Genomic DNA, 57,671 nt, shown 5'->3' on the forward strand with positions numbered 1-57,671 from the left:
TCTCACGATCGCAGCACTCGGCTTCTTCTATCTGTCGAACCGCCATACGTTGTCGACGATTTTCGCGCGCAAGCTGACGGCGCCGGATGCGCTGAATGCCTGGGGAGAGCACATCGTTGCGGTCACGCTTGCTTCGATCCGGGCGTAAAGTGCCGGAGGGCGCGGGGACTTCCAGAACTTTCGGGAAATTTTCAAAAGACGATTGACAAGGTTGGATCTAACGCGCGATCTTGTAACTATATGGTTACATTTCTTAGGCGAGCAAGCATTTGCTTTTCCTGATTCTGGAGGGAATCGGGCAGGGAGGAGAAATCATGAAATCTGTTGGCTGCAATGCGACGTGGCTGGAGATTTGAAGAACCGCTTCTGCAACGAACGAATGGCCCCTCACCCCAACCCTCTCCCCGTTGAAACGGGGAGAGAGGGCCACAGAGCAAGCCAGCGGGCCGTTACCGGTTCGAGCTGGTCATGGGCTTGAAGGCTTCCTCTCCCCGCAGGCGGGGAGAGGGTTGGGGTGAGGGGCCATGTACATTGACCCCTATGCAAACAGACTTACCTGACAATCACGGGAGCCGACTAGCATCATGACCGATCCATTGAAAATCAGGCTTGTCGAGGCCGAAGCATTCGAGCGCCCGGTCAAGCTGCGGCTTCCCTTCCGCTTCGGAGCGGCGACCTTGCGGGAGGCGCGGCAGGCTTTTCTGCGTGTGCGTATCGAGGATACGTTTGGACGCTCGGTCGAGGGGATGGCGGCCGAACTGATGGTGCCGAAATGGTTCGACAAATCGCCTGCGCTTTCCAATGCCGACAATGAAAACCAGCTTCGCCGTTCGCTGGCACTGGCGCTCGATGCGCTAAAGAGTGCAGGGGCGGGAACAGCTTTCGGCCTGCACGCGGCCGTTGAAGCATCGCATCATGCTCGGGCAGCGGCTGAGAAGCTGAATGGGCTTGTCGCCTCCTTCGGCTTGGCACTTGCCAACCGGGCCATCCTCGACGCGCTTTGCCGGCTTGAAGGGCTGACGGTTACGCAGGCGATCAAGGAGAACCGTCCGGGTATTGATGCATCCACGGCACGCGATCTCTCAGGCTTCGATCTCTCTGGTTTCCTGTCGACATTGCAGCCGGCGGCGAGCCTTGCCGCCCGCCACACTGTCGGTCTGGTCGATGCCATCGTGCCTGGCGATATCCAGGCGAGTGAGCGTCTGAATGACGGCCTGCCGGAGAGTTTCGAGGAGGCGATCGACGCCTATGGCCTGACCTTCTTCAAGGTCAAGGTTTCCGGCGCTCCCGATGCCGATATCGATCGTCTCTGCCGCGTCGCTGCTGTCATCGATGCCAAGGTGCCTACCTATTCCGTGACGCTTGACGGCAACGAACAGTTTTCGTCTGCAGAAGCGGTCGCCGACTTGCTGACCCGCGTGAAGGAGGAGCCCAGGCTGGCGCGTTTCGCTTCCTCGATCCTGTTCGTCGAGCAGCCGATTGCCCGCGCCCATGCCTTCGAAAAGCCGGTGAAGGCACTTGCCGCCTTCAAGCCAGTGGAGATCGACGAATCCGATGCAGACATCGATGCTTTCGTTACGGCGAGGGCGCTCGGTTATACCGGCATCTCCTCGAAATCCTGCAAGGGTTTCTATCGCTCGCTATTGAACCGGGCGCGTGTCGCCAAATGGAGTGCTGAGGACGGCATCCCCTATTTCATGTCGGCGGAGGATCTGACGACGCAGGGCGGTCTTGCCGTGCAGCAGGATCTGGCGCTGGCATCGCTGATCGGCATGACGCATATCGAGCGCAACGGCCATCACTATGTCGACGGCATGGCCGGAGCGCCGGAGGCGGAGCAGGCGGCTTTCGCCGAGGCGCATTCCGATCTCTACCGCGTCAGCAACGGCCGCACGCGGCTGCGGATCGAGGCCGGACAGCTCGCTATCGGCTCCGTCATCGGCGCTGTCGGTCTTGGTTCGTCGGTTGCGCCGGACTGGAAGGCGATGGAGGCATCATTGGCGGCGTAGATTTCCTGCCTTGCTCCTCACCCTAGCCCTCTCCCCGCTCGCGGGGAGAGGGGACGACGGAGAAAATTCGAGCTAACGACCCCGCATCGGTGCTGATTGGTGGAAGAGCCCCCTCTCCCCGCAAGCGGGGAGAGGGTTGGGGTGAGGGGCTTTTGCCGAAATAAATTCCGGCCCACGAGGCCTTACATCGTCATTTGCAGACTCTGGAGGAGAGACATGCAGTCGTCATCGAAGAAACGCTATGTTCTGGTCGGCACCGGCAATCGTGGGGCGACCATGTGGGGCAAGGAGCTGGTCGAGGGCTGGAGCGACGAGGTCGAGCTTGTCGCCGTCTGCGATCTCAATGCCATGCGTGCGAAGCGGGCGTTAGCGTATATCGGCGCATCGGTGCCGGTCTATACGGATTTCGACGAGCTGCTGCGGGCGGAAAAACCGGATCTCGTCATCGTCTGCACCCGCGATTCAACGCATGACGATCTGATCGTCAAGGCGATGGAGGCGGGCGCCAACGTCATCAGCGAGAAGCCGATGACGACGACCGTCGACAAGATCAAACGCATTCTCAACGCCGAGGCCCGCACCGGCAAGCGGCTGGATATTTCCTTCAACTATCGCTTTGCGCCGACCTCGGCGAAGATCAAGGAGCTGATCAATTCGGGCGTCATCGGCGACGTTACGTCCGTCGACTTCCATTGGTATCTCGACACCAGCCACGGCGCCGATTACTTCCGCCGCTGGCATGCCTTCACGGAAAATTCCGGCAGCCTCTTCGTTCATAAGGCGACGCATCATTTCGATCTTTTGAACTGGTATCTGGATTCCGATCCGGAAACGGTCGCCGCCTTTGCCGATCTCAAGCATTACGGCCGCAAAGGCCCATTCCGCGGCGAGCGCTGTCGCAGCTGTAGGTACAAGGATGAGTGCGACTATTATCTCGACATCAGCGCCACGCCGCTGCTGGAAAGCCTCTATGAGGAGCCTTCCACCGTCGACGGCTATGTACGCGATGCCTGTGTTTTCCGGGAGGATATCGATATCCCCGATACGATGGTCGCCTCCATCCGCTATCGCAGCGGCGTCAATGTCTCCTATTCCCTGAATACCTATATGCCGATCGAGGGGCACCACATCGCCTTCAACGGCCACAAGGGCCGCATCGAGCTCAGGCAATACGAGAAGCAGAACTGGACGACGCCGCCGGCCGACGAAATCGTCGTGATGAAGAATTTCGGCGATGTCGAGCGCATTTGGGTGCCGCATTCCTCCGGTGGGCACTATGGCGGCGACGACCGGCTGCGCAACATGCTGCTGCGCTCGGGACCAAACGACGAGCTCAAGCAGCGCGCCGGCTCGCGGGCGGGGGCGATGTCGGTTCTCTGCGGCATAGCCGCGCTTCAGAGCAGCCGCAGCGGCCAGCAGGTATCGATCGCCGATATCTGGGGTAAAGATGGCGGCTTGAACTTGTTGGAGCCACGGCCCTAGGGCCGCGGCTCTTTATCCTCGCGGAGGCGATCTTAACCGGGTGTCGAGATCAGCTGCAGCTCGGCAGCTGCTGCGCGTAGATTCTCGTCATGCCGTTGAAGCGCTTGGCTCCGGCCAATGCGGTCGAATTGCCGCGCCATGATCCCTGCAGATAGCCCTTGGGCCCCGAATAATAGGCAAGATAGAGACCGTAGGAATCGTTCAGCGGAATGCCGGTCTGCAGGTGCGTCTGGTAGTGATACCAGCCGACAAAGTCGATGGCGTCGGCGAAGTCGGTACGGCTTGCACCCCAATTACCCGTTTCGCGCTTGTATTTGTCCCAGGTGCCGTCGAGTGCCTGCGAATAGCCGTAGGCTGTCGTCGGGCGCTTCCAGGGAATGAAGCCGAGCAGGTAGCGTCTCGGCGGGCGAGCGCGCGGTCGGAAGCCGGATTCCGTGTAGATCGTCGCCATCAGGATCGGTACCGGCACGCCGTACTTCCGCTGCGTGCGGTCGGCGGCCCGCTGCCAGTTGTTGAACCAGCCATCGCGCTGGTCGAAGATCGCGCAGATGTTGCGGGTATGGCGGGGTGCGGTCGCACAACCCGCCAGCACGCCGAGCAGCATTAGGGCCAGAATGGAAAGGACGCGGGTACGCATTACTAGAACCTCTTCATTACTGCACCGTGCGTCTTTTGAACGCGCAAGGGACACAGCAACAACCTTGTCGGCGCATGATCCCTGCCAAAAATTCGAAGCCGAAATTTTGGGGGCATGCGCTCAAGAGATTGCTAGCGCGGAATGATTAAAAACGAGTTGTTCGCCTGTGCCGAAATGGGGCGATTTCAGGGAGTTTTCATGGATTTGCTGCGTCGCGTCATGCCATGTGCGCCATGTCCTCGCGGCGGACCTCGTAGAGCAGCGGTTTGCCCTCGATGAAGCGGATGGCTTCGTCGACCGCCATCTCGCCGAGGCGGGTCCGCTCCAGCCCGACGGCGCCGGCGATATGCGGCGTCAGGAAGACATTCGGCAGATCATAGAAGGCCGATGCTGCCACCGGTATTTCCGGATCGGTGACGTCGATGATCGCGTCGATGCGGCCGGTTTTCAGTGTGGCAATCAGGGCCTCTTCATCGACCAGCGCGCCACGCGCCGTGTTGATGAATGTCGCACCTTCCTTCATCAGCGAGAGGCGGTGCGCGTCGATCATGTGCCGCGTGGCGGGCAGGGAAGGTGCATGCAGCGAGACGATATCAGCCGATGCCATCAAGGCGTCCAGCTCGGCTTTCTCGACGCCCAGCTTGGCGGCTTCCGCGTTGCCGACCATGGGATCAAAGAGCAGGATGCGGTAGTCGAAGGGCGACAGCAGCTCGATCACCCGCCGGCCGATCCGAGAGGCGCCGATGATGCCCACCGTGCGGCGGTAGTTGCCGATGGCTTCGGCCTGCATCGTCAGCGTCCGCGCGCGATTGCGGTCGGCAACGTAGAAATCGCGGAACTGAAAGACCTTCTTGCCGGCGAAGATGATGGCGGCAAGCGTGAATTCGGCAACCGGCAGGGCATTGGCCTGTGCTGAATGGCTGACCAATATGCCCCGATCGAACAGGCTGTCCCCGAGCAGCCCCTTCACCGTGCCGGCGGCGTGGACCACCAGTTTCAGATGCGGCGATAGTGCCAGCGCTGCGGCGTCGATCGTCGGAGCGCCCCAGCCGGTGATCAGGATTTCGGTTTCCGCCAAGAGCTTCGCCGCACGCTCGTCATCGAAGCGTTGCATCGGTGCTGCATCGAGCACATGCCCAACGGTGTCGAGACGCTGAATGAGCGCCTCCGGGAGGACGTGCTGCGTGCGCGATGGCTGCATGGCAAGGGCGATGGTCGGGCGGCCGGAGGCAAATTGCGTCATGGCAGGCGACCGGGCGCCTCGATGGCGCTGACCGTGATGCCCTTGTTCTGGACAAGGGCCCGTAGGGCATCGATATCGGGGCGGGCAGGTGGTTTCGTCCAGGCGTGATCGACGGTGGACGTATCCTTCTCTGCAAGCACGGCTGAGACGAGAGTGGTCTCGCCTGCAGGAATGGTGCCGCGCAGCTGCGGTACCAGCGTCTTCGAGGCGATGAGGTTGGTGTTTGGCGGCGCTTTCTGCGCGATGCCCTGGCGCTTGATCGTCGAGCCAAGATCGAGAATGCCGCTAAAATCCTCTTCGCCGATGACATAAGCTGCATCTGCGATAGAGACCAGCGTATCCGCCTCTAGGTCGCGCCTTGCGATGGCGAAGCCGCCTTCCGCTGTCTGCAGCGGCCGCGGCGTGGTGATCCGGTGCAGGCGGATATGCCAGGGTGCGGCAGGGACGAGCCATGTCTCCACCGTCACATCCGGATAGGGCAACCACTTGGCATAGAGCGTATCGCCGGCGAGCTTGGCTTCTTCGTTGGTTTCGCGCACGCGGTAGTGCAGGCCGTCGTCGCTGAAGGCGAGCATGCTGTCGAAGGCAGCGCCGGCAAAGATGCGCTCGTCGCTTTCGACGCTGAAACCGTAACGGGCGGAATAGGCGAATTTCGAGTATTTCTCCGCGCCGAAGCGCATCTGCTGGTTTTCCTGGCCTGAGGAGAGCGCGGCGACATCGGCCTTGCTGCGCATCAACACCATGCCGGGGTGTCTTTGCGGGATGATAGCCGGCTCATTCTCCAGCGATTTTTCCTCCGCCATCCAGAACGGATGAGTTTCGGGAAGTGCCAGCGGCAGGAAGGCCTTGAAGGCCCAGTAGGGCGAGCCGGCGGAATTGTAGTTTTCCGACATCAGCAGATTGGGATAGGCAAAACCGATCGGTAGCGTGCCGTCGCGATGGGCAATCGGCTTGTCGGCCCACCAGCGCAGATGCCGGAGGCAGAGGCCCTTGATCTCGCCCCATGGCAGCGCCTCGACATCGGCAAAGGCGAGCGCCGACCAAAAGCCGGCACAGGCGAAACGGTAGGTCAGGCTGCGGCCGAAGGGGATCGTGGCGCCATCGGATGCGAACCAATGGCGGAAATCCCTCGCGAACAACATTGCACGCTCGCGGTAACGCTCCGAACGATCGTCGTTGACGAGCTTGGAGTAGATCAGCCCGTAAAAATGCATGGCGAAGGGAATGTAGTGATCGATGCGCCGGACATCGCCATCGCGATACCAGCCGTCGGCGATGTAGAAACCGTCGAGTTCGTTCAGGTATCTTTCCGTCAAGCTGCGGTCGAAGGAGGCGCCGAGCCGGTCGAGCGCGATATCGACGAAGATGCGGAAAAATTTCCAGTTGTTGTCGGCATAATCGAAGGTGCGTGCGTGCTTGAGATAGGTGATGAGATTGTCACGCGCGCGCTGATCGAGTGGCTCCCAGATCTTTTCCGGCACGAGGGCAAGCGCGAAGCCGAGGGCTGCGAGCTCGACCATGCGCTGGTCACGGCCGTTCACCGTGCCCCAATATTCCGGATGTTTGGGGTCGACGCCATTGGCGAGACCTTCGGCGTAGCGGGCCCAATGGCGGAAGTCGCCGCCGCCGGCGCCGAGCGGTGCAAGGCCCCAGAGCGGGCGGGCGAAGCCTTCGAGATCGGCGGCCGCCCGATCGAAATGTGCCCCGGCGCCGTCGATGCGGACGCGGGCATTGCCTTCGGAAAAATAGGGCAGCAGCGGATCGAACAGGTCGGTCAGCGCATGGCGCATGTCAGCGCGGTTGGCAAGCGGGTTGCCGGCGAGCGGATTGGAGCTGGCGGGGTCGTAGATCATCGGTTCGGCTTTCTCGATCGTTTCCGCGGCGGGATTGGGCTTCAGGTTTCGGGTGGCAGCGTGCCGCCGGCGATGGGTGGAACGCCGTGGCAGATGTGGCGGGCCGGCGCATCGCGATCGCGGAAACGTGCGATCATCAGGCCGATGGCTTCGCGGCCGAGCGCCGCGCGGTCGACGCGCATGGTTGCCAGCCGGGGATTGGTCATCAGGGCGCAGGGAAGGTCGTCGAAGCCGACGATGGCGAAATCTTCGGGCACACGCAGGCCGGCTTCGGTGACGGCGTCGAGCACACCGACGGCGATGAAATCATTCATGCAGAAGGCGGCCGTATAGCCTTCACCTGCGGCGAGGATATCCGCGGTCGTATCATGGGCTTCCTGGCTGGAGCTGCCGCGAAAATTCATCGGCACGATGCGGCGTTCCGCACCCTCGACGGAGGCGATCGCCGCCTCGAAGCCGCGGATGCGCTCGCGGATCGTCTGGCGGTGCGAGCCGGTCAGATGCAGGATACGGCGATGGCCGGCATCGAGCAGGCGCTGGGTGGCGTTGTAGGCGCCGAAGAAATTCGAGGGCGAAACACCGTCGAAGCGTAGCTTCGGGTCGGTGCCGTTGACGAGCACGGTGGGCGTGCCGCTTGCTTCGAGCCACCGGCATAGCTCCTCCGAGGGGTCGATACCGACGAGGAACAGGCCCTCGGCGCCGGCTGCCTGCAGATATTCCTTCACCAGCTCCGGCTCGGTCCTTGCCTCGCGGACGAGGCGAATGTCGAAACGCATGCCGCGCTCGGCGGCCCCGGCGCGCAGGCCTTCCAGAATGCCTTCGTAGAAAACGCTCAAGCCCCCGGTGACGCTGTCGCTGGCGATCAATGCCAGGCCGCCGGTCGTCGTCTCTGCCGCTGTCTTCAGCGGGTAGCCGAGATCGCCTGCGACCTTGAAGATGTGCTGGCGGATCGTCTCGCTGATGCCGGGCTCATTGGTGAGAACCCGCGACACCGTCGAAACGGAGACGCCGGCGGCGGCGGCAATATCGGCCTGTCTGATGCGTTTGGAGCGAATATCGTTCATATCGCAAAAGCTATGCAAAATTACGCAAATTTGCAATAGAAAGATTTTTTATTGCACAGTGCAATGAAGTTGCATATCTTCACCTCACTTCATCCGCAGAGGCGTCGGGAGATCGCCGTGGATGACAACGCAAGAGAAGGAGGAATCTCATGCGCATGGATCGCCGTTCATTCATGATTGGAGCCACTGGCGCCGCGGCGGGTCTCGCCTTCGCAGGCGGAGCGATGCCGGCCTTTGCCGATGCGACGCAGCTCAGGGCCATGTGGTGGGGCTCGCCCGATCGCGGCAAGCGCACGGTCGCGGTTGCCGAGTTGTTCCACAGCAAGAACCCGGATATCTCCGTTGTCGGCGAAAGCATTAGCGGCGACGGCTATTGGGCCAAGCTCGCAACGGGAATGGCGAGCCAGAACATAGCGGATGTCTTCCAGCTCGAGCCGAGCACGATTTCGGACTATTCGCAGCGCGGCGCGTGCATGTCACTCGATCAATTCGTGCCTTCGACCCTGAAGGTCGACGCCTTCGGCAAGGACATGCTGAAGCTGACGACGATCGACGGCAAGCTCTATGGCGTTGGCCTCGGGCTGAACTCCTTCTCGCTCTTCTATGACGAAGAAATCTTCCAGAAAACCGGCCTGACCCCGCCCGGCCCGACGACGACCTGGGCCGAATATGCCGATCTGGCCGTCGAGATGACCAAGGCAGCCGGCAAGCGCGCCTATTGGGGCGGTCCTTATGGCGCACGCTATGTTTACGTGCTCGATGCTTGGATGCGCCAGCGCGGGAAGAGCCTCTTTACCAAGGAAGGCAATCTTGGCTTTGGTGTCGACGATGCCAAGGAATGGTATTCCTATTGGGAAGAGCTGCGCAAACGCGGCGGCACCGTGCCGCCCGACGTGCAGACGCTCGATCAGAACGTCATCGAAAGCAACTGCCTGGCGCTCGGCAAGTCTGCCATGGGGATGGCCTATTCCAACCAGCTCGTGGGCTACCAGCTTGTGGTCAAGAGCAAGCTGGGGATCACCATGCTGCCGCGCGAGAAGAAGGATGGCCCATCCGGCCATTATTACCGCCCCGCGCTGATCTGGAGTGTGGGCGCCACCAGCAAGAACGGCGAAGCAGCCGCGAAATTCATCGATTTCTTCGTCAACAATATCGACGCCGGCAAGATCCTCGGTGTCGAGCGCGGCGTGCCGATGTCTCCGACCGTGCGCGAAGCGCTTCTGCCGCAACTCAATCCGGTGGAGCAGCTGACGGTAAAATATGTCGAGCTGCTGAAGGACCAGGTGGGCGATTATCCGCCGCCGGCTCCGATGGGATCCGGAGAATTCGATCAGAACGTCGCACGCCCTATCGCCGACCAGCTTGCCTTCGGCAAGATCACGGTCGCCGAAGCCGCACAGAAGCTGGTGGATGAGGGGAAGGCGAAGCTGAAGCTCAAGAAGAGCTGAGTTGTCGTCGATTGCAGGAGTGAAGATCAGGTGAGTTCTGCTTTGCCGTAGCTGCGCACCTGGCCCCTCACCCTAACCCTCTCCCCGCAGGCGGGGCGAGGGGATGACGGCGCAAGGTAGTCAGCCTACTTCCAGTGGTAGCGTTTTGCATTGCAGAGCTCCCTCTCCCCGCCTGCGGGGAGAGGGCTGGGGTGAGGGGCCAGGCACAGAACTCCCGCAAGAGCAAATTCACCCAAGAGCCTCTGTCGAGAGGAGTTGCCCTATCGTCGCTTAAGCTCGAGGCGCCGGCCAGATCACGAGATGTTCGTCTTCACCGCGCTGCCCAGTTGGCGCCGCGGCGGAAGATGGCCTTCATCTGTGGAACGGCGAATTCCTTGGCCTGGTGGCCGAGGGAGGAATAGAAGACGCGGCCCTTGCCGTATTTGCGCTTCCAGGCGACGGGCATGACGACGCCGTCGATCCAGTAGGCATGGTCGCCGGTGAAGGTCGTGGTCGCCAGCACCTCGTTCGACGGATCGACATGCATGTAATATTGCTCCGACGTGTAGGGAAAGTCGGTGATTCCCTCCATGATCGGGTCATCCGGGCGCGTGATGTTGACCTTGTAGTCGATGATGTTGCCGGGATGGGCAACCCATTGGCCGCCGATGATGAACTGATACTCGACGCTTTCGCGGAAGCTGTCGCCCGCGCCGCCATGATAGCCAGCGATGCCGACGCCGCTTTCGATCGCGTCAGCGAGGTTCTTCACCTCTTCCTTCTCGATCTTCGACATGGTGACGATCGGCACGATCAGGCTGAGATCGTGGATCGAGGGATCGGCGAAGGCCTCGGTGCTGTTTTCGAGGTAGACCTTGAAGCCGTCCTCTTCCAGCATGTCGCGGATGATATGGGCGCATTCCTGCGGTTCGTGGCCGCTCCAGCCGCCCCAGACGATAAGTGCTTCGCGCATGATATTCCTCCTGAAATTGTGCGGTTAGAGCAATTCCAGGAAAAGTGCGTAGCGGTTTTCCGTCCGGAATTGCGAGAAAACAAAGAGCTGGAACGGTTCGGCGTTTCCATGAAAAGCTGAACCGTTCTAGCGGCCGATCTGCCCATCCACGAGGGATTCGGACAGAGGGGCCGGACGTTCGGTTTGCGTCGTGATGGTGATCGTGCGTCCGGTTTCGGAGGCGGTCTGGAAAGCTTCCATGACCTCGAGCACATGCAGCGCCAGGCTGCCATTGGCGCGGTGCGGACGGTTCGAGCGGATGGCGTGCGCCATGTCGGCGACGCCGAGCGAGCGGTAATTGCCATCGGCATAAGGCGCGGTGATTTCGCGCTCGGCGAATTCGCCGCCCTTCTTCAGGAACTCCACCGGGCCGCCGAAGCGGTTGGGATCGGGCACGATCAGCGTGCCTTCGGTGCCGTAGACTTCGAGCGGCACGTGCTTGTGGCCGGCGACATCGAAGCTCATGCCGATCTGGACGACTGCGCCATTGGCGAAGGCCATCACGCCGGCGACATGCGTCGGCACATGGACGGGGATGTGTTCGCCGTTGCGCGGCTCGCTGGTGATGATGCGCTCCTTGCGCGGCGTGACGGCAAAGCCTGCGACCTGGTAAACGGGGCCGAGCAGATTGACGAGATCGGTGATGTAATAGGGGCCCATATCGAGCATCGGGCCGCCGCCGACTTCATAATAGAAAGCCGGATTCGGATGCCAGCGCTCATGGCCGGGGCACATGAAGGTGGCGGTGCCGCCAACCGGGATGCCGATCGCACCTTCGTCGATGATGGCGCGCGCCGTCTGGTGCCCGCCGCCAAGGAAGGTATCGGGCGCTGCGCCGATGCGCAGGCCTTTGGCGGCTGCCGCATCCGCAAGCTTCTTGCCTTCGGCGAAATTGATGCCGAGCGGCTTTTCCGAATAGGTATGTTTGCCGGCTTCCAGCGCCTGCAGTCCGACGGCGACATGCGCCTTTGGAATGGTCAGGTTGACGATGATCTCGATTGAGGGATCAGCCAGCAAGGCGGCGATATCGACCGCCTTCAGGCCGAATTCGGCGGCCTTCGCCTCGGCGAGTTCTCGATTGAGGTCGGCCACGCCTTTGATGTCGAGAATGGGAAAGGATTTCATGGCGGTGAGATAGGCGCCGGAAATGTTTCCGCAGCCGATAATGCCGATGCCGACCTTGTTCATAGATTTCCTCCAGATGAATTGTCTTTGCTGTCCTGGAGCGGCTCAGCGTTTCACGTAAGCGCTGAGCCGCTCTATCCTATTGTTCGACGCAATTCCGGACGGAAAACCGCTGCACACTTTTCCTGGAATTGCTGTGGGGATCAGAGGGCCGGTGCCGGTCCCGTCGTTCCCCAGGGCGATTCGTAGAGTTCGCGCAGCGCGACGACCGCGGCGCCCTGTGCCCAGGTCTCGTCGGTCGACTGATCGAAAACGAGTTCGGTCACGCCTTTGATCGACGGCGGAATGGCCAGCGAATAGGCCTCCCGCAGACTGTCGAGAAAGGGCTGACCGAGCGCAAGGCTCGATCCCACCAGAATGACGCGCGGCGGAGCAAACAGCGTGACGATATTGGCGAGCGCCATGCCACAGGCTTCGCCGGCACGGATGGCCGCGCCGATGAGCGCATTATCCTCGGCGTCGATCAGCGTCTTGGCGTGCGCCATTCCCCGGCCAAGGCGAATGGCTTCGGCAAAGCGGCCGCTTGGCTGGTCGCCGAGAATGGCGCTTTCGCCGGCAAGGCTCGCCAGTCTGACCGTGCCCTGCGGGCCGATGCCGAGCGTGAGATCGCCGAGATTGTGGCTGAGGCCGCCGGCGCCGCGAAAAAGCTGGCCGCCATGCAACACACCAAGTCCCAGCGTCTGCTCTAGCGACACCAGCACCATGTCGTCGAGGTCTCTCGCCTTGCCGAACCAATGATGGGCGAGCGTGATGGCATGCGCATCGCTTTCGACGATGGTGGTGACGCCCAGCCGCTCCGACATTTCCTTGGCGAAATCGACGCCGCTTTCGCGGAAGATCGGGCTGGTGCGGACATGGCCGGTGCGATGTTCGATGACGCCGGGCAGGCCGAGACAGACGGAATCGATCTCGTCCAGCGCGAGATTGGCATCGACGACACAGCGGCGCACACCATCCTCGATGAGATCGGCAATGACGCCGATCGGCTGCCGGTCGACGCGCAGCGCCAGCGTCAGCGTCGAAAGAACCTCGCCGCAGAAATCTGTCACGACGAAGACCATGCGGTTGGCGGCGATTTTCGCGCCGACGACGCGCGCGGCACGTGGATTGAGCTCCAGCATGACGCGGGGCCGACCGCGGGTGGCCGCCTCGCGCAGGTCGCCTTCGGTGCGGGCCAGGATCAGCCCATCATCCAGCAGCGAAGCTGTGATTGCCGACACTGTCGTGGTCGAAAGCTGGGTGCGGTCGCTGATTTCGATACGTGCGATGGAGCCCGCCCGCCGGATCGTATCCAGCACATTGAAGCGGTTTATCGCCCGCATAAGCTCGGGATCTGCTGTTTTCATGAGATTGGTGCCGAAAGACGGACCCGCTCGGCTGCGGCCTGGTATTTTTATCGGAATGCGAATTAAATAACCTATGGTGGTTGCCCAATGTCAAGCCGTTTTGGTGCCAATCTGCCAAAAAATTAGCGATGGCGGTTGACATTTCGGCAAAGCTCCGTTGAATTATTCCGCATAAGGGAAAAAATATTGAGGCTCTTGGTTCCCTTGGGAGGAGAAAATCATGATCCATCTACGTGGGGCCAAGGCCCTTCGCATTGCCGCTATTGCCGCCACGACCGGGCTGACCGTTTTGGCCGGCGTGACGAGCGCTGCCGCCGACACCGTCGTCAAATGGCTGCATCTTGAGGCCAATCCGGCCTATGTCGCCATCTGGCGCAAGATCGCCGATCAGTATGAGGCCAAGCATCCGGGCACGAAGATCGAGATGCAGTTCCTGGCCAACGAGGCATTCAAGGCCAAGCTGCCGACCCTTTTGCAGTCCAAGGATGCCCCGGACTTGTTCTATAGCTGGGGCGGTGGCGTGCTGAAGCAGCAGCAGCAGACCGGCACGTTGCTCGATCTGACCAAGGCAATGGACGCAAAGGATGGTGCCTGGAAGAAGAGCTACAATCAGGCTGCGATCAAGGGCCTGACTTTCGACGGCAAGGTCAGCGCCGTGCCCTATCAGATGGGCACTGTTTCCTTCTTCTATAACAAGGCGCTGTTCGCCAAGGCCGCCGTCGACGCCGATGCCATCAAGACCTGGGATGACTATCTCGCTGCGGTGAAGAAGATCAAGGCGGCCGGCATCGTGCCGATCGCGGGCGGCGGCGGCGAAAAATGGCCGATCCATTTCTACTGGAGCTATCTGGTGATGCGCGACGGCGGTCAGCAGGTCTTCAACGACGCCAAGAACGGCAAGGGCAAGGGCTTCAACGACCCAGCCATCATCAAGGCTGGCGAACAACTTGCGGAACTCGGCAAGCTCGAGCCCTTCCAGCCCGGCTATCTCGGCGCCACCTGGCCGCAGACGCTCGGCGTCTTCGGTGACGGCAAGGCAGCAATGATCCTCAGCTTCGAGACGACGGTCGCCACCCAGCGCGTCAATTCGGGCGACGGCAAGGGCCTGGCGGACGACAATATCGGCCGCTTCGCTTTCCCGGCCGTAACTGGCGGCGCTGGCGCTCCGACCGATACGCTCGGCGGTCTGAACGGCTGGGCCGTCACAAAGAAGGCGCCGCCTGAGACCCTCGATTTCCTCGCTTATCTGACGAATGCCGAGAATGAGCGCACCATCGCACAGGCCGGCTTGATCATTCCCGTCGCTGACGGTGCGCAGGATGGCATCAAGTCGCCACTGATGCGCGGCGCTGCCGATCAGCTGGCGCATTCGACGTGGCACCAGAACTTCTTCGACCAGGATCTCGGTCCGTCCGTCGGCCGTGTCGTCAACGACATTTCCGTCGGCATCGTCTCCGGCCAGATTCCGCCGAAGGATGGCGCGCAGCAGGTCCAGGACGCCTTCGAGCAGGACCAGCTCTAGCGGCATCCGGCGCCGGCCGCTCCCTTGTGCCGGCGCCGGTTTCTCCTTGAATTGCAATCGTCGAGACCGCCCATGACCGATGTCAGCGCCACGACCGCCATGCCCTCCGTCGCAAGAGCGAAGCCTGTCGCGAAGCGAAAATCGCCGGCCGCGCGCGGCCGCATGCCGGTTATCCTGCTATTTCTGCCGCCCGCCGTTCTGCTTTTCACCATCTTCGTCATCCTGCCGATGGGGGAGGCCGCCTGGTACAGCCTCTATCGCTGGAGCGGCTACGGCTTGCCGACGGAGTTTGTCGGCCTGCGCAATTTCCAGGTTCTGTTCAAGAACGATGCCTTCCTGACGTCGCTGAAGAACAATGCGCTCATCATCCTGGTGTCGATCGCTATCCAGGTGCCGCTTGCCATCTGGCTGGCGACCATGCTGGCAAACCGCATTCGCGGCGTCGTGCTCTTCCGTCTGATTTTCTTCCTACCTTATGTGCTGGCCGAAGTGGCCGCAGGCCTCATCTGGCGCTTCGTCTATGATGGCGACTACGGTCTGTTTGCGGCGCTCGCGCATTTTCTCGGCACCGCGACCCCTTACGTACTCGCCGACAAGGATCTGGCGATGTACGCCGTACTCGGCGTGATCGTGTGGAAATATTTCGGCTTTCACATGATGCTGTTCATCGCCGGCATGCAATCCCTGGACAAGAGCGTGCTGGAGGCCGCCGAGATCGATGGTGCCACCGGCTGGCAGAAGTTTCGCTACGTGACGCTGCCGCTGCTCGGCTCGACATTACGTCTCTCCGTCTTCTTCGCCGTCGTGGGATCGCTGCAGCTTTTCGACATGATCATGCCGCTTACCGGCGGCGGCCCGTTCAACTCGACTCAGACGATGGTGACCTTCCTCTACAATTTCGGCGTCACCCGCATGCAGGTCGGCCTCGGCAGCGCCGTCGGCGTTGTGCTGTTCGTGATCTGCGTCACCCTCGCCTTCGGCTACAAACGGATATTTATGCGCAATGACTGATATGGCCTCATCCGTTCGACTGACCACCGGCACGAAGATCTATCTCTACGTGTCGCTGACGATCATTGCCGCCATCGTGCTGATCCCGCTTATGACGACCGCGCTCGGCGGTTTCAAGACGCTCGGCGATCTCCGCACCAATCCGTTCGGCCTGCCGGCCGAGTGGCATTTCGAAAATTATACCGGCATCCTGTTCGGCGACCGCTATTGGCGGCAGATGATGAATTCGCTGATCATCGCCGTCCTGACCGTGTTCCTGACGCTGTCGGTCTCGGCCATGGCCGCCTTCGCCTTCGCGCATGTGAAATTCTTCGGCTCGAACTTCCTGCTGAACTATTTTCTGATCGGCCTGATGTTCCCGGCGGCGACCGCTATCCTGCCGCTCTTCATCCGCATCCGCGATCTCGGCCTGCTCAATACCTATTGGGGCGTGGTGCTGCCGCAGGTGGCTTTCGGCCTCGGCATGAGCATCTTGCTGTTCCGGAATTATTTTCGAAACCTTCCGGAAGAATTGTTCCAGGCGGCGTTTGTCGACGGTTGCGGCTATATCCGCTTCTTCTGGCATATCTCGCTGCCGCTCTCGCGGCCGATCATCGCGACCGTCAGCATCATTTCCTTCGTCGGCAGCTGGAACAGCTACATCCTGCCGCTGATCATGCTGAACTCGGATTCGATCTATCCCTGGCCGCTCGGCATGATGGTCTATAGCGGCGAATTCGGCACGGAATGGGAGCTGGTGCTCGCCTTCATCACGCTGACCATCCTGCCCACCATCATCGTCTTCTTCCTGGCGCAGAAGCACATCATTGCCGGCCTCACCGCCGGTGCAGTGAAATCCTGAGCCTCATCGGAGCAAACAATATGGCATCCGTCGAACTGCACAACATTCACAAGGCCTATGGGGCGCTCACGGTCATCCACGATATTTCGCTGGCGATTGACGACGGCGAGTTCATAGCGCTGGTCGGTCCCTCGGGCTGCGGCAAGTCCACGCTGTTGCGCATGATCGCAGGGCTCGAGGAAATCACCGATGGCCACGTTTCGATCGGCGGGCAGGTGGTCAACGCCATGACGCCGCGCGAGCGCAACATCGCCATGGTCTTCCAGTCCTATGCGCTTTATCCGCACATGACGGTCGCCGAGAATATGGGCTTCAACCTGAAGCTCTCGGGCGAGACCAGGCAGACCATCGAGCAGCGGGTCAGTGAAGCCGCGCGCATGCTCGATCTCACAAAACTGCTCGACCGCAAACCGGCGCAGCTTTCCGGCGGTCAGCGCCAGCGCGTCGCTATGGGCCGGGCCATCGTGCGCAATCCGGCCGTCTTCCTGTTCGACGAGCCGCTCTCCAATCTCGATGCGAAGCTGCGCGTACAGATGCGCTCCGAAATCAAGGCACTGCATCAGAAGGTGCAGACCACCTCGATCTACGTGACCCACGACCAGATCGAGGCCATGACGCTGGCCGATCGCATCGTGGTGCTGAATCAGGGCCGCATCGAACAGCAGGGCACGCCGATCGAGCTTTACCGCAAGCCGGCCAATCTCTTCGTCGCCGGTTTCATCGGCTCGCCGGCCATGAATTTCCTCGACGGCGTAGTGGAAGGCATCGAGGGTGCCCCTGCCGTACGACTGAAGGACAGCACGCCGGTGCGGATCGCCGACGAACGCAAGGTGAAGGCCGGCCAGAGCGTGAAGATCGGCCTGCGGCCGGAACATCTGAGCCTTGCCAGCGGCGGTTCGCCGCTCACCGGCCAGACGCTGCTGGTAGAGCCGACCGGCGCGCAGACGCATGTGCTGTTCGACCTTGCCGGCGAACAGGTAACGGCCGTCGTCGATGGCGAGGCGCCGGTGCGCTATGGCCAGCCGTTGAACGTCTCGGTGAGCCCGGAGCAGGTCTACGTCTTCGACGCCTCAAGTGGCCTGGCTCTTTAGGTAACGATGTCGATGGAATCGACGCGATCGGGATAGAAGGCCATGTATTCCTTGATCTGGCTGACCGAGGGATAGGGGTTCTCGTAGGTCCAGATGGCGTTCACCGAGCGCTCGCCGCCGGCGGGGATGCTGTAGTAGGAGCATTCGCCCTTGTAGGGACAATAGGTTTCGTGACTGGTCCGTTCCAGCAACGACATGTCGATATCCTTGCGCGGGACATAGATGACGACCGGGTAGGATGCTTCCTTGAGAGCCAACGCCTCATGCGTGTCGGCAATCGTCTTGCCGGCGACCGAAACGGTGACATGCGCATGCTTCTCCTCGATCGTGATGGGATGATCGGGACCGGGGATCCTGACTGGCTTTTCCGACATGATGGCTCCTGGGGTGAGGCGTCGGGCAAAGCCACCGCAGCGACAGAGGTGCCCAACAATTTGCGTTCGGAAAGGGATATAGGAAGCGGGCTGGCGATTGTCAGGGCTTTACCGCAATTCCGTCTTCGGCGCTCCCCAGCGCAGCCCGTCCATCAGCAGCCCCACGAGGCGGCGGGCGCGATCGTGCCATTCCGGCGAATTGGGCATGGAATAGGTGCCCGACAGCGCGTGCAGCACATCGGTGCTGTCGACATCGGTGCGGATGGAGCCTGCGGCGACCGCCTGTGCGATCAGGCCCGAGAGCGCCACCGGCACCCGGCCATAGCTATCGGCAAAGAGCTTGGAATTGCTGTTGAGAAGGATGCGAAGGCTATCGGCCATGCCGCGCTTCGTGGCGATATATCCGACGAAGCGATGCATCCATTCCTCCAGGGCCTGGTCGGGGGCGAGCTTCGTCGAAAGCTCGCCGGCGGCATCGCAGAGCGCTTCGACTTCGTGGCGATAGACGGCTTCGACCAGATGCTCCCGGCTGGGGAAATGGCGATAGAGCGTCCCGATCCCGACACCAGCCTGCCGGGCGATATCCTCGAGCGAGGTGACGGTGCCGTGGCTGGCAAAGGCTTGCGCAGCGACCTCGATCAGCTTGTCACGGTTGCGGCGCGCATCGGCACGGGGGCGTCTGCCTTCGTTCGGCACGGTATCCTTCTGTTCCGGCAACGGCTTGCCTGCCAACTTATGCTCCTTGCGGACGCCGCATGAATATCTCGTCTGCCCGTCACGTAGCGTGCGGCGACGTCTTCTCTATGGCCATGTACTGCAGAGTGTTACCGCATTCGGCAGCGAGGCGCTATTGCCGCGCGCATGGATCGGACATCCGAGAGAGTGTGTGTCTGGTTTTCTGCCCAGTTTACCGTGAGGGTGCGCCGAAATGGTTGGGGCCGAAACTTGGGCCAAGGTTTGGGCTTTGCCCAAAGCTGGCGAAGGGTGGCGGCGGAGCGTTGCGCGCCGCCGGAACATCGAGATAGCTCATGATGTTCTCGACGTGGTTCACCTGCGAGCGCAGGCTGTCGAGCGACTTGCCCGTCAGGTTCGTGCCTGCCGGCAATTGCGCCGTCAGCGGATTTTCATAGCGGCCGTTGACGCGCAGTTCGTAGTAGAGGTGCGGGCCGGTGGAATAGCCCGTCGAGCCGACATAGGCGATGGTCTGACCTTGGGTGACGCGCTGGCCGACGCGCAGGTCCGACGGCGTGGCGGAAATATGGGCATAGGTGGTTTCATAGCCGCCGTCGTGGCGAATGCGGACATATTTGCCGTAGCCGGTTTCCCAGGAAATCTTCTCGACGATGCCGTCGCCGGCGGCCTGGATCGGGCTGCCCATCGGTGCGCGGAAATCGACGCCGTTGTGGAACTTCTTCACCCCGAGAATGGGATGGACGCGCCAGGCGAAGCCGTCGCCCAGCGTGCCGTTCGGCACGGGACGATGGACAAGCGATTTCGCGATCGAATGACCGCCCTCGTCGTAGAATTCCGAGGGGCCTTCGCCGCCGTTCTTATGCAGATAGAAGCGGTGCGTGTCGCCATCGGCATGGAATTCGATGAACATCAGCTCGCTCCGGCCATCCTCTGCTTTGCGGAAGAGCAGGTCGACACTGTCGGGCGCGTCCTCGATGCTGGTGAGCGAAATATCCTTGGCCTTTGCCAGCTTGACGAGCTGCGAGGCGCATTCCTTGGTCAGTCCGGCCTTTTCGAGCTTGGCGCTGACCGCCGCTTCGTTGCTGTCGTCGACATCCTTCAGATCGACGGCGGCCACTTCCGAAGAGGACGGCGCGTCGGCCTGGCTTTCGCTATAGAGCGCGGAAAACAGCCGGTCGTTGGCCATCGGCACGAAGCTGTCGGCATCGTCGCGTGCGACGACCCGCTCCGGTGTCTTGTCGCCGCTCAGGCGAGCCATGATCAGCTTCGGGCGAGAGGCGGGGCTCTTCTTCTCCAGCAGCAGTTCCAGGCTGTCGCCCGGGGAAACCGTATCGGTTTCGAGCGCGCGCTGCAGCTCGTCGCCGGCGTCGCTGCTGAGGCCAGCGGATGCCAGGATATCCTGAAGATCCTGCTTGTCCTTCGGCATGGATACCAGCCGGCGGAATTCGCGGCCGGGCTCCCCGGTTGTCGCCCTCGAGACGCTGACGTTCAGTGGCACGCCGCGAACGGGGAAGCGCGAGCGACGGACGGCGTCATAATGCGTTGCCTGCGGATAGATCCCGTGGCGGATATCCGACAGCGACGGCGCTGAGAACGCGACCTCTTCCGCGCGTTCGCGGGCATAGGAGGCATTGATAGTGCCGGCACTGCTGCGCGCGCTTTCGGACTCGTCGGATTTAAACACCAGCGTCGTGCGGTGATAGGTGAAAATGCGGGTTTCGCCGCTCGAAAGCTTTTCGGCCACCTGCGCGAAGCGCGCGCCATCGAAACGCTGTTTCGCGGCCAGTCGGGTGCTCTTGTGCATCGCCGGTTGCGACGGCGCCAGCTGGGCCGTGTGCACAGGTACCGCCTGTTCGATCTCGTGACGCGCCAGCAGCGGATAGAGCACGGCGGCGAGCAGGCCGAAGGATGCGGTGCCGGCCAGTCCGATGGCGATCAGATGACGCAGATGCGCGGAACGCGGCAGAAAAGGAATATGAAAATCGTGATGAGGCCGCGCCTGGATCGCCGCTTCTGCAGGAAATTGGATGCGCAATGGACTTTCGGCCATGAAGTGAGGAACCCTGCAGATTGCGGTGGGCCCAAACTAGGGCAAATCATGGCAAAATCTAGGCAAGTATTACGAGTCTGTTAATTGCCGTGATCGTCCACAGGCCCAGATTCGCGCGTTGCAAATGATTCGTCAACTGAAGATGGTGTCGAACAGCAGCTTGAAGTTCAGCACCAGTATGATGGCGGCCACCAGCCAGGAGAGAACGGCAATACTTCTGGAGACGACGAAACTCCCCATTTTGTCGCGATTCGTCACGAATTGGACCAATGGAACAACGGCGAAGGGCAATTGCATGGACAGAATAACCTGACTGAGCACGAGCAGGTTGGCGGTGCCTTTTTCACCATAAATTGCAGTCACGAATACAACCGGAATAATTGCAAGACCGCGCGTCAAAAGTCGCCTTGCCCAGTGCGGAATCCGCAGGCGAAGGAAGCCTTCCATCACAATTTGGCCGGCTAGCGTCGCGGTAACGGTCGAATTGAGGCCTGAGGCGAGCAGCGCGATCGCAAAGAGGGTGGAGGCGATGCCGAGGCCGAGCAGCGGCGAGAGCAGCTCGAAGGCTTGGCCGATCTCGGCAACGTCGGCATGGCCGCTATTGTGGAAGGCCGCGGCCGCGACGATCAGGATCGCGGCATTGACGAAGAGTGCCAGCATCAGCGCGACGGTGCTATCGACAGTCGCCCATTTGATGGCGTCGCGGCGGCCCTCGTCATTGCGCTTGTAGGCGCGGGTCTGCACGATCGAGGAATGCAGGTAGAGATTATGCGGCATCACGGTCGCACCGATGATGCCCATGGCGATGTAAAGCATCTCGTGGTTGATGACGATTTCGGGCGAGGGGATGAAGCCGTCGAGAATGGCCGCGATCGGCGGTGCGGCCGCGGCGATCTGCACGGCAAAGCAGGTGGCGATGACGATCAGCAGCGCGATCACGAAGGCTTCGAGATAACGGAAGCCCTTGTTCATCAGAAGCAGCAGCAGGAAAGTGTCGAGCGCGGTGATCAGTGCGCCGCCGATCAGCGGAATTCCGAAAAGCAGCTGCAGGGCGATTGCCGTGCCGATGACTTCGGCGAGGTCGCAGGCGATGATGGCGAGCTCGCAGGCAAACCACAGAGCCAGATTGACAGGCCTTGGATAATGATCGCGGCAGGCTTGGGCGAGATCGCGCCCGGTGACGATGCCGAGCCTTGCCGACAGCGCCTGCAGCAGGATCGCCATCAGATTGGAGAGCATGATGACGGCGAGAAGCGTGTAGCCGAACTGCGCGCCGCCGGCGAGGTCCGTCGCCCAATTGCCGGGGTCCATGTAGCCGACGGAGATCATGTAGCCCGGTCCGATGAACGCCAGCAGGCGTCGTATCCAGCTGCCGCCATGCGGCACTTTCACCGTGGCATTGACTTCAGGAAGGCTTGGGCGGTCGTCTTCATCACGGCTGGCGAACTTCCATGCGCGCTGTCGCGCAGTGGCTTCCTGAAATTGCGTCATGAGGGGCTCCGGGAGGATCGAACTGCGAGGTTACTAAACAAATATGGCAGATAACAAATTTATGCAATATGCTATATTTCTTAGTTTTAGCTTTTTATCGAGCCGCGATTGCCGTGCTCACACGATTTCTGGCAGCGGCGATGGTCGCGTGCCGTGGATCTCCGGTGCCGATCGCGTCCGTCGATTCGCAAGGGGAAACATGGCAGGCCCGAGCGACCTGATGCGCGGCGCGCAATCAAGGCGAGGATGCTGCTTGAATGAATATGGGGAGGGTCGATAGCCTATCGGCGGTGATAGGTTCGGCCGGGACGACCGATATTGTGATGAATTGTCATCGCGCTTTTCGCGTCGCTGCCGACGGCAGGCCGGGCGTTATATATTGAAAGCCTTCCGTTGCGTCACACGAGGCAACGGAAGGCTGCTTTCGGTTAGCGCCTATTCGGCAGCGTCATGCTTGGAAATGGAATCGCGGACGACGCCATATTGGCTACCCCAGCGGTCGGTCATTTCGTGGCGAATATCCCAGAGGTCGGGGAAGAAGCGGTGGCGTGCGCCGGCCTGCAGCAGCTCGACCGGGCGTCCCTTCAGGGATTTCGAGCCGAGCCCGATGGAGCGCTGGATCAGATACATGTGGTTGGCGCGGAATTTCTGGAACAGCTCGTCATATTCCACCAGGGCTTCCGCGACCACATAGCTGTCGCCGTGATCGTACTTGCCATCATAGATATCGGCGATCGTCAGGCCGGGCGCATCGAGATAATTCGTCTTGAAGGCGTGCCAGAGATCGGGCGGCATGCGCAGCAGGAACTTGAAGCCGGGCGATTCCTGGCCGCTGCCGTTGCCGAGCTGCAGGCGGATTTCCTGGTATTCCTTCGGCGACATGGTTTCCAGGAGGTCGAGCTGAGCCGTCATCATGCGCATGATCCGATGCACGCGGCCCATCAGCGTCACGACGCGATGCGTGTTGCGCTCCTCCATGAAGCCGATGACATCGACCAGCGAATAGGCCATCAGCTTCATCCAGAGTTCTTCCACCTGATGAACGATCTGGAATTGCAGTTCGTCGCCGTTGACCATGCCGTTCAACGGCTTCTGACAGGCGAGCAGTTTATCACATTGCAGATAGACGCCGTAGTCGAGCATGTCAGGCGCCTCGATGCGGGCGTAGTAGTCTTGCTTCTGCATCTTCGTTCCCTTTGTTCCGGCCTCCGACCGACAAGCATGTTTGCCTTTCACAAGGATAAGCAATTTGCCTTGAACATTGTTCCTATTTGTCATTCATAATTGCAGAATGGGAGTACGATCGGCTCCTGTAGCCAAAATGGAGAGAACGATGGAGTTGGATGCGCTCGATCACAAGATCATTGCCGCGCTGGAGGCTGACGCCCGCATCTCGTTTGCGGCGCTCGCCGATCTCGTGGGGCTCAGCAAGACGCCGTGCTGGAAGCGGGTAAAGGCGCTGGAGGAGGCAGGCGTGATCCGGGGATACAGGGCGCTTCTAGATCCGCCCCGGCTCGGCTTCGGCCTCGAGGCCTTCGTGCAGGTATCGATCGACGTCGAGCGGTTCGATGCCTTCGAGACCGCCGTCCGTCGCCATCCCCTGATATGGCGCTGCCACGCGACGACGGGCGAGGCCGATTATCTCCTGCATATTCTGGCGACCGACATGGCGGCGCTCGATCGGCTGCTGCGGCAGGAGCTCAACAGGCTTCCCGGCGTCCGACATACCGTGACATCGATGTCGACGCGGGAGATCAAGTCGGACATCTCGCTGGCCGAGGCCATGCGACACGCCGGCGGTTAGCCGCTAGATCACCTTAGCCGCATGGAGCCGACCAAGCTGCGGATCAGCCTCTCTCCTATATCGACCAAAGGGAAGGATTTGCTCGATCGGAGCCATTCGGCGAGCAGGCCATTCATGGAACACTGAATGGCGCGGGCGGCGGCATCGGGGGTCCATAGCGGCGCAAGCGTGTTCTGTTGGTCGGACATCTCGATCAGTCGCTGCAGCTTGCCGAACATTTGCTGGTTGGCGGTAACGATTCTCTGGGCGGCGTCAGAACGGTGCTTGGTGAATTCGCAGCCGAGGATCATGATGGCGAAGACCTGCTGCAGGTGTTCGTCCTTGGCAAGATTCTGCAGAACTTGGATTGTGCCCTGCTCGATCAGTCCGAGCGGGTCGTCATGGCCGTGCTCGATCGCATAGTCGACGATGGTTTCCTGCGGCAGACGGATTTCGCTATGCAAGGCCGTCAGGACCTCGGCCTTGTCCTTGAAATGCCAATAGATCGCGCCGCGCGTTACGCCGGCGCGTTGGGCGATCTTTTCGAGGCTGGAGCCGCTGACGCCGTTTTCATAGAAAATGTCGGCGGCCGCGGCCAAAACTTCCTCTCTCGTCTTGGCTGCGTCTTCCTTGGTTCTGCGCATGTTCCTCCTTGAAGTTTCCGCGAGACGAAGGGGGCATGTCGTCTCACTCTATATGTTTGATTTTATATCCTAATATCCGAAGACCACATGTGGTTCCCGATATCGACCATAAAAGTCACGTCGATTTGATATTTACAATCATTCATGAATGTTTGTATATTGCGCTGCAATAAAAATGTCGAATCTCACGGTGATTTTTCCATGACGACGTATAAATCCCCTCTTCTGCGCAACGGTCTCGTTGCCGCCGGACTGCTCTTTTTCTGCGCATCTTCCTCCCTCGCGCAGCAGGCTGGCCAGATGCCGCCGCCGCAGGTGACGGCTATCGACGTCAAGCCTCAGACCGTCGCGCTCTCCTATGAATATGCTGCGCGCATCTCCGCCTTTAGGCAAGTCGATGTGCGGGCCCGCGTCGGCGGTATCCTGTTGAAAAGGAACTTTATCGAAGGCGCCGAAGTGAAGGCGGGCGACGTGCTCTTCCTGATCGACCCGGCGTCCTACCAGGCAGCGCTCGCGCAAGCCAAGGCGCAGCTCCAGCAGGCGCAGGCTCAGCTTGAGCAGGCGCAGCGCGAAGAAAAGCGCAACATCAATCTCTTCGGGCAGAACGCCGCGACGCAGAAAGCTCGCGACGATGCGATTTCGACGCGTCAGCTGGCGGAAGCCGCGGTCGCGGCAGCGCAGGCGCAGGTTCAGACGGCGCAGCTCAATCTCGACTATACCAAGGTCACGGCGCCCATCGGTGGCATTACCAGCCTGGAGCAGGTCTCCGAAGGCAGCCTGATCGGCACGACGGGCGATAGCGGTTTGCTGACCAACATCACGCAGCTCGACCCAGTCTACGTCAACTTCTCCTTCTCGGATGCCGAGGCGGCAGAAGTTCGCCGGCTGATCGACATGAAGAAGGCGAAGGGCGAAGCACCCAATCTCGGCGTCAAGATCTCCTTCGGCGACGGCACCGGCTACGATCATGACGGTGTGGTCGATTTCACCTCCTCCACGATCGACGTATCGACGGGAACCTTGCAGGCTCGTGCCGTGGTCGACAATCCGCAGCGCCGGCTGCTGCCGGGCCAGTTCGTTCGTGCGCGGGTGACGGGCGTGTCGCTTGACAATGCCATTACCATTCCGGAAGTGGCGTTGATGCAGAGCCCGCAGGGCCAGTTCGTCTATACGATCGACCAGGAAGGCAAGGCACACATCAACCCGGTGACGCTCGGCCAGAAGATCGGCAACAGCTGGCTGGTGCTTTCCGGCCTCAAGGCCGGCGACAGACTGATCACCGAAGGCATCATCAAGGTGCGCCCGGGTGCGCCGGTGCAGGCGACGGCGGATGCAACGCCTAAGGACGCGAAAAAGGTGGTGCAGAACTGATGCTAGGCAACCGATTCTTCATCGACCGCCCCGTTTTCGCGGCGGTGATCTCGATCGTCATCCTGCTTGCGGGCGCCGTCTGCCTGCGCATCCTGCCGATCGCGCAATATCCCGAGCTGACGCCGCCGCAGGTGGTGGTGACCGCAACCTATCCCGGCGCCAGCGCCGAGACTGTGGCGCAGACCGTTGCCGCTCCGCTGGAGCAGCAGATCAACGGCGTCGAAAACATGCTCTACATGCAGTCGACGAACTCCAACAGCGGCGCGATGCAGATCACCGTGACATTTGCATTGGGCACGGATCCGGACCAGGCGGCGATCAACGTCAACAACCGCGTGCAGCGCGCAGTCTCGACGCTGCCGCAGGACGTGACGCGATTGGGCGTCGTCGTTACCAAGCGCTCGACGTCGATCCTCGGTTTCGTGGCGATGTATTCCACCGACAGCCGCTATGACCGCACCTATGTCGGCAATTATGCGCTTCTGAACGTCATCGACGATCTCAAGCGCATTCCCGGCATCGGCGACGTCAACCTGCTCGGCGATGTCGACTACTCGATGCGTATCTGGCTGCGGCCGGACAAGCTGGCGCAGTATAATCTGACGCCGAGCGACGTCGCGACCGCGATCCAGGAGCAGAACTCCCAGTTTGCCGCCGGCCGTTTCGGCGATCAGCCCAGCAACAATCCGCAGGCCTTCACCTATACCGTGACGACGCAGGGGCGCCTGCCCGATGTCGACGCCTTCGGCGAAATCATCCTGCGCTCGACGGCCAATGCCGCAACGCTCCGGCTGAAGGATGTGGCGCGCATCGAACTCGGCACCAAGAGCTATTCGGTGCAGAGCAGCCTCAACGGTACGCCGGCGGTTCCGATCGCCGTCTATCTGCAGCCGGGCGCCAACGCGCTGAACACGATGGCGGCACTCAAGTCGCGCCTCGACGAGCTGCAGAAGTCGTTCCCGCACGGCGTCGCCTACGAGATCCCCTACGATACGACCAAGTTCATCCAGGTGTCGATCGAGGAGGTGGTGCATACCTTCATTGAGGCGATCCTTCTCGTGGTCATCGTCGTCTTCGTCTTCCTGCAGAACTGGCGGGCGACGCTGATCCCGATCATCGCGGTGCCGATCTCGATCATCGGCACCTTCGCCGGCATGTATCTGCTCGGCTTCTCGATCAACCTTCTGACGCTGTTCGGCCTGGTGCTGGCGATCGGTATCGTGGTGGACGACGCCATCGTCGTGCTCGAAAACGTCGAGCGCCTGATGGCGACGGAGAAGCTGTCGCCGAAGAAGGCTGCCATCAAGGCGATGGGCGAAGTGACCGGCCCGGTCATCGCCATCGTGCTCGTACTTTGCGCCGTGTTCATCCCGGTCTCCTTCATGGGCGGGCTGGCGGGCCAGATGTACAAGCAGTTCGCCGTCACCATCGCGATCTCGGTCACTCTGTCCGGTATCGTGGCGCTGACGCTGACGCCAGCACTCTGCGCGCTGATCCTGAAGCCCGGCCATCATGAGCCGATCCTGCCTTTCCGCATTTTCAACCGTGCTTTCGACCGGTTGACGGCGGGCTATGCAGCCGGTGTCGCCTTCTTCCTGAAGCGCGTCATCGTCGGCTGCGTGCTGGTTGCCGGCCTGCTCGGCGTGACCGGCTATCTCTTCTACACGCTGCCGGGATCGCTGGTGCCGGATGAAGACCAGGGTTCGCTGTTCCAGATCGCCATCCTCCCACCGGCTGCCTCGCTCACGCGTACGCAGGCCGTCATGGACGAGGCTCTGGTCAATACCAAGAAGCTGCCGGGCGTCGAAAACGTCTTTGCGGTTTCGGGCTTCGATCTTCTGTCGGGTGGTCTGAAGAGCAGCGCCGGTGTCGCCTTCGTGACGCTGAAGGACTGGAGCGAGCGCAAGACGCCGGAGCTCGATGCCCGCAATCTCGCAGGTCCGATCATCGGCGCCAACATGGGCATCAAGGATGCCATGGTGCTTGCCTTCAATCCGCCGCCGATCATGGGTCTCTCGACGACTGGCGGTTTCGAAGTCTATCTGCAGGATCGCAGCGGCAAGGGCGTGGCAGGGCTTTCCGATCAGGCGCAGAAGCTGGTGGCGGCCGCCTCCAAGCGGCCGGAGCTTGCGGGCGTCCGCACGACGCTCGACACCAACGTTCCGCAGTTCCGCGCCGATCTCGACCGCGAGAAGGCCAAGGCGCTCGGCGTGCCGATCAACTCGGTCTTCGATGCCATGCAGGCGACCTTCGGCAGCCTCTATGTGAACGACTTCACGCTGTACGGCCGCAACTATCAGGTCAACCTGCAGTCGGAAGCGCCGTTCCGCGAATCGCCTGACGATCTGCGCCAGGTCTTCGTGCGTTCCGACAGCGGCAAGATGATCCCGCTCGACACGCTCATCAAGGTGACGCGCGCCATCGGGCCGGACCAACTCGAACGCTACAACGCCTTCAATGCCGCCAAGATCACCGGCAACCCGGCGCCCGGCTATACGTCAGGCGATGCGATTAAGGCCATGCAGCAGGTGGCGGCCGAAACCTTGCCGCAAGGCTTCCAGATCGCCTGGACGGGCTCCGCCTATCAGGAGCTGGAGACCAGCGGTGCCGGCACGCAGGCGATGGTCTTCGGCGTCATCATGGTGTTCCTGATCCTCGCTGCGCAGTATGAAAAGTGGAGCCTGCCGCTTGCCGTCATCACCGCGATCCCCTTCGCGCTGTTCGGCGCGCTGCTTGCCACCTATCTGCGCGGGCTCACCAACGACGTCTACTTCCAGATCGGCATGGTGACGCTGATCGGCCTGGCGGCGAAGAACGCCATCCTGATCGTCGAGTTCGCGGTGCTGAAACGCAAGGAAGGCATGAGTGCGGCCGAGGCGGCGATCGAGGCGGCGCGTCTGCGCTTCCGCCCGATCGTGATGACCTCGCTCGCCTTCATCCTCGGCGTCGTGCCGCTGGCCATCAGCAGCGGTGCGGGTTCGGCGAGCCGGCACGCCATCGGCACCGGCGTCATCGGCGGTATGCTGGCGGCGACCTTCATCGCCACCTTCTTCATCCCGATGTTCTACCGCCTGATCGCCTGGAAGCAGCCGAAGCCGGAGGAGGATGACGAAGTCATCGATCAACGCCCGCATGCGCAGGCGGCGGAGTAGGGTTTTCTGCTCTGTCCGCCTCAGCTTTCCTGCGGGCTGATGAGCGTGACGGACCGGAAATAGGTTCGGAAGCGCTTCGTATCGCGTGTCAGGAGGGATAGGCCGCTGACTGCCGCATGGGCGCCAATGAAGAAATCGGGCAGGACGCCGCCACGCGTCCCACCCGATTTCCTATATTGAGCGAAAACCTTGGCGGCGAGGAAAAGCGCCTCCCGCGGCATCGGCTCGATGCGTAGACCGGTCTCGGCAAGCATCTCGTCGAGATCCTCGATCCTGTCGTAACGCACGGATATCTCGGCATAGACGACATCATTGATACACAATGGGCCGAGAAGGCTCGCGGCGTCGAGTTGCGCGAGTGACCAGTCGTACCACACGGGGTCGTTCGTGATGATGTCCAGCAATATGTTGGAATCGACAAAGATCACCTCAGTCGTCGCCGCGCGTCAAAGCCATGATTTCGTCGGTGGTCATTCCTTTTCCGGCATGACCACGGAATTTGGTGAATCGACTGGTCTGCTTCTGCGCATCCGCCGGGACGACGACGATATTGCCGTCAGGCATGCGGCGGAAATCGACCTGGCTACCAGGACCTATTCCGAGCATGTCGCGGACGGCCTTCGGAATCGTGACCTGTCCCTTTGCTGTAACGGTGGTACTCATCGTATGCCTCGGTAATGATCTCTAAGAAAGAGGTATTACTTTCGGCGACTAAGTTCAAGGTAACGGACCGACCGCTGCGCAGGATCCATCACATCGGCGGCATGGTGCCGTTGAGGCCGACGGCGACGCGGTCGGCCGATACCGTCGAGTCGCCGCTCCGCTCGCCGGTGATGAAGACGCCGGCGCCGGGCTTGAGGTCGCTTTTCGTGGCGGCGGCCAAGGTTACGACCGGCGTGCCCTTGGGGATGTTGATCTTGCGCTCGCCACCCTTGTAGGTGAGCGTCAATGTCGGGCCGTTGACCGAGGTTACGGCATTGGCGACGGTGGCATTGGTCATCGAGCCGTTCGGCGCCGAATCCCATGGGCGGTCGCCTTCGCCGGTTCCCTTCATCGAGGCGGGGAAGATGACGACTTCTATGGCGCCGTTGATGCCACTGTTGGTTGGTTGCGAGGCGATGCCGACGAAGTCACCGGGCTTGATGTCGCTGACGGCAGCCTGAACGACACCGCCGACCTGCAAGCCGGATTTCAGCGCGACCGTGACGTCCTTGCCGTCGCGGGACTTGACCTTGAGCGTATCGCCATCGAGGCTCTCTACGGTGCCGCGCACTTTCACGCGCTCGGCGGCATCAGCGCTTTGCAGCGCTGCAAGCATGGCGACGGAGAGCGTCAGCGCGCTCGCGATCAGACGTTTGTGATGCATGGGGAGTGTCTCCCTTAAGATTTCGGCCGAGCGATATGCCGGTCGATCTTGATACGAGGGTTGGAGCCGGTCGGCAGTGTGCTGGGCAATGCGCCTGCGGCCATCTGCGCCACGATCCTATGCGCCGCTTGCGTCATTCGCCATTCAAACAAGCGTGAGATAGCCGTCTCGGCCGGCGAGGTCAAAAATTCCTGGAAAAGGACAGGTATTTCCCGGAACATTAGTCATTGCTTAACGTTTATCGCTAGACTGCGCTGGTTATCTCGAATTCCCTATCGCGCGTTGCGCTGGGCTGGGAGATTGGAGAACGAAATGACCGCGATTCGTCCGCTTCTGATTGGAATCCTCTTGATTCTGTCATTGGTTCTGATTGCGCTCAGCATCCTGCTGGTCAATCCCGGCCATCCTATACGTCAATCCGAGAGTCTCATCCCGCCGCCGACCGAGTCTCCGCAGCGTCCCTAGAGCATTTCCAGGAAAACCGCTGCGCACTTTTGCTGGAGTTGCTTTAGCTTGCAGGCGTAAAGCGCGCCACAAGGCTATGGCGATCACCGGGATAGGTGAGGCGGACGTGGGTTATCGGGCCTGAGGGACTCCATGTGCGTCGTTCGACCACGAGGCAGGCCGTGCCTTTGGCGACGTCGAGGCTCGCAGCTGCTTCGCCCTCTGCGGATATGGCGCGGATTTGATGTTCGGCGGTGCTCCAGGGCACCTGATTAATCAGCCAGGGGCCTGGTGGCAGGGTGGTGAAGTCGGCATTGGCTGCGTCCGGTACGGCATCGAGATTGATGACGCGGTCTTCCAGGCAGAAGGGTCGCGAACCGGCATAGTGGATGCAGGTGATTTCAAGCACGGTAACCGGGCCGGCAAATTGCAGGCGGCGGGAGTCTTCCGGGCGGCCACGCCGCTCGGCCAGTTTCACGAGCTTGTACGAATAGGGCAGGTTGAGCGACAGGATTTCCGACTTGATGTCGTGGATTTCCAGTATCGCCGATTGCGCCTGCGGATGTGTGACGAAGCTGCCCGAACGCTTTCGCCGCTCGATCAGCCCGGCGCGGGCAAGCTGGGTCAGCACCTTGTTCACCGTCATGCGCGAACAGTCATACTGCTCCGCAAGAGCAAGTTCGAAGGGAATGCGATGACCCGGCGGCCAAGCGCCAGAGACGATCTGGTTCTCGATATCGCTCAGGATACGCTGATGCAGTGTCGCCTCTTTGGCTGTGGCCATGCTGCCCATCTTTTCCGTGTGAGACATGGATTCCCCCCGAAGCACTTCATTAAGGATCAATCGACGGGAGGAAAAGCAGTTTCTTAGTTGATGAGTTCGCCCATCGCCTTAAGGAAGCGCGCGGAGATTGCCTCTCTCTTCTGGTGACGTCCGCCTTCGACCTGCTTGCGGCCCAGAACCCAGACGCCGTCGACCTTGACGCCGCCGGCAAAGGTCCAATGGTCAAGAATGCGGTCGCCGGAGAGGTAAGGCACAGCGCTTGTGTCGAGCGAAACAATGTCGGCATGGTTGCCGACGGCAAGCCCAGCCTTGGCTTTCAGCGCCGTACCGCCGCCGGCTAGTGCGCCGTCGAACAGCATGCGGGCGGTCGAACCGCCCGTCGAAGCGATGACATTGCGGGCGCGGAGCGCTAGACGCTGCGAATATTCGAGCTGCCGCAGCTCTTCCGGCACTGAAATCAGGATATTGGAGTCCGAGCCGATGCCGTAGCGACCACCTTCCTCGAGGAAGAGGGGCGCTGGGAAGACGCCGTCGCCGAGATTGGCTTCGGTGATCGGGCAGAGGCCGGCAATCGCGCCGCTCCTTGCCATGCGCCGGGTTTCATCCTCGGTCATATGCGTGGCGTGGATCAGGCACCAGCGGCTATCGACGGGGGCATGATCGAGCAGCCATTGCACCGGCCGCGCACCTGACCAGGCAATGCAATCTTCCACTTCCTTCATCTGCTCGGCGACGTGGATATGGATCGGCCCGTCGCCCGCCATCGGCACCAGCTTTGCCAATTCTTCGGGTGTGACGGCGCGCAGGCTGTGCGGCGCAATGCCAAGCTCGGCGCCGGGTAGGCGGCTCGTCACCGTGCGGCAGCCGGCCATTAGTGCCTCGAAGCTTTCGAGCGAGTTGATGAAGCGGCGCTGGCCATCGATCGGCGCTGCACCGCCGAAGCCGGAATGGGCGTAGAAGACGGGCAGGAGCGTCAATGCAATGCCGGTTTCGGCGCTGGCCGCGCCGATGCGCTCGGCCAGTTCGGCGATATTGGCATAGGGACTGCCGTCCTTGTCGTGGTGCAAATAATGAAATTCGCCGACGCGCGAGAAGCCGGCCTCGAGCATCTCCATATAGAGCTGCGCGGCGACCGCCTCGATATGGTCGGGGGTCATCGACAGGGCGAACTTGTACATGACGGTGCGCCAGCTCCAGAAGCTGTCGTTCGCCGGGCCTCGAACTTCGGCAAGGCCGGCCATTGCGCGCTGGAAGGCGTGGCTGTGCAGGTTCGGCACCGCGGGCACGAGCATATCCTGCCTGTCGTCGCCGGCTTCGGGCGCGACGCCCATCGCGATGTCGGCGATGCGGCCGTCCTTAAGGGTCAATCGCACATTCTCGTGCCATCCGTCGCCAAGCAATGCCGTGCGTGCATGAAGTGTCGTCATGGTCTCACCCTTTCCTTTTGAGCAGAGAGTCCAAAATCCCTCTTGCCAGCTTTTTAATATGTATATACATTATGGGCCAACGAGGAAAGGCGTAAAGCTGATGGGTGGGAACAATTTTTCCGAAGATAGCAAGGAAAACGGGGCGACAAGCCGCGTATGGCGCAATGCGCGTCTTGCAACCATGGTAGAGGGCGAGGCCCGGCTCGGCGTGATCGAGAAGGGTGCCATCCTGACGAAGGACGGCCGTATCGTCTTTGCCGGCCATGAAGCCGACCTTCCCGATACTTCCGGTGCTGAAAGCATCGATCTCGATGGCCGCTGGGTTACGCCCGGCCTCGTCGATTGCCACACGCATATCGTCTATGGCGGCAATCGAGCCCGTGAATTCGAAATGCGGCTGGAGGGTGCAAGCTACGAAGAAATCGCCCGCGCCGGCGGCGGCATCGTCTCGTCCGTGAACGCGACCCGCGCACTGTCGGTCGACGAGCTTGTCGCCGTTGCGCTGCCGCGCCTCGACACGCTGCTGGCCGAAGGCGTCACCACCATCGAGGTGAAGTCGGGCTACGGCCTCAACATCCCATCCGAATTGAAGATGCTGCAGGCCGCTCGCAAGCTTGAGACGGTCCGCCCCGTTCGCGTCGTCACATCTTATCTGGCCGCCCATGCCACCCCGGCAGACTATAAGGGCCGCAACGGCGATTACATCGACGATGTCGTCCTGCCCGGATTGAAGCAGGCACATGCCGAAGGCCTCGTCGATGCCGTCGACGGCTTCTGCGAAGGGATTGCCTTCTCGACGGCGGAAATCGCCCGGGTCTTCGATCTTGCCAAATCGCTCGGCATTCCGGTGAAGCTGCATGCGGAACAGCTCTCCAATCTCGGCGGCGCCAAGCTTGCCGCCTCCTATGGCGCGCTATCAGCCGATCATATCGAATATCTCGACGAGGACGGCGTCAGGGCGATGGCTGCGGCCGGGACCGTTGCGGTCCTGCTGCCGGGGGCGTTCTATGCTATCAATGAGAAGCAGAAGCCGCCGGTCAAGGCGCTCCGCGAAGCGGGCGTTTCGATAGCCGTTGCCACCGACTGCAATCCCGGCACCTCGCCGCTGACCTCGATGCTGCTGACCATGAATATGGCTGCCACGCTTTTCGGCCTGACGGTCGAGGAATGCATCGCCGGCGCCACCCGCGAAGGTGCGCGCGCCCTTGGCCTGCTGGCCGAGACGGGTACGCTGGAAGCCGGAAAGTCCGCCGATTTTGCCATATGGGATGTCGAAAGCCTTGCGGAGCTTGTCTACCGCATCGGCTTCAATCCCCTTCACGCCCATGTCTTCAAGGGAAAAAGGTTCAACTGATGACTATCGTTCTCCATCCGGGTTCCGTGTCGCTGCAGCAATTGGCGACGATCTACTGGACCGGCGAGCCGGCGAGGCTCGATGCTTCCTTCGATGCCGGCATTGCCAAGGCGGCGGCCCGCATCGCTGAAATCGCAGCCGGCAATGCGCCTGTTTACGGCATCAACACCGGCTTCGGCAAACTGGCATCCATCAAGATCGACAGCGCCGATGTCGCCACGCTTCAGCGCAATCTCATTCTCTCGCATTGCTGCGGCATCGGCCAGCCGCTGCCGGAGAATGTCGTTCGCCTCATCATGTCGTTGAAGCTGGTTTCGCTCGGCCGCGGCGCCTCCGGCGTGCGGCTTGAACTGGTGCGGCTGATCGAGGGCATGCTTGAAAAGGGTGTCGTACCCCTCATTCCGGAAAAGGGTTCGGTCGGCGCCTCGGGCGATCTCGCACCGCTCGCCCATATGACCGCCGTCATGATGGGTCATGGTGAAGCCTTTTATGCCGGCGAACAGCTTTCCGGCGCAGCAGCGCTCGAAAAGGCCGGCCTGAAGCCGGTCGTGCTCGCCGCCAAGGAAGGGCTGGCGCTGATCAACGGCACACAGGTATCGACCGGGCTTGCGCTTGCCGGCCTCTTCCGCGCCCATCGTGCCGCTCAGGCAGCCCTCATCACCGGCGCTATGTCGACCGATGCCGCCATGGGCTCTTCCGCCCCGTTCCATCCCGACATTCATACACTGCGCGGCCATAAGGGCCAGATCGATACCGCTGCAGCCCTTCGCGGTCTGCTTGCCGGTTCCGTGATCCGTGAGAGCCATATCGAAGGCGATGAGCGCGTACAGGATCCCTATTGCATCCGCTGCCAGCCACAGGTGGACGGCGCCTGCCTCGATCTCCTGCGTTCGGTTGGACGCACGCTCGAAATCGAAGCCAACGCCGTCACCGACAATCCGCTTGTCCTGTCGGACAATTCCGTCGTTTCCGGCGGTAATTTCCATGCCGAGCCGGTTGCCTTCGCCGCCGACCAGATCGCGATTGCCGTTTGCGAGATCGGCGCGATCGCGCAGCGCCGTATTGCACTGCTGGTCGACCCCGCACTCAGCTACGGCCTGCCGGCCTTCCTGGCGAAGAAGCCGGGCCTAAACTCCGGCCTGATGATTGCCGAAGTGACCTCGGCCGCGCTGATGTCTGAAAACAAGCAGATGTCGCATCCGGCCTCCGTCGACTCGACGCCGACCTCGGCCAACCAGGAAGATCATGTCTCCATGGCCTGCCATGGTGCGCGCCGCCTGCTGCAGATGACCGAAAACCTCTTCGGCATCATCGGCATCGAGGCGCTGACGGCTGCCCAGGGTGTGGAACTGCGCGCGCCGCTGATCACCAGCCCGGAACTGACCCTTGCCATCGCTACCATCCGCGCTGCCGTACCTTCGCTGGAGGTAGACCGCTACATGGCAAACGACCTCAAGGCCGCCAGCGAGCTCATCGGCTCCGGTGCGCTCAATGCCTCGATTTCAACCGACATCCTGCCCTCCTTGGAGATGTGACATGACCAACCCACGCCATAATATCCGCGAAATTCGCGCACCTCGCGGTCCGGAGCTCAATGCCAAGAGCTGGATGACCGAAGCGCCGCTGCGCATGCTGATGAACAACCTCGACCCGGACGTTGCGGAAAACCCGAACGAGCTGGTCGTCTATGGCGGCATCGGCCGCGCGGCCCGCACCTGGGACGATTTCGACCGCATCGCCGCGACGCTGAAGACGCTCAACGAAGACGAGACGCTGCTGGTGCAGTCCGGCAAGCCGGTCGCCGTGTTCCGCACGCACAAGGACGCGCCGCGCGTGCTGATCGCCAACTCCAACCTCGTACCGCACTGGGCAACCTGGGATCACTTCAACGAGCTGGATAAGAAGGGCCTTGCCATGTACGGCCAGATGACGGCCGGTTCGTGGATCTATATCGGCACGCAGGGCATCGTGCAGGGCACTTATGAGACCTTCGTCGAGGCCGGTCGTCAGCATTACAACGGCAACCTCAAGGGCAAGTGGATCCTGACCGGCGGTCTCGGCGGCATGGGCGGCGCACAGCCGCTGGCAGCCGTGATGGCGGGCGCCTGCTGCCTCGCCGTCGAATCCGACGAAACCCGCATCGATTTCCGCCTGCGCACCCGCTATGTCGACGAGAAGGCAAAGACGCTCGACGAAGCGCTTGCCCTGATCGACAAGTGGACGAAGGCTGGTGAAGCCAAGTCCGTAGGCCTGCTCGGCAATGCCGCCGAAATCTTCCCCGAGCTGGTGAAGCGCATGAAGGCCGGCGGTCCGCGCCCCGATATCGTCACCGATCAGACCTCCGCACACGACCCGCTGAACGGCTATCTGCCGGCCGGTTGGACAGTTGCCGAACACAGGGCCAAGCGCGAAAGCGATCCGAAAGCCGTCGAAGCTGCGGCCCGCGCCTCGATGAAGGTGCATGTCGAAGCCATGGTCGACTTTTGGAACGCCGGCGTGCCGACGCTCGACTACGGCAACAACATCCGCCAGGTCGCCAAGGACGAAGGCTTTGAAAATGCCTTCGCCTTCCCGGGCTTCGTTCCGGCCTATATCCGTCCGCTCTTCTGCCGCGGCATCGGCCCGTTCCGTTGGGCTGCTCTCTCGGGCGATCCGGAAGATATCTACAAGACCGACGCCAAGGTGAAGGAACTCACTCCTGGCAACACCCATCTGCACAACTGGCTGGACATGGCGCGCGAGCGCATCGCCTTCCAGGGTCTGCCGGCGCGCATTTGCTGGGTCGGCCTCGGCGATCGCCACCGCCTCGGCCTTGCCTTCAACGAAATGGTCAAGAACGGCGAGCTGAAGGCTCCCGTCGTCATCGGCCGCGACCATCTCGACTCCGGCTCGGTCGCTTCGCCGAACCGCGAAACCGAAGCCATGAAGGACGGCTCGGATGCCGTTTCCGACTGGCCGCTGCTCAACGCGCTGCTCAACACCGCCTCCGGCGCGACCTGGGTATCGCTGCATCACGGCGGCGGCGTCGGCATGGGCTTCAGCCAGCACTCCGGCATGGTCATCTGCGCCGACGGCACGGATGATGCCGCCAAGCGCCTGGAGCGCGTTCTCTGGAACGACCCGGCAACCGGCGTCATGCGTCACGCCGATGCCGGCTACGACATTGCGCTTGATTGGGCCAAGAAGCAGGGCCTGCGCCTGCCGGCCATCCTGGGGAACTGAGATGAAGCTGCTACGCGCCAGTGACCACAAGCGCATGCCCTGGAAAAACGGTGGCGGGGAAACGGTGGAAATCGCCGTTTCGCCCGATGGCGCCGGGCTTGCCGACTTCGACTGGCGCGTCAGCATGGCGACCGTTGCCACGGATGGACCGTTCTCGGTCTTTCCGGGCATCGATCGCACGCTATCCATTCTCGATGGCGAGGGCATGGCCCTCTTCATCGAGGGGCGTGAGCCCGAACGGCTGACGCAGGCAAGTGAGCCGCTGCCCTTTGCAGCCGACGCGCCGACCTCGGCGACGTTGATTGACGGCACAATCACCGATCTCAATGTCATGACGCGGCGGGGACGCTTCACGCATTCGGTGCGGCGTGTTTCCGTTGATGGGGCCACCAAACTTTCCCCTCGCGGTGGGGTGAGCCTTATAGTTTGTCATCGTGGCCACGCCGAAGTCGCCAGGCTTTCGCTTTCGGCATTGGATTGCCTGCTTCTGGAAGCGGGTGGGCAGGAAGTAGACGTTTCCGGAAAAGCGGAGCTGTTTCAGATTGATATTCAGGCCAATCGTCGTCGCTAGGCGAAGATAACCAGCCGAAACGATGTGCTCGATAGAACGCCATCGCTATGTTGTAGATGTCTGAATAGCGCCGGTCGAACAGGTCTGCCTTGATCTGAACTTCAGTCTCTCGAATACCCGAGGCATCGGTCATGGTTTTTACCGCTGGCCCGGCGAGCGGCGTGTCATTCGCTATTAAGTGAAGCGTAAGGCACCCGGACATTTTGCCGGCCGATATGCGATCAGCATTTGCGATGTTAGTCCAAGGGATAACAGCCGTGGCGACGCGTGTATCTTGAATGCCGTCCGGGCCGATAATGATGACCGGATCATCATAGTTTCGGCGAACATAGATCGGAACGCGTTTTATCGTCGCCGCGCAAAATATGACAAGAATCACAACTGCATTGATGCGAAGTCGCCAAATTTGCGCGTCGGAATTTTGATGACGGGTGACAATCAATAGCCCGACAAAGAGGGCCATTATTGTGAAAACCAATATGGTTGCACGTATCGCCGCAAATTTCGAATAGCGGATCTCGTGGATGCGATGAACGGCTACATCGTCATAGAAAAATTCATCGCGAGGCAAGGAAAATTGACCGCCAAGATTGAAACGCGCCATTACTATTACCACTATGCAACGTTAGAGTCTAAGGGCTTCGGGCAAGCGCATTTCTTCTTTGAGTTGGGTTGATTTCCTTGACACCCGCGCCTCACCGGGGCTCCAATGACGGCCATTTCCGAGGGAGTTCCCATGAGCGACGATCAGATCCCCGCCGATAGCAAGCTCACCACCTCCAAGCGCCGCTGGGCCGCGGAGGGTAAGTTTCTGACCGGACGCGTCAGCCGGCCGGAGACCGAGCGGCTGCCGCCGGGACAGCATCTCGTGAAGAACTGGCCGGTGCTCGATCTCGGCGTGCAGCCGCATGTTTCGCTGTCGAGCTGGCGGCTTGATGTGTTCGGCTTCGTGGAAAAGCGGCTCAGCCTCGATTGGGCCGCTTTCCAGGCGATCGAGCAAAGCACCCGCGTCAGCGATATCCATTGCGTGACGACGTGGTCGCGCTACGACAATCGCTGGGAAGGGATTTCGACGCGCGATCTGCTCGATCTCGCCGTGCCGACGGCCGAGGCGCATCATGTGCTGCTGACGAGCTATGACGGCTATACCACCAATCTTCCGCTTGCGGATTTTGCGGCCGAAGATGCGATCCTCGCCACGGCCTGGGAAGGCCAGCCGCTGACGCGTGAGCATGGCGGCCCTATGCGTCTCGTCGTGCCACATCTCTATTTCTGGAAGAGTGCCAAGTGGCTGAGCCGCATCGAACTCATCGGCGCCGACCGGGCCGGTTTCTGGGAGAAAAACGGTTATCACATGTATGGCGATCCCTGGCGGGAGCAGCGCTACTCCGATGATTGACGCCCGCAAAACGCCGCGGGCCGAGGGTAAGGCCGGAGCAAACCCGCCGGGAACCGCGGTTCTTATGTAACCCTGTCAATTTTTGATGGTGCCGGCGTGGGTTTGCGGCTTTGCAAGCCAGAGCGATAGGCGTATTCAATGATCGTATGATTGTTGCCGGGAGCGTCCGGCTCCCTTTGAACGCCATTCTCTGAAATTTCATGTCATGACCGTTGCCCGGATCACAGAAGAGCCTCCCGAAGCAAGTTTCGGCCGGCAGTCGCGCATCATCGCCTTCGTCGTCGCTGTTTCCTTCTTCATGCAGATTCTGGACGGCACGATCGTCACCACGTCTCTACCGCAAATGGCGCGGACTTTTGGCGTCGAGCCGGTGTCGATGAGCATCGGCATCACCGTCTATCTGCTCACCATGGCCGCCTTCGTGCCGCTTGCCGGCTGGGCGGGCGATCGCTACGGCGCGCGGCGGGTGTTTCTGGCGTCGATCACCATCTTCACCGTGGCCTCGCTGTTTTGCGGTCTCTCAGGCAATCTCACCGAATTCATCATTGCCCGCGCCGTTCAGGGTGTCGGCAGCGCGCTGATGACGCCTGTGGGACGTATCATCGTGCTGAAAAACGCGCGCAAATCCGATCTGGTGCATGCCGTGTCGATGATCACCTGGCCGGCGCTGACGGCCCCGGTCATCGGCCCGGTGCTCGGCAGTTTCATCACCACCTATCTCAACTGGCACTGGAACTTCCTGATCAATATCCCGATCGGCATTATCGGTCTTGGCCTCGTCCTGCGCTTCGTACCGGATCAGCGCGAGGAGAAGGTCGCGCGGCTCGATTTCATCGGCTTCCTGCAATCGGCGGCTGGGCTGACGTTCCTGCTCGCCGGTCTGGAGTTCGTGGTTCAGGGAACCACGGGATTGGCGCCCAGTATCGGGCTCATTGCTGCAGGTGTGGTTTTCTCGGTCATTGCCACCCGGCACTTCATGAGGGTCGATGCACCCTTGCTCGATCTTTCCGCCTTCAAGGTACAGACCTTCGCCATGTCGACGCTTTCGGCCGGCACGGCGAGCCGTGTCGCGATCAACGCCACGCCCTTCCTGATCCCGCTGCTTTTCCAGGTCGGTTTCGGCCGCACGGCGATCGATGCCGGCACCTATCTGCTGTTCTACTTCGCTGGCAATCTCGGCATGAAGGCGATCACGACGCAGATGCTGAAGATCTTCGGCTTCCGCAGCGTGCTCGTCGTCAATGGCCTGATTTCGTCAGCAAGCATCGGCGGATGCGGGTTTCTGTCTCCGTCGACGCCGGATCTGCTGATATATTGCCTGCTATTCATTGCCGGCCTTTCGCGGTCGATGAACTTCACGGCGCTGAATACGCTTGGCTTTGCCGATATCCATGCGGCGCAGCGCAGTTCCGCCTCGACATTGTCGAGCATGCTGCAGCAGGTTTCGCTACTGCTCGGTGTGCCGTGGCCGCCGCCGTACTCAATCTTTCGCGCACGATTCATGGTGGGGAAACGCTTTCGCTTGTCGATTTCCGCTGGGCTTTCCTCGTCGTTGGCCTTATCGGAGCCGTCTCCGCGTTGCGCTTCGTCAGCTTGCCGCACGACGCCGGTGCGGAGGTGTCGCGACACAAGGTGAAAGCGTCATCAAAACCTTAAAACTCTTAACGATATTGACAGGCAAGCCGCTGTAAATTCACTTGTCCGTTCCCATATGTGTGGGGCCTTAACTCCTATAGGAGCCAGTCTTATGCTGCTCAAAACTCTTGCGATCTCCGCTCTCGTCATCGGCATGTTCAGTGCCGCCGCCATGGCGGAGCAGGCGCACAAGCATCATCCCAAGCGCGTCAACGTCCAGGCTTTCCAGGCCGATGTCGGCAATGTCGATCATTCGAAGGATGCGATCCTTCCGGACGGCACGATCAATACCGATCCGTCCGTAACCGGTCCGATCCGCGCCGGCGACTCGATGTCCCGTCTGCAATGCGCAGCTGCTCCCAACTCGGTCGGCGTTCGCTCGAACACGTATGCGGCAGGTCCGTCGTCGCTTTGCCCGTAATGTCTTGAGAGCATCGAGTGGTCTTAAGCCAGCTCGATATCCGTCTGGTTGAACCGGTCGCTTTTCGACAATAGCGGCTGGCGATAATAGCGGGCGCAGGCATAAGTCATGCAATCGTCGAGGCTGAGGCGGGCCGGGTGGCCGCTTTGGCCATAATGTTCATAAGCCTCCGCGGCCACGAAGGCGGTGCGCGGCGGCACCGCAAGCAGCTGGATGTTCATGAGCTGCAGGAAAGTGCGCACTGCTTCTCCCGCATCCGTCGGCGAAAGAGCGAGTATCGCCGCAATCTCGATTGCCGCATGCGCCGCTGCGAGCGGCGATGTCATTCGCGCCGTTGCCGGCTGCATGCGATTGGCGAAGCTGCGCGCTTCCTCCTCATCCGTCATCATCGCCGACAGCACCGAAGCATCGATAAACATCAGGCGTTCCCTTCCGCGCTGTCGCTTCCGGCTTTCGCGACGGCCTTCTGCTTGAGATTGCGGCAGAAGGCGACGGCGACATCGGCAAGGGTGGGCTTGGTCAGCTCCTCGTCCAATGCCTTCTGCAATGCGAGCCTCACGGCCTCGGTCTTGGTCGGCGCCTTCGTCAATGCTTGGTAGCGTCGCGCCAGCCGGTCGATGGCGTCGTCCTTGATGTAAAGCGGCATTGGATATCCTCTTCTCTAAATTTGGATATCCATAGGCCGTGTCTGGCGCCGAGGCAATTGCGTTTTTGTCTGCAGCAAGTGTGAGAAATTCAATCAGGCCGTGCTTTCCGTCATATTTAGATGACGATCATCATTTAACGTGCTAGCGGTGATGCTGAAAATGCCGTTTGCAGACTCTGAGGAGATGTCATGTCCGCTATCGATCCAATCGTTATCGTCTCGGCCACCCGAACGCCCCTTGGTCGTTTCCAGGGAGAGCTATCGCCCTTGCAGGCCCCCGAGCTTGGGGCACATGTCATCCGCGCCGCGCTGGAGCGCGCCGGATTGTCGGCTGACAGGGTGGATGAGGTGCTGTTCGGCTGCGTGCTGCCGGCAGGCCAGGGCCAGGCGCCGGCGAGACAAGCGGCGCGTGGCGCCGGTCTGCCGGATGCGGTAGGCGCCACGACGATCAACAAGGTCTGCGGTTCGGGCATGAAGGCGACCATGCTGGCGCATGACCTGCTTCTCGCCGGTTCCGCCACCATCGCGGTTTCCGGCGGCATGGAGTCGATGTCGAACGCGCCCTATCTGCTTGCCAAGGCGCGCGGCGGCTACCGCATGGGCCATGACCGCATCTTCGACCATATGATGCTTGATGGGCTGGAAGATGCCTATGAGAAGGGCCGCTCCATGGGCGATTTTGGCGAGATGGCGGTCGAAGCCTATCAGTTCAGCCGCGACGATCAGGATGCCTATGCGGTCGAGACCCTGTCGCGCGCCCGCGCCGCAACTGAGAATGGCGCATTCGAAGCCGAGATCACGCCGGTTTCGGTCGCTACCAAGGGTGGCTCGATCATTGTTGCCAAGGACGAGCATCCGCAGAAGGTCTCGCCGGAAAAAATCCCGACGCTGAAACCCGCCTTCCGCAAGGACGGCACCATCACGGCCGCCAGCGCCTCGGCAAACGCCGATGGGGCGGCGGCTCTCATCCTGACGCGCCGCTCGGTTGCCGAGCGCAAGGGGTTACCGATCCTTGCCGAGATCAGGGCCCATGCCACGCACAGCCAAGAGCCGGCCTGGTACACCACTGCACCGATCCCGGCGATCCGCAAGCTGCTGGACAAGACGGGCTGGAAGATCGGCGATGTCGATCTTTTCGAGATCAACGAGGCCTTCGCCGTGGTCGCCATGGCCGCCGCCAAGGAGCTTGGCATTGCGCGCGACCGGCTCAATGTGAATGGCGGTGCCTGCGCCCTTGGCCATCCGATCGGCGCTACGGGCGCGCGGCTGATCGTGACCCTGCTGCATGCGCTTGAGCGTCAGGGAGCGAGGCGCGGCGTTGCAGCGCTCTGCATCGGCGGTGGCGAGGCGACGGCGATCGCTGTGGAGCGGGTTGGTTAGGAGCTTCTGGGGCGCCTGGTTCACCGGCCCCCCTGCGGGAATGCCCCTCATCCTAACCTTCTCCCCGCAGGCGGGGAGAAGGGACGACGGTGCGAAATAGAGAGTCTACGGAGTTAAGCTGCTGGAGATGGGATCAAACCCCCCTCTTTCCGCGAGCGGGGAGAGGGGCATGGCCGCGTCGCCAATTCTCAACCCTCCGACAATTCCTCCAGGATCGGACAGTCCGGCCGCTCGTTGCCGTGGCAGGCGTGTACCAGATGCTCCAGTGTGCGGCGCAGTTCCGTGAGTTCGCGGATCTTGCGGTCGATCTCGGTGAGTTTCGTGGCGGCGATGTCCTTGACGTCGGCACTGGCGCGGCTCTTATCCTCGTAAAGGGCCAGCAATTGCCGGCACTCCTCCACCGAGAAGCCGAGGCTGCGCGAGCGATGCAGAAAGCGCAGCTTGTGCACGTCGTCAGCGCCATAATCGCGATAACCATTGTCGCCGCGATCAGGCCGGATCAGGCCGATATCTTCGTAGTAGCGGATCGTCTTGGCCGGCAGGCCCGAGCGGCTGGATGCTTCGCCGATATTCATCAGAAATCTCCTTATCTCGCCAGCCGCAGCCGGAGCGCATTGCCGATGACCGAGACCGAGGACAGGCTCATCGCAGCCGCCGCGATCATCGGCGACAGAAGCAGGCCGAAGACGGGGTAGAGCACGCCGGCTGCAAGCGGCACGCCGAGCGCATTGTAGCCGAAGGCGAAGGCGAGGTTCTGCTTGATGTTGCGGATGGTCGCTTCCGACAGGCGGCGCGCCCGGACGATGCCGTTGAGATCGCCTTTCACCAGCGTGATGCCGGCGCTTTCCATGGCGACGTCGGCGCCTGTGCCCATGGCGATGCCGACATCGGCGGAGGCAAGTGCCGGAGCGTCGTTGACGCCATCGCCGGCCATCGCAACGATGCGACCCTTGGCGTGCAGCTCGTCGATCAGTGCCTTCTTGCTCTCCGGCAGCATATCGGCGCGCACTTCATCGATGCCAAGCTGTTTGGCGACGGCAGCTGCGGTCTTGCCGTTGTCGCCGGTTGCCATGATGATCTTCAGGCCGCTCTCGTGCAGTGCCTTGATCGCGGCTGCCGTCGTCGGCTTGATTCGGTCGGCGACGGCGACGAGGCCTGCCAGCTTGTTGTCGATGGCGACGAACATCACGGTCTTGCCTTCGCTGCGCAGGCGCTCGGTCTCAGCCTCAAGGGCTTCGGTCGAAACGGCGAGGTCGGCCATCATCGCCGCGTTGCCGAGTGCGATTGCGATCTCACCTGTGCGGCCCGCTACGCCCTTGCCTGTGATTGCCGAGAAGCCGGAGATCTCGGCGAAGCTTGCTCCGCGTTCCTCTGCGCCGGCAACGATGGCTTCGGCGAGCGGATGCTCCGAGCCGCGTTCGAGGCTGGCGACGAGTGAGAGAAGGCGGGCTTCCTCTGCGCCATTGGCCGTGACGATGTCGGTCAGGTTGGGCTTGCCTTCGGTCAAAGTGCCTGTCTTGTCGACAATCAGCGTGTCGACCTTTGCGAAGCGCTCCAGCGCCTCGGCGTCGCGCACCAGCACGCCCTCCTGCGCGCCCCGGCCCGTGGCGATCATGATGGACATGGGCGTTGCCAGTCCAAGCGCACAGGGGCAGGCGATGATCAGCACGGCGACGGCGGCGAGCAGCGCATGCGCCAGGCGCGGTTCCGGCCCGATGAAGGCCCAAACAGCAAAGGCGATGACAGCGGCTACGACGACGGCGGGCACGAAGATGGCGGAGACGCGATCGACCATCGTCTGGATCGGGGCGCGCGAGCGCTGCGCCTTGGCGACAAGCTCGACAATGCGCGACAGCGTGGTGTCGGCGCCGACTTTTTCGGCCTGCATGATGAGCGTGCCGTTCTTGTTGATCGTGCCGCCGGTCAGGGAATCACCCCTGTCCTTTTCGACGGGCAGGGGTTCGCCTGTTATCATCGATTCATCGATAGTGGATTGTCCGTCGACGACGGAGCCGTCCACCGGAACGCGCTCGCCGGGACGCACGCGCAGCCGGTCGCCGGCCTGGATCTCATCCACCGGCACGTCGTTTTCGCTGCCATCGGCGCCGATGCGCCGCGCCGTCTTCGGTGCAAGGTCGAGAAGCGCGCGGATAGCCGAACCGGTGCGTTCACGAGCTTTCAGTTCCAGCACCTGGCCGACGAAGACCAGCGCGACGATGACCGAAGCCGCTTCGAAATAGACGGGAACGCTTTCACCATGGCCACGGAAGCTCATCGGGAAGAGGCCGGGGGCGAGTGTGGCGATGATGCTGTAGAGATAGGCGGTGCCGACGCCGAGGCCGATCAGCGTCCACATGTTGGGGCTGCGATTGACGAGCGAGTTCAAGGCGCGGCGGAAAAAGGGCAGGGCCGCCCAAAGCACGACCGGTGTCGCAAGCACGAGTTCGAGCCATGTGGCGATGGGTTCGCCGAGCCAGCCACGGATAGGCAGGCCGATCATCGGACCCATGCTGATAACAAGCAAGGGCAGCGACAAGGCAGCGCTTAACCAGAGCCGGCGCGTGAAATCGACCAGCTCAGGATTCGGGCCCTCGTCGGCGGCGGGCACGCCCATGGGTTCCAGTGCCATGCCGCATTTCGGGCAATCGCCAGGGTGATCGCTGACGACTTCTGGATGCATCGGGCATGTGTAGAGCGTACCCTTCGGTACCGGTTTGGGTGCGGGCCTATTGCCGTTCAGATAGGCTGATGGATCCGCTTCGAATTTGGCCTTGCAGCCGGCGGAGCAGAAGTAGAATGTCTCGCCTTCGTGCTTGGCTAAGTGGCGCGCAGTGGCGCGATCGACCGTCATGCCGCATATGGGGTCCTTGGCGGTTAAGTAGGCCTCCGGCGCGGCCTCGAACTTGGTGCGGCAGCCATTGCTGCAGAAGTGGAAAGTGCGGCCCTGATAGTCCAGCGAAGGCTTGCCGGCGGGATCGACGGTCATGCCGCAAACCGGGTCGCGCGTCACCGCCTCCTGCGGCTGGCCGTCATGATGGTGGTGACCATGACCTTGATGGCTGTGATCGTGTTCGTCGTGCAATGCCATATCAGACTCCATTGCCCCGAAAGGAGCGTTGGATGAGGTTATGAACCTTCCTGTTACTGGAAGGTCAAGGCTAAAAATAGGAATTGTCGTCCACAGTTCGCAGAGGCCTCTTTCTATCCTGCAGCTTGTGGCGATGATAGGTTCCGTAAGATCGGTTCAATGATGCGATTCCAATGCGATACGATCTGACCACACTTGCGCTGACGACGCTTCTGCCTGTCGTCGTCAAGGCCGAGGACATGTTGGCACGGCTGGATGAGCGTGTTCTGCGGCATGTCGTGGCGGACGGCTTTCGCGAGCGCGGGCATTTCTTCGATGCCGCAGGCGCGCTTTGGGTTGGCGGCGAGCTGGTGCATGTGGAAGATCTGGTACTGCACGATGCGCGCATGGATGCCCGCGCGCCGACGCATGAGCTGACCATCGCCCACGCCGTGCTGCGGAGCCGGCGGCGCCTCTGGAATGCGGACCCTTCCTGGGGATTGGAAATGGCCGGCCTTGCCGCCTTGCGCGGCGATGTCGGGGAAGTCGAGGATATTGTCCCGCGGCGCCCCGCGTCCGCCGAGCCCGACGCGCAAGAGGAAGACGAGGATCAGGATGATTTCGGCGTCGACTTTGCCGAGATCGACGCCATCCTCGCCCGATCCGAAAAGATCCTGAATGGCGGTGTTCCCGATCTCGGCAGACCCGAGACGATCGACGATCCGCTCGCACTGGTGCGCGACGAGGATTGGGATGAAGACGAGCGCCTGGAGAGCTGGCGCGCCGTCATTCGCGAGGCTGATCTGCTGCCGCCGGTTCTGGGCGCGGCAGTGCTTTTCGACGCCTGGGAGCGGCTCGAGCCGCTGCGGCGTCAGCATTGGCTCGGCGGCCTGCTGGTCAGCGCCTATCTGCGCAGCCGCGGCAAAGTCACCTCGCATCTCTTCTGTCTGAACATCGGCCTGAAAGCCGTCCGCCATGATCGACGGCGGGCCTCGGACCGCAACACGCGCCTGGCGGCATTTCTGGAGGCCATGGTACTTTCGGCCGATTCCGGCCTCAAGGAGCTTGATCGTCTTTCGCTCGCCAAGCTGCAGATGGAGTTGCGTCTCAAGGACCGGCGATCGAACAGCAGCCTGCCCGAGGTAATCGATATCGTGCTGTCGCGGCCGATCGTTTCGACGAAGATGATCGCCCGCCATGTCGGCGTCACTCCAAGAGGTGCGCTCAATCTGGTCAGCGATCTTGGCTTGCGCGAGATGACGGGCCGAGGCCGCTATCGCGGCTGGGGTGTACTCTGATCCGCAAGGACAATGGCAACTTGCGCCAGCGCTAGGCCTTTGCGACTACAACCCTGATTTTATCCAATGTGACAATTTATTTCGCTAAGTCGTCGCAAAAATGGACAAAATTTAATGGCTATACCAAATTCCTAAGCGACACGATGCAAGCTAGAGTCGCGCACAAGATAGCCGCGGGTCAGAGATCACCGAAGGCTTAGAAGGAAGGTGTGTTGATGGCTCGTGCGTTTCGGGTCGTAATGTCGTTGGCGGTGATTGGCGCGGTGGGCTACGGCGCCTATGCGACTCGCGATCTCTGGCTTGCCAACGCCGAGCGGCTGCTTGGCTATCAGAACGCCTCGACACCTGCCCAGCAAGCCCAGGGCGAGCGCCGCAACGGCCAGCGTCAGGGCGGCGGTGGAGGGCGGCGGGGTGCGGCGCAATTCAGCGGCCCGGTTCCAGTGCTTGCGGCCGATGTGACGACGGCCGACGTTCCCGTCTATATCAATGGCGTGGGTTCGGTGAAGGCCCTGAATACGGTGACGGTGCGCGCGCAGGTCAGCGGACGAATCGTCGAGATCGATTTCGGCGAGGGCCAGGATATCAAGAAGGGCGACGTTATCGCCCGCATCGACGATTCCGTCTACAAGGCGCAGCTCGACCAGGCGCTTGCCAAGAAGGCGCAGGACGAGGCTCTGCTCGCAGGGGCCCAGCGCGATCTCAACCGCTATCAGCTCATGGTGAAGACCGCTTCGGGTACGCAGCAGCAGGTCGATACGCAGACTTCGCTGGTGGCGCAATACACGGCACAGGTTAAGGCCGACGCGGCGGCTATAGAAAGCGCGCAGGCGACGCTTGACTATACGACGATCAAGGCGCCGATCGATGGGCGCACCGGTATCCGCAATGTCGATGTCGGCAACCTCATCGGCTCGTCGGATGCGACAGGGATCGTGACGCTGTCGCAGATCAGGCCGATCTCCGTGTTGTTTTCCATTCCGCAGCAACAGCTTGCTCGCGTCAACGCGGCAAGTGCGGCCGGTACGCTCGCCGTCCAGGCCATGGGGAATGATGGCCAGACGGTCATCGACAACGGCACGCTGGCGGTGGTCGACAACCAGGTCGATCCCACGACGGGCACAGTCAAGCTGAAGGCGAACTTTCCGAACGAGAAGCTGGCACTGTGGCCCGGTGCCTTCATCAATGCCCGCCTGCTCGTGGAGACGCTGAAGGGCGTTACCGTTATTCCGAGCGGGGCGGTGCAGCGCGGGCCGAACGGCACGTTCGTCTATATCGTCAAGGAAGGCCAGACCGTGGCGATGAAGCCGGTGAAGGTGCGTCAGCAGGACGACACGCTCGCCGTGATCGCCGATGGCGTTTCTCCGGGCGACAAGGTGGTGACGACCGGCTTTGCGCGGCTTCAGGACGGTTCGAAAGTGCAGATTTCGGCCAGTTCCGATCAAGCGGTACCGAGTGTGCCGGCGGCCAATGATCAAGGGCAGCCGGTTGCGCAGAACGATCAACAGAGCAGCCAAGGTAATGCCGGCGCCAATGGCGGCGAGAAGCCGCATCATCGCCACAACGGTCAGGGAGGCAAGGGCGGTCAGGGCGGCAAGGGTGGTAATGGCGGTAATGCCGGCCAGGATGGTCAAAGCGGGGATGATCAGCACGCCGGCGGCGCCGGTCAGGATACGAATACCAGCGCCAGCACCACGCCGAACAACGCGTCCGCAGCGCCGACGCAGCAACAATGAACGTCTCGTCGCTCTTCATCGGCCGACCCATCGCCACCTCGCTTCTCGGGGTCGCGGTTCTCCTGGGCGGTATTCTCGGCTTTCTCTTCCTGCCGGTCGCGCCGCTGCCGCAGGTGGATTTCCCGACGATTCAGGTGACGACGCAGCTTCCCGGCGCCGATCCCGATACGATGGCGGCCCTGGTGACCGCTCCCCTGGAACGGCCGCTCGGTCAGATTCCGTCACTGACCTCGATGACGTCGTCAAGTGCCTTCGGTATCAGCCAGATCACGCTGCAGTTCGATCTCGGCCGTGATATCGATGGCGCCGCGCAGGATGTGCAGGCAGCGATCAACGCGGCCGGCTCGACGCTGCCGCGCACGCTTCCCTATCCGCCGACCTATTCGAAGGTGAACCCGGCCGACACGCCGATCGTGACGCTGGCCTTGCGCTCCGACAGCTATTCGATCCGCGAGCTCAGCGACTTCGCCGATACGATGATGGCGCAGCGCCTCAGCGAAGTGTCCGGCGTGGGCAATGTCAGCATCCAGGGCGGCGTCAAGCCTGCCATTCGTGTCCAGGTGGACCTGCCGCGCCTTGCCTCCTATGGCCTTGCTCTGGAGGATATCCGCACGGCGATCACCAGCGCCAGCGTGGCCGGCGCCAAGGGTGCGCTTGATGGCACCCAGCAAAGCTTCACGCTTGCCGCGAACGACCAGATCGTAGACCCGAACGTCTACAAGTCTGTCATCGTCGCCTATCGCAACAACGCCCCGGTGCAGTTGAAGGATGTGGCTGATGTCGTCGAAGGGCTGGAGAACAATCGCGTCGGCGCCTGGTATCAGGGAAAGCCCGCCGTCATCATCGATATCATGCGCCAGCCGGGCGCCAACGTCATTCAGACCGTCGAAAACGTCCTGCAGCAGCTTCCGAAGCTGAAACAGGCCATGCCGGCCGGCATCTCGCTCGATATCGTCAACGACCGCACCGAGACCATCCGAGCCTCGATCCATGACGTGCAATGGACGCTGGTGATCAGTATCGGTCTCGTCATCCTCGTAGTTCTGCTCTTTCTGCGGACGATGACGGCAACCTTCATAGCCGGTGTCGCTCTGCCCTTGTCGCTGATCGCGACCTTCGGCGTCATGTGGTTTGCCGGCTTCAGCCTCGACAATCTCTCGCTGATGGCGCTGACGATCGGCACCGGCTTCGTTGTCGACGACGCCATCGTGATGATCGAGAACATCGCCCGCCATATCGAGGAGGGCGAAAACCCGATGCAGGCGGCGCTGAAGGGTGCCGGCGAGATCGGGTTCACCATCATTTCGCTGACCGTCTCGCTGGTTGCGGTGTTCATTCCGCTGCTGTTCATGACCGGGATCGTGGGCCGCATGTTCCGCGAATTCGCGCTGACGCTCACCATCGCCGTTGTGGTGTCGGCCGTGGTTTCGCTGACGCTGACGCCGATGATGTGCGCGCGCATCCTGCGCAAGCCCAAGGAGCGTGCGGGTGGTTTGCTTGCCGGCGCCGATCGTTTCACCGATTGGATGATCGAAGGCTATCGGCGCAGCCTCGTATGGGCCGTGGATCGCAGCGGCCTCATGCTCGTGGTGACCGTGGTGACGCTGGCTGCGACGATCGCGCTCTATGTCGTCATTCCGAAGGGCTTCCTGCCGGCGCAGGATACCGGCCTGATCACCGCTGTGATCGAAGCCGAGCCGACGACCTCTTTCGAGACCATGAAGCAGATGCAGGCGACCGTGACCGATCGGCTGCGCAAGGACCCGGATGTCGATGGCGTCGTTTCCGTCATCGGTGCCAGCGCCAGCAATCTGACGCTGAACACCGGCAATCTCAGCCTGATACTAAAGCCGAGGAACCAGCGCACAGCTTCCGCCGATCAGATCATCGAGCGGATGCGCGATGACGTCGCGGGTATGCCGGGCATCCATGTCACCTTTCAGAGCGTGCGCGACATCTCGATCAGCACCAGGGCCAGCCGCGCGCCCTATCAATATACTTTGACGGGCACGGATACGAACACGGTGGTCGACTGGTCGCAGAAGCTGGCCCAGCGGCTGCAGGAAAGCCCGAAGCTTATGGACGTCGCCTCCGAGGTGGAAATGGGAGGCGGCCGCATCTTTGTGAATGTCGATCGCGAAACCGCCTCGCGGCTCGGCGTATCGATGCAGGCCGTCAGCGACACCCTGAACGATGCTTTCGGCCAGCGCCAGATCGCGACGATCTACGGCCAGGCCAACCAGTATCGCGTCATTCTGGAGGCTGCGCCCCAATATCAGTCGGATCCGAAGTCGCTTGACAAGCTCTACGTCGCCGGCGCCAGCGACACGCAAGTGCCGCTCAATGCCTTTACGACGGCGACCTTCACGACGGCGCCGCTGGTCATCAGCCATGACGAGCAGTTTCCGGCCGTGACGATCAGCTTCGATATTGCCAAGGGCGCTTCGCTCAGCGAAGCCGTGGCCGAGATCAAGGCGGCCGAGCAGGATATCGGCATGCCCGACAACATCCAGCGCAAGTATTCGGGTGACGCGGAAGAATTTGCCTCCTCGCTTGCCGGCGAGCCCTGGCTGATCCTGGCGGCCGTCGTGACGATCTATATCGTGCTCGGCCTGCTCTACGAGAGCGCCGTCCACCCGGTGACGATCCTTTCGACGCTGCCTTCGGCCGGTGTCGGCGCGCTGCTGGCGCTGATGCTGTTCGGGCAGGATCTGTCGGTCATCGCCCTGATCGGCATCGTGCTGCTGATGGGCATCGTCAAGAAGAACGCGATCATGATGATCGACTTTGCGCTCGAGGCGGAGCGCAAGGAAGGCCTCGAGCCGCGCGAGGCCATTCTCAAGGCCTCGATCTTGCGTTTCCGACCGATCATGATGACGACGCTGGCGGCGCTTTTCGGCGCTCTGCCGCTGGCGCTGGCGCAGGGCACAGGCGCCGAGCTGCGCATCCCTCTTGGCATCACCATCATCGGCGGCCTCGTGCTGTCGCAGCTGCTGACGCTCTATACGACGCCGGTGATCTATCTGGCCTTCGAGCGCCTGCGCGCCCGGATCGTCGGGCGCACCAGCGGCACGCCGAGCGCTGAAATGGACGAACTGGCGGGCGGCGAGACATGAACATCTCCGAGCCGTTCATCAAACGCCCTGTCGGGACGACGCTTCTGGCGATCGGGCTGATGATTCTCGGTATCGTCGCCTATGGCTTCCTGCCGGTGGCAAGCCTGCCGACTGTGGACTTGCCGACGATCGTCGTCTCGGCGAGCCGTCCCGGCGCCGATCCCGCCAGCATGGCGGCGAGTGTCGCCGCTCCGCTGGAACGGCATCTCGGCACCATAGCCGGCGTCACGCAATTGACCTCGGTGAGCTCGCTCGGCTCAAGCACCATCATGGTGCAATTCGATCTCTCCCGCAGCGTTGATGGCGCCGCGCAAGATGTGCAGGCGGCGCTGAATGCATCGGCGACCGACCTGCCGGGCGATCTGCCGACCCTACCATCCTTCCGCAAGATCAATCCGGCCGCGGCGCCCGTGCTGATTCTGGCGCTGACATCGGACAATGTGGGGCCGAGCGCCATATATGATGCAGCCGATACGGTGGTCGTGCAGCGTATCTCGCAGGTGGAAGGCGTCGGTGGCGTAACGGTCAGCGGCGCCGATCAGCCTGCGATACGCGTGAGGCTCAATCCCGATCGGCTCTCGGCCATGGGCATGTCGCTCGACAGCGTTCGCACCGCGATCGTCAATGCCAACGTACTCGGCCCTGCCGGCTCCATGGACGGCGCTGGAGGAGCTTTCTCCATCGCCGTCAACGGACAGCTGCGGACGCCGGAAGCGTATGGCAGGATCGTTGTACGCAGCGGTGACGGCACCGCCGTCCGGCTGTCCGATATAGCCACCGTCGAACCGGGCGTGCGCAATAGCCGCTCCGATGCCTGGTATGGCGGCAAACCCGCCGTGCTGCTCAACATCACCAAGGAGGCGGATGCCAACGTCATCGCTACGGTCGAGGGCGTCAAGCAGTTGATTCCGGAGCTGCAGCGGCTCATCCCGGCCGGCGTCAAGATTGATGTCCTTTCCGACCGCACCACGACGATCCATGCCAGCGTCAACGACATGCAATGGACGCTGCTGGCCACCATCTGCCTGGTGATGGCGGTGGTCTTCGTCTTCCTGCGGCGCGCAACGCCGACCTTCGCGGCAGGCGTCACCGTGCCGCTTTCGCTCGCCGGAACCCTGGCGGCGATGTGGCTCTTCGGATTGTCGATCGACAATCTCTCTCTCATGGCGCTTGCCGTTTCGGTGGGTTTCGTCGTCGACGATGCCATCGTCATGATCGAGAATATCTATGCCAATCTGGAAACCGGCATGAAGCCGATGCGGGCGGCGCTCGAAGGCGCAAAGCAGATCGGCTTCACGGTCGTTTCGATCAGCCTGTCGCTGCTCGCCGCCTTCATTCCCCTATTTTTCATGGGAGGTATCGTCGGCCGCTTCTTCCAGACTTTCTCGCTGACACTCGGCTTCACCATCATCGTTTCGACGCTGGTGTCGTTGACGCTGACGCCGATGATCTGCGGCCATCGCCTCCGGCCGCACGACATTCATGCCCAGCCCGGGCGGTTCGGCCGCATGGTCGAAGGCTCGATGAGCGCGATCATCGGCTTTTACGGACGGACGTTGAAAGCAGTGCTGCATCACCGCCTGATGTCCGTCTTGGTGATCATCGCCTGCGTGGTCATGTCGGCCTATCTCTACGTCAAGGTGCCGAAGGGTTTCATTCCGCAGGATGATACCGGCTTCATCCAGGGCGGGACGCAGGCCGCGACCGATATCTCCTATCCGGCCATGGTCAAATTGCAGCAGCAGGCCGCCGATATCGTCGCCGAGGACTCGGCGGTGTCGGGCCTCGGCTCCTCGGTGGGCGGCGGCGGCTTTTCCAGCTCGATCAATCGAGGGCAGCTGTTCATTTCGCTCAAGCCGGAATCGGAGCGGGCGCCGACGGCCGAGATCATCGACCGGCTTCGCAAGCAGCTGATGGCCGTTCCCGGGCTCAGCACGTTCCTGTTTTCGCCGGGCGATATTCGCGCCGGCGCGCGCCAGTCGCAGTCGCAGTATCAGTTCACCGTCTGGGGTGCGAATTATGACGAGCTGGTGGAGTGGGCGCCGAAGGTATTGGAGCGATTGCAGGCTGTTCCGGGCTTGACCGATGTCGCGACCGACAGGCAGCCAAACGGCTTGCAGGCGACCGTCAATATCAACCGCAGTCTCGCCTCGCAGCTCGGCGTCAGCATTCAATCCATCGACGCCGCGCTGAACAACGCCTTCGCGCAGCGGCAGATCTCGACGATCTACACGCAGCGCAACCAGTATCGTGTTGTGCTAGAGGCGGATCCGAACTATGCGCTCGACCCGCATGACATCTCCAAGCTCTACGTGCCGGCCACCGGCGGGAAACAGGTGCCGTTGAGTGCCGTCGCTTCCATCGATCGGACGCTCGCGCCGCTGGTGGTCAATCACCAGGGGCAATATCCGGCCGTGACCATTTCCTACAATCTGGCGCTCAATACGCCCTTGGAGGTCGCGAACCAAGCCATCGAGAAGGCGGTGCTTGAGATGCATTTGCCCGATACGCTGCATGCGGATTTCGCCGGCGATGCGGCGAGTGTCCGGCTGTCGTCCGGCAGCCAGCCGCTCCTGCTTCTGGCGGCATTGCTGACGGTCTACATCGTTCTCGGCATTCTCTATGAGAGCCTGGCGCATCCGTTGACGATCATTTCGACGTTGCCGTCCGCCGGTCTCGGCGCGCTCTTGGCGCTTGCCATCAGCGGCACGGAGCTGACCATCATCGCTTTCATTGGCATCATTCTCTTGATCGGCATCGTCAAGAAGAACGGTATCATGATGGTGGATTTCGCGCTGCAGGGCGAACGCGTTCTCGGCCTGTCTTCGGAAGAAGCGATCTATCAGGCCTGTCTCAAGCGTTTCCGTCCGATCCTGATGACGACGCTGGCGGCGCTGATGGGCGCCATTCCGCTGATCGTGGCAACCGGCCCTGGCTCCGAGCTGCGGCGCCCGCTGGGCATCACCATCGTCGGCGGCCTCGTCGTTTCGCAGGTGCTGACGCTCTACACCACGCCGATCATCTATCTGATGCTCGCCAAGCTGCACGCAAAGTGGTCGCCGGAGCCGCAGCCTGCAACGCCTGCTGCTTCTTGATCCACTTGAACGAGCCGTGGGCACGATCGCAACGACACCTTGTTTGCCGAAAGGTGCGGGGGCATAGGTCCGGGACTCGGGCGGCAGGTTCTTATATCGAGCCGGCGTGCCTCTCGTTTAAGGTTGCGAGAGGCATGCCGCCACGCTGCTTCATGATCTGAGCAGCGGCGGCGCGAAGGCGGCGTGGGGCGCTATCCGCCAACAGCATTTTCAAGTCAGCTATGACACCAATGACAAAGAGGCTCCTGCGATGTCGCAGGAGCCTCTTTGCTTGACCTGTAGCTAGGTCGAGACGCCCGCTCTCCAATCTGCGGAAGCGGGCGTCTCGTTCGTTAATGTGCGGCATCCGTCGTCGGTGCGTCGGTGGGCGGTGTCGTTGCCGTCGATTTGACCCTGCCTTTGAAGACACGGCGGACCGAGACGAAGAGCAGCGGGATGAAGAATACGCCGAGCACGGTCGCCGAGATCATGCCGCCCATGACGCCGATACCGATCGAGTTCTGGCTGCCCGATCCCGCACCATTGGCGATCGCCAGCGGCAGAACGCCGAGGATGAAGGCGAGCGAGGTCATCAGGATCGGCCGCAAGCGCTGCCGTGCCGCTTCCAGCGTCGCATCGACCAGGTTCTTGCCCTGGTTTTGCTGCTCGATGGCGAATTCGACGATCAGGATGGCGTTCTTGGCCGCCAAACCGATGGTCGTCAGCAAACCGACCTTGAAGTAGACGTCGTTCGACTGGCCGAACAGGGTGGCCGCCAGCAACGCGCCGAAGATACCGATCGGAACCGACAGCATCACGGCAAGCGGGATCGACCAGCTTTCGTAGAGGGCGGCCAGCGCCAGGAAGACGACGAGGATCGAGATCGCATAGAGCTGGCTTGCCTGGTTGCCGGAGAGCTTTTCCTGGGCCGACAGGCTGGTCCATTCATGGCTGAAGCCGGGTGGCAGGGTTGCCATGATCTTGTCGATCTCGTTCATGGCATCGCCCGACGAAACGCCTGGTGCAGCGGCACCCTGGATTTCGACGGCCGACGAGCCGTTATAGCGTTCCAGACGCGGCGAACCGTAGGTCCAGTTGCCACTCGAGAATGCCGAGAACGGCACCATGTCGCCGCTGGAGTTGCGCACATACCAGCGGCCGAAGTCTTCCGGCTGCATGCGGAAGTTCTTGTCAGCCTGCACGTAGACGGGCTTGACGCGGCCGCGATCGATGAAGTCGTTGACATAGGTTCCGCCCCAGGCCGTCGACAGCGTCGAGTCGATGTTCGACAGGGTGATGTTGAGCGCACTCGCTTTTTCCTGGTCGATGTTGACAGAATATTGCGGCGTATCTTCCTGACCATTCGGACGCGTGCCGAAGAGTTTCGGGCTCTTGGCCGCAGCGCCGAGCAGCTGGTTGCGGGCCTGGATGAGCGCGGCATGGCCGGCGCCAT

General features: G+C 61.6%; 46 protein-coding genes and 1 pseudogene (2 of these 47 running past the window's edge). 24 read left to right on the plus strand and 23 right to left on the minus strand.

What is annotated here, in order from left to right; all coding sequences use genetic code 11:
• The 3 genes from GA0061102_RS13380 to GA0061102_RS13390 all read left to right on the plus strand — a co-directional run.
• Nucleotides 1-148, plus strand: the end of a protein-coding gene (locus GA0061102_RS13380; RefSeq protein ID WP_092848129.1) for a TetR/AcrR family transcriptional regulator. 548 nt of this gene lie to the left of the window's left edge; the window shows 148 of its 696 coding nt (coding positions 549-696); its start codon lies beyond the left edge, outside the window; the stop codon is at nt 146-148.
• 436 nt (nt 149-584) lie between these two features.
• Nucleotides 585-2,009 (plus strand): enolase-like domain-containing protein, encoded by a 1,425-nt coding sequence (locus tag GA0061102_RS13385; RefSeq protein WP_092848132.1) that lies wholly within the window; start codon nt 585-587, stop codon nt 2,007-2,009.
• Between the two features lie 216 nt (nt 2,010-2,225).
• Nucleotides 2,226-3,491 carry a Gfo/Idh/MocA family protein gene (locus GA0061102_RS13390; RefSeq protein ID WP_092848140.1) on the plus strand — a complete coding sequence of 422 codons (1,266 nt, stop codon included), beginning with the start codon at nt 2,226-2,228 and terminating at the stop codon, nt 3,489-3,491.
• A 49-nt stretch (nt 3,492-3,540) separates the two neighbouring features.
• Here the strand turns inward: GA0061102_RS13390 and GA0061102_RS13395 are convergent, their stop codons facing one another.
• The 4 genes from GA0061102_RS13395 to GA0061102_RS13410 all read right to left on the minus strand — a co-directional run bounded on the left by GA0061102_RS13395 (nt 3,541) and on the right by GA0061102_RS13410 (nt 8,288).
• Nucleotides 3,541-4,128, minus strand: a complete 588-nt coding sequence (locus GA0061102_RS13395) for a transglycosylase SLT domain-containing protein (protein ID WP_092848143.1) — start codon at nt 4,126-4,128, stop codon at nt 3,541-3,543.
• A 217-nt stretch (nt 4,129-4,345) separates the two neighbouring features.
• Entirely contained in the window at nt 4,346-5,371 is a 1,026-nt protein-coding gene (locus GA0061102_RS13400; protein WP_092848146.1) for a hydroxyacid dehydrogenase, read from the minus strand.
• Nucleotides 5,368-7,224 (minus strand): DUF2264 domain-containing protein, encoded by a 1,857-nt coding sequence (locus GA0061102_RS13405; RefSeq protein ID WP_092848148.1) that lies wholly within the window; start codon nt 7,222-7,224, stop codon nt 5,368-5,370. Before GA0061102_RS13405 ends, GA0061102_RS13400 begins: the two co-directional genes overlap by 4 nt.
• Nucleotides 7,225-7,265: 41 nt before the next feature.
• On the minus strand, nt 7,266-8,288 hold the full coding sequence (locus tag GA0061102_RS13410) for a LacI family DNA-binding transcriptional regulator (protein ID WP_092848158.1): 1,023 nt from the start codon (nt 8,286-8,288) through the stop codon (nt 7,266-7,268).
• Between the two features lie 149 nt (nt 8,289-8,437).
• On the opposite strand from GA0061102_RS13410, the gene GA0061102_RS13415 reads away from it, so the two are divergent.
• Entirely contained in the window at nt 8,438-9,736 is a 1,299-nt protein-coding gene (locus GA0061102_RS13415) for an ABC transporter substrate-binding protein (protein WP_092848163.1), read from the plus strand.
• A 310-nt stretch (nt 9,737-10,046) separates the two neighbouring features.
• Here GA0061102_RS13415 and GA0061102_RS13420 read toward each other — a convergent pair whose 3' ends face one another.
• From GA0061102_RS13420 to GA0061102_RS13430, 3 genes are all read right to left on the minus strand, one after another.
• Nucleotides 10,047-10,688 (minus strand): ThuA domain-containing protein, encoded by a 642-nt coding sequence (locus tag GA0061102_RS13420; RefSeq protein WP_092848166.1) that lies wholly within the window; start codon nt 10,686-10,688, stop codon nt 10,047-10,049.
• A 126-nt stretch (nt 10,689-10,814) separates the two neighbouring features.
• Nucleotides 10,815-11,915, minus strand: coding sequence for a Gfo/Idh/MocA family protein (locus GA0061102_RS13425; RefSeq protein WP_092848169.1), 1,101 nt, complete (start codon nt 11,913-11,915; stop codon nt 10,815-10,817).
• 140 nt (nt 11,916-12,055) lie between these two features.
• Nucleotides 12,056-13,258, minus strand: coding sequence for an ROK family transcriptional regulator (locus GA0061102_RS13430; RefSeq protein WP_092848180.1), 1,203 nt, complete (start codon nt 13,256-13,258; stop codon nt 12,056-12,058).
• A gap of 220 nt (nt 13,259-13,478) precedes the next feature.
• On the opposite strand from GA0061102_RS13430, the gene GA0061102_RS13435 reads away from it, so the two are divergent.
• From GA0061102_RS13435 to GA0061102_RS13450, 4 genes are all read left to right on the plus strand, one after another.
• Nucleotides 13,479-14,780 carry an ABC transporter substrate-binding protein gene (locus tag GA0061102_RS13435; protein ID WP_092848184.1) on the plus strand — a complete coding sequence of 434 codons (1,302 nt, stop codon included), beginning with the start codon at nt 13,479-13,481 and terminating at the stop codon, nt 14,778-14,780.
• Between the two features lie 72 nt (nt 14,781-14,852).
• Nucleotides 14,853-15,791: a carbohydrate ABC transporter permease gene (locus GA0061102_RS13440; protein WP_092848187.1), complete on the plus strand. Its 939-nt coding sequence runs from the start codon at nt 14,853-14,855 to the stop codon at nt 15,789-15,791.
• Nucleotides 15,784-16,632: a carbohydrate ABC transporter permease gene (locus GA0061102_RS13445; protein WP_092848190.1), complete on the plus strand. Its 849-nt coding sequence runs from the start codon at nt 15,784-15,786 to the stop codon at nt 16,630-16,632. The genes GA0061102_RS13440 and GA0061102_RS13445 overlap by 8 nt, the downstream gene beginning before the upstream one ends.
• 20 nt (nt 16,633-16,652) lie before the next feature.
• Complete coding sequence (locus tag GA0061102_RS13450) at nt 16,653-17,723, plus strand: ABC transporter ATP-binding protein (protein ID WP_092848193.1); 1,071 nt, start codon at nt 16,653-16,655, stop codon at nt 17,721-17,723.
• Here GA0061102_RS13450 and GA0061102_RS13455 read toward each other — a convergent pair.
• The 5 genes from GA0061102_RS13455 to GA0061102_RS13475 all read right to left on the minus strand — a co-directional run bounded on the left by GA0061102_RS13455 (nt 17,720) and on the right by GA0061102_RS13475 (nt 23,516).
• Nucleotides 17,720-18,097, minus strand: coding sequence for a DUF427 domain-containing protein (locus GA0061102_RS13455; RefSeq protein ID WP_092848195.1), 378 nt, complete (start codon nt 18,095-18,097; stop codon nt 17,720-17,722). The genes GA0061102_RS13450 and GA0061102_RS13455 overlap by 4 nt on opposite strands.
• Before the next feature lie 108 nt (nt 18,098-18,205).
• Entirely contained in the window at nt 18,206-18,829 is a 624-nt protein-coding gene (locus GA0061102_RS13460; protein ID WP_092848198.1) for a TetR/AcrR family transcriptional regulator, read from the minus strand.
• Between the two features lie 175 nt (nt 18,830-19,004).
• Complete coding sequence (locus GA0061102_RS13465) at nt 19,005-20,840, minus strand: M23 family metallopeptidase (RefSeq protein ID WP_092848200.1); 1,836 nt, start codon at nt 20,838-20,840, stop codon at nt 19,005-19,007.
• Between the two features lie 132 nt (nt 20,841-20,972).
• Nucleotides 20,973-22,331 carry an Nramp family divalent metal transporter gene (locus GA0061102_RS13470; protein ID WP_092848202.1) on the minus strand — a complete coding sequence of 453 codons (1,359 nt, stop codon included), beginning with the start codon at nt 22,329-22,331 and terminating at the stop codon, nt 20,973-20,975.
• A 435-nt stretch (nt 22,332-22,766) separates the two neighbouring features.
• Nucleotides 22,767-23,516, minus strand: a complete 750-nt coding sequence (locus GA0061102_RS13475; RefSeq protein ID WP_092848329.1) for a tryptophan 2,3-dioxygenase family protein — start codon at nt 23,514-23,516, stop codon at nt 22,767-22,769.
• Nucleotides 23,517-23,664: 148 nt separating this feature from the next.
• Between GA0061102_RS13475 and GA0061102_RS13480 the strand changes: the two genes are divergently transcribed.
• Nucleotides 23,665-24,135, plus strand: coding sequence for an Lrp/AsnC family transcriptional regulator (locus GA0061102_RS13480; RefSeq protein ID WP_092848205.1), 471 nt, complete (start codon nt 23,665-23,667; stop codon nt 24,133-24,135).
• A gap of 8 nt (nt 24,136-24,143) precedes the next feature.
• Here the strand turns inward: GA0061102_RS13480 and GA0061102_RS13485 are convergent, their stop codons facing one another.
• On the minus strand, nt 24,144-24,758 hold the full coding sequence (locus GA0061102_RS13485) for a TetR family transcriptional regulator (RefSeq protein ID WP_092848206.1): 615 nt from the start codon (nt 24,756-24,758) through the stop codon (nt 24,144-24,146).
• A 201-nt stretch (nt 24,759-24,959) separates the two neighbouring features.
• Between GA0061102_RS13485 and GA0061102_RS13490 the strand changes: the two genes are divergently transcribed.
• Nucleotides 24,960-26,129 (plus strand): efflux RND transporter periplasmic adaptor subunit, encoded by a 1,170-nt coding sequence (locus GA0061102_RS13490; protein WP_092848337.1) that lies wholly within the window; start codon nt 24,960-24,962, stop codon nt 26,127-26,129.
• On the plus strand, nt 26,129-29,281 hold the full coding sequence (locus GA0061102_RS13495) for an efflux RND transporter permease subunit (protein ID WP_092848208.1): 3,153 nt from the start codon (nt 26,129-26,131) through the stop codon (nt 29,279-29,281). Before GA0061102_RS13490 ends, GA0061102_RS13495 begins: the two co-directional genes overlap by 1 nt.
• Nucleotides 29,282-29,301: 20 nt before the next feature.
• On the opposite strand, the gene GA0061102_RS13500 is transcribed toward GA0061102_RS13495, so the two are convergent.
• The 3 genes from GA0061102_RS13500 to GA0061102_RS13510 all read right to left on the minus strand — a co-directional run bounded on the left by GA0061102_RS13500 (nt 29,302) and on the right by GA0061102_RS13510 (nt 30,647).
• The gene (locus GA0061102_RS13500) at nt 29,302-29,709 is read right to left on the minus strand and encodes a type II toxin-antitoxin system VapC family toxin (RefSeq protein WP_092848211.1); all 408 of its coding nucleotides are present in this window, start codon (nt 29,707-29,709) and stop codon (nt 29,302-29,304) included.
• 1 nt (nt 29,710) lies between these two features.
• Nucleotides 29,711-29,944, minus strand: coding sequence for an AbrB/MazE/SpoVT family DNA-binding domain-containing protein (locus tag GA0061102_RS13505; RefSeq protein WP_092848215.1), 234 nt, complete (start codon nt 29,942-29,944; stop codon nt 29,711-29,713).
• An 88-nt stretch (nt 29,945-30,032) separates the two neighbouring features.
• Nucleotides 30,033-30,647: a single stranded DNA-binding domain-containing protein gene (locus GA0061102_RS13510; protein ID WP_092848218.1), complete on the minus strand. Its 615-nt coding sequence runs from the start codon at nt 30,645-30,647 to the stop codon at nt 30,033-30,035.
• Nucleotides 30,648-30,959: 312 nt separating this feature from the next.
• Between GA0061102_RS13510 and GA0061102_RS33170 the strand changes: the two genes are divergently transcribed.
• A complete protein-coding gene (locus tag GA0061102_RS33170; RefSeq protein ID WP_167667980.1) occupies nt 30,960-31,112 on the plus strand; it encodes a hypothetical protein in 153 nt (50 codons plus the stop codon).
• Nucleotides 31,113-31,155: 43 nt separating this feature from the next.
• Here the strand turns inward: GA0061102_RS33170 and hutC are convergent, their stop codons facing one another.
• Both hutC and GA0061102_RS13525 read right to left on the minus strand, forming a co-directional pair.
• The gene (hutC, locus tag GA0061102_RS13520) at nt 31,156-31,875 is read right to left on the minus strand and encodes a histidine utilization transcriptional repressor HutC (protein ID WP_092848349.1); all 720 of its coding nucleotides are present in this window, start codon (nt 31,873-31,875) and stop codon (nt 31,156-31,158) included.
• Between the two features lie 83 nt (nt 31,876-31,958).
• Nucleotides 31,959-33,302 (minus strand): formimidoylglutamate deiminase, encoded by a 1,344-nt coding sequence (locus GA0061102_RS13525; RefSeq protein ID WP_092848223.1) that lies wholly within the window; start codon nt 33,300-33,302, stop codon nt 31,959-31,961.
• A 100-nt stretch (nt 33,303-33,402) separates the two neighbouring features.
• On the opposite strand from GA0061102_RS13525, the gene hutI reads away from it, so the two are divergent.
• The 7 genes and pseudogenes from hutI to GA0061102_RS13560 all read left to right on the plus strand — a co-directional run bounded on the left by hutI (nt 33,403) and on the right by GA0061102_RS13560 (nt 41,904).
• Entirely contained in the window at nt 33,403-34,656 is a 1,254-nt protein-coding gene (gene hutI, locus GA0061102_RS13530; RefSeq protein WP_092848226.1) for an imidazolonepropionase, read from the plus strand.
• The gene (gene hutH, locus GA0061102_RS13535; RefSeq protein WP_092848229.1) at nt 34,656-36,191 is read left to right on the plus strand and encodes a histidine ammonia-lyase; all 1,536 of its coding nucleotides are present in this window, start codon (nt 34,656-34,658) and stop codon (nt 36,189-36,191) included. The genes hutI and hutH overlap by 1 nt, the downstream gene beginning before the upstream one ends.
• Nucleotide 36,192: 1 nt before the next feature.
• Nucleotides 36,193-37,878, plus strand: a complete 1,686-nt coding sequence (gene hutU, locus GA0061102_RS13540; protein ID WP_092848238.1) for a urocanate hydratase — start codon at nt 36,193-36,195, stop codon at nt 37,876-37,878.
• A gap of 1 nt (nt 37,879) precedes the next feature.
• Complete coding sequence (locus GA0061102_RS13545) at nt 37,880-38,449, plus strand: HutD/Ves family protein (RefSeq protein WP_092848241.1); 570 nt, start codon at nt 37,880-37,882, stop codon at nt 38,447-38,449.
• A 736-nt stretch (nt 38,450-39,185) separates the two neighbouring features.
• Nucleotides 39,186-39,848: a sulfite oxidase-like oxidoreductase gene (locus GA0061102_RS13550; protein WP_092848244.1), complete on the plus strand. Its 663-nt coding sequence runs from the start codon at nt 39,186-39,188 to the stop codon at nt 39,846-39,848.
• A gap of 205 nt (nt 39,849-40,053) precedes the next feature.
• Nucleotides 40,054-41,504, plus strand: a pseudogene (locus tag GA0061102_RS13555) (MFS transporter).
• Between the two features lie 91 nt (nt 41,505-41,595).
• Nucleotides 41,596-41,904 (plus strand): hypothetical protein, encoded by a 309-nt coding sequence (locus GA0061102_RS13560; RefSeq protein WP_092848247.1) that lies wholly within the window; start codon nt 41,596-41,598, stop codon nt 41,902-41,904.
• A gap of 23 nt (nt 41,905-41,927) precedes the next feature.
• Here GA0061102_RS13560 and GA0061102_RS13565 read toward each other — a convergent pair whose 3' ends face one another.
• Complete coding sequence (locus GA0061102_RS13565) at nt 41,928-42,323, minus strand: type II toxin-antitoxin system VapC family toxin (RefSeq protein WP_092848252.1); 396 nt, start codon at nt 42,321-42,323, stop codon at nt 41,928-41,930.
• Nucleotides 42,323-42,550, minus strand: a complete 228-nt coding sequence (locus GA0061102_RS13570; protein WP_092848255.1) for a type II toxin-antitoxin system VapB family antitoxin — start codon at nt 42,548-42,550, stop codon at nt 42,323-42,325. The genes GA0061102_RS13565 and GA0061102_RS13570 overlap by 1 nt, the downstream gene beginning before the upstream one ends.
• 189 nt (nt 42,551-42,739) lie before the next feature.
• On the opposite strand from GA0061102_RS13570, the gene GA0061102_RS13575 reads away from it, so the two are divergent.
• A complete protein-coding gene (locus GA0061102_RS13575) occupies nt 42,740-43,930 on the plus strand; it encodes an acetyl-CoA C-acyltransferase (RefSeq protein WP_092848260.1) in 1,191 nt (396 codons plus the stop codon).
• 188 nt (nt 43,931-44,118) lie between these two features.
• Here the strand turns inward: GA0061102_RS13575 and cueR are convergent, their stop codons facing one another.
• Nucleotides 44,119-44,505: a Cu(I)-responsive transcriptional regulator gene (cueR, locus tag GA0061102_RS13580; protein WP_092848268.1), complete on the minus strand. Its 387-nt coding sequence runs from the start codon at nt 44,503-44,505 to the stop codon at nt 44,119-44,121.
• Nucleotides 44,506-44,516: 11 nt separating this feature from the next.
• The gene (locus GA0061102_RS13585; protein WP_208858647.1) at nt 44,517-47,018 is read right to left on the minus strand and encodes a heavy metal translocating P-type ATPase; all 2,502 of its coding nucleotides are present in this window, start codon (nt 47,016-47,018) and stop codon (nt 44,517-44,519) included.
• Nucleotides 47,019-47,191: 173 nt separating this feature from the next.
• Between GA0061102_RS13585 and GA0061102_RS13590 the strand changes: the two genes are divergently transcribed.
• From GA0061102_RS13590 to GA0061102_RS13605, 4 genes are all read left to right on the plus strand, one after another.
• Nucleotides 47,192-48,295, plus strand: coding sequence for an RHE_PE00001 family protein (locus GA0061102_RS13590; RefSeq protein WP_092848273.1), 1,104 nt, complete (start codon nt 47,192-47,194; stop codon nt 48,293-48,295).
• 215 nt (nt 48,296-48,510) lie between these two features.
• The gene (locus tag GA0061102_RS13595; RefSeq protein ID WP_092848276.1) at nt 48,511-50,028 is read left to right on the plus strand and encodes an efflux RND transporter periplasmic adaptor subunit; all 1,518 of its coding nucleotides are present in this window, start codon (nt 48,511-48,513) and stop codon (nt 50,026-50,028) included.
• Complete coding sequence (locus GA0061102_RS13600; RefSeq protein WP_092848279.1) at nt 50,025-53,144, plus strand: multidrug efflux RND transporter permease subunit; 3,120 nt, start codon at nt 50,025-50,027, stop codon at nt 53,142-53,144. The genes GA0061102_RS13595 and GA0061102_RS13600 overlap by 4 nt, the downstream gene beginning before the upstream one ends.
• Entirely contained in the window at nt 53,141-56,239 is a 3,099-nt protein-coding gene (locus GA0061102_RS13605) for an efflux RND transporter permease subunit (protein WP_092848281.1), read from the plus strand. Before GA0061102_RS13600 ends, GA0061102_RS13605 begins: the two co-directional genes overlap by 4 nt.
• Nucleotides 56,240-56,571: 332 nt before the next feature.
• On the opposite strand, the gene GA0061102_RS13615 is transcribed toward GA0061102_RS13605, so the two are convergent.
• On the minus strand, nt 56,572-57,671 hold the final stretch of the coding sequence (locus tag GA0061102_RS13615; RefSeq protein ID WP_092848295.1) for an efflux RND transporter permease subunit. Its footprint extends 2,053 nt past the window's final position; only the last 1,100 of its 3,153 coding nucleotides appear in the window; the start codon falls outside the window, past its right edge — the gene reads right to left on this strand; the stop codon is at nt 56,572-56,574.

This window comes from Martinezella miluonensis (assembly GCF_900094545.1).
GTDB classification, from domain to species: domain Bacteria; phylum Pseudomonadota; class Alphaproteobacteria; order Rhizobiales; family Rhizobiaceae; genus Rhizobium; species Rhizobium miluonense.

Excerpts from the sequence above, each read along its gene's own strand:
- GA0061102_RS13575 (WP_092848260.1), top strand. The coding sequence starts at position 42,740 with ATGTCCGCTATCGATCCAATCGTTATCGTCTCGGCCACCCGAACGCCC.
- GA0061102_RS33170 (WP_167667980.1), top strand. The coding sequence starts at position 30,960 with ATGACCGCGATTCGTCCGCTTCTGATTGGAATCCTCTTGATTCTGTCA.
- GA0061102_RS13585 (WP_208858647.1), bottom strand. The coding sequence starts at position 47,018 with ATGGCATTGCACGACGAACACGATCACAGCCATCAAGGTCATGGTCAC.
- GA0061102_RS13605 (WP_092848281.1), top strand. The coding sequence starts at position 53,141 with ATGAACATCTCCGAGCCGTTCATCAAACGCCCTGTCGGGACGACGCTT.
- GA0061102_RS13445 (WP_092848190.1), top strand. The coding sequence starts at position 15,784 with ATGACTGATATGGCCTCATCCGTTCGACTGACCACCGGCACGAAGATC.
- hutC (WP_092848349.1), bottom strand. The coding sequence starts at position 31,875 with ATGGCCACAGCCAAAGAGGCGACACTGCATCAGCGTATCCTGAGCGAT.
- GA0061102_RS13490 (WP_092848337.1), top strand. The coding sequence starts at position 24,960 with ATGACGACGTATAAATCCCCTCTTCTGCGCAACGGTCTCGTTGCCGCC.
- hutH (WP_092848229.1), top strand. The coding sequence starts at position 34,656 with ATGACTATCGTTCTCCATCCGGGTTCCGTGTCGCTGCAGCAATTGGCG.
- GA0061102_RS13405 (WP_092848148.1), bottom strand. The coding sequence starts at position 7,224 with ATGATCTACGACCCCGCCAGCTCCAATCCGCTCGCCGGCAACCCGCTT.
- GA0061102_RS13430 (WP_092848180.1), bottom strand. The coding sequence starts at position 13,258 with ATGAAAACAGCAGATCCCGAGCTTATGCGGGCGATAAACCGCTTCAAT.
- GA0061102_RS13425 (WP_092848169.1), bottom strand. The coding sequence starts at position 11,915 with ATGAACAAGGTCGGCATCGGCATTATCGGCTGCGGAAACATTTCCGGC.
- GA0061102_RS13465 (WP_092848200.1), bottom strand. The coding sequence starts at position 20,840 with ATGGCCGAAAGTCCATTGCGCATCCAATTTCCTGCAGAAGCGGCGATC.
- GA0061102_RS13470 (WP_092848202.1), bottom strand. The coding sequence starts at position 22,331 with ATGACGCAATTTCAGGAAGCCACTGCGCGACAGCGCGCATGGAAGTTC.
- GA0061102_RS13440 (WP_092848187.1), top strand. The coding sequence starts at position 14,853 with ATGACCGATGTCAGCGCCACGACCGCCATGCCCTCCGTCGCAAGAGCG.
- GA0061102_RS13525 (WP_092848223.1), bottom strand. The coding sequence starts at position 33,302 with ATGACGACACTTCATGCACGCACGGCATTGCTTGGCGACGGATGGCAC.
- GA0061102_RS13415 (WP_092848163.1), top strand. The coding sequence starts at position 8,438 with ATGCGCATGGATCGCCGTTCATTCATGATTGGAGCCACTGGCGCCGCG.
- GA0061102_RS13565 (WP_092848252.1), bottom strand. The coding sequence starts at position 42,323 with ATGTTTATCGATGCTTCGGTGCTGTCGGCGATGATGACGGATGAGGAG.
- GA0061102_RS13545 (WP_092848241.1), top strand. The coding sequence starts at position 37,880 with ATGAAGCTGCTACGCGCCAGTGACCACAAGCGCATGCCCTGGAAAAAC.
- GA0061102_RS13435 (WP_092848184.1), top strand. The coding sequence starts at position 13,479 with ATGATCCATCTACGTGGGGCCAAGGCCCTTCGCATTGCCGCTATTGCC.
- GA0061102_RS13550 (WP_092848244.1), top strand. The coding sequence starts at position 39,186 with ATGAGCGACGATCAGATCCCCGCCGATAGCAAGCTCACCACCTCCAAG.
- GA0061102_RS13400 (WP_092848146.1), bottom strand. The coding sequence starts at position 5,371 with ATGACGCAATTTGCCTCCGGCCGCCCGACCATCGCCCTTGCCATGCAG.
- GA0061102_RS13510 (WP_092848218.1), bottom strand. The coding sequence starts at position 30,647 with ATGCATCACAAACGTCTGATCGCGAGCGCGCTGACGCTCTCCGTCGCC.
- GA0061102_RS13395 (WP_092848143.1), bottom strand. The coding sequence starts at position 4,128 with ATGCGTACCCGCGTCCTTTCCATTCTGGCCCTAATGCTGCTCGGCGTG.
- GA0061102_RS13385 (WP_092848132.1), top strand. The coding sequence starts at position 585 with ATGACCGATCCATTGAAAATCAGGCTTGTCGAGGCCGAAGCATTCGAG.
- GA0061102_RS13600 (WP_092848279.1), top strand. The coding sequence starts at position 50,025 with ATGAACGTCTCGTCGCTCTTCATCGGCCGACCCATCGCCACCTCGCTT.
- GA0061102_RS13590 (WP_092848273.1), top strand. The coding sequence starts at position 47,192 with ATGCGATACGATCTGACCACACTTGCGCTGACGACGCTTCTGCCTGTC.
- GA0061102_RS13485 (WP_092848206.1), bottom strand. The coding sequence starts at position 24,758 with ATGCGCAGAACCAAGGAAGACGCAGCCAAGACGAGAGAGGAAGTTTTG.
- GA0061102_RS13495 (WP_092848208.1), top strand. The coding sequence starts at position 26,129 with ATGCTAGGCAACCGATTCTTCATCGACCGCCCCGTTTTCGCGGCGGTG.
- GA0061102_RS13505 (WP_092848215.1), bottom strand. The coding sequence starts at position 29,944 with ATGAGTACCACCGTTACAGCAAAGGGACAGGTCACGATTCCGAAGGCC.
- GA0061102_RS13570 (WP_092848255.1), bottom strand. The coding sequence starts at position 42,550 with ATGCCGCTTTACATCAAGGACGACGCCATCGACCGGCTGGCGCGACGC.
- GA0061102_RS13475 (WP_092848329.1), bottom strand. The coding sequence starts at position 23,516 with ATGCAGAAGCAAGACTACTACGCCCGCATCGAGGCGCCTGACATGCTC.
- hutI (WP_092848226.1), top strand. The coding sequence starts at position 33,403 with ATGGGTGGGAACAATTTTTCCGAAGATAGCAAGGAAAACGGGGCGACA.
- GA0061102_RS13595 (WP_092848276.1), top strand. The coding sequence starts at position 48,511 with ATGGCTCGTGCGTTTCGGGTCGTAATGTCGTTGGCGGTGATTGGCGCG.
- GA0061102_RS13455 (WP_092848195.1), bottom strand. The coding sequence starts at position 18,097 with ATGTCGGAAAAGCCAGTCAGGATCCCCGGTCCCGATCATCCCATCACG.
- GA0061102_RS13560 (WP_092848247.1), top strand. The coding sequence starts at position 41,596 with ATGCTGCTCAAAACTCTTGCGATCTCCGCTCTCGTCATCGGCATGTTC.
- GA0061102_RS13390 (WP_092848140.1), top strand. The coding sequence starts at position 2,226 with ATGCAGTCGTCATCGAAGAAACGCTATGTTCTGGTCGGCACCGGCAAT.
- hutU (WP_092848238.1), top strand. The coding sequence starts at position 36,193 with ATGACCAACCCACGCCATAATATCCGCGAAATTCGCGCACCTCGCGGT.
- GA0061102_RS13410 (WP_092848158.1), bottom strand. The coding sequence starts at position 8,288 with ATGAACGATATTCGCTCCAAACGCATCAGACAGGCCGATATTGCCGCC.
- cueR (WP_092848268.1), bottom strand. The coding sequence starts at position 44,505 with ATGAATATCGGCGAAGCATCCAGCCGCTCGGGCCTGCCGGCCAAGACG.
- GA0061102_RS13450 (WP_092848193.1), top strand. The coding sequence starts at position 16,653 with ATGGCATCCGTCGAACTGCACAACATTCACAAGGCCTATGGGGCGCTC.
- GA0061102_RS13480 (WP_092848205.1), top strand. The coding sequence starts at position 23,665 with ATGGAGTTGGATGCGCTCGATCACAAGATCATTGCCGCGCTGGAGGCT.
- GA0061102_RS13420 (WP_092848166.1), bottom strand. The coding sequence starts at position 10,688 with ATGCGCGAAGCACTTATCGTCTGGGGCGGCTGGAGCGGCCACGAACCG.